The following is a 57,671-nucleotide window of genomic DNA, read 5'->3' on the forward strand; positions in this document are numbered from 1 at the left end:
ACGAGAAGGGCCTCGCCTACCGCAAGGAGAGCTGGGTCAATTGGGACCCGGTGGACCAGACCGTGCTCGCCAACGAGCAGGTGCTGCCGGATGGAACCTCCGATCGCTCGGGCGCCGTCGTCGTGAAGAAGAAGCTCACCCAGTGGTACTTCAAGATCACCGACTATGCCGACCGCCTGCTCGACGACCTCAACCAGCTCGAGGGGTCCTGGCCGCCCCGCGTGCTCGCGATGCAGCGCAACTGGATCGGTCGTTCGATCGGCGCGGATGTCGACTTCGTGATCGAGGGCGTGGCGCGCAGCGACGAGCCCGGTGTGACGACGCCGAGCAGGACCGTCACGGTCTTCACCACCCGCCCCGACACCCTGTACGGGGCGACCTTCATGGTCGTCGCCCCGGACTCCGACCTGGCCGCGGAGCTCGTTGCCGACGCGCCGGAGGAGCTCAGGCAGCCATTCCAGGACTACCTGACCCAGGTGCAGAAGACCTCGGAGATCGAGCGCCAGGATGCGAGTCGCGAGAAGACCGGCGTCTTCCTCGGCCGCTACGCGGTGAACCCTGTCAACGGGGAGCTCCTGCCGATTTGGGCCGCGGACTATGTGCTCGCCGACTATGGCCACGGCGCCGTCATGTCGGTGCCGGCTCACGACCAGCGTGACCTCGACTTCGCCCGCAAGTTCGGACTCCCGGTGCGCGTGGTCGTCGACACGAATGCCCCGGTCACCGGCACCATCCCGGTGATCCCGGTCAATCCGGAGACCGGTGAGGCCGAGCTGCCGGATGACCTGCCGCCGCTCGACCCGTCGATCACGGGCGTCGCGCTCGTCGGGGAAGGCCGCCTGCTCAATTCCGGGCCGCTCAACGGGCTGAGCAAGTCCAACGCCATCAAGCGCATCATCGAGCAGCTCGAGTCCGTCGGTCGCGGCCGCGCGGCCAAGAACTACCGGCTTCGCGACTGGCTCATCTCCCGCCAGCGCTACTGGGGGACGCCCATCCCGATCCTGCACGGCGAGGACGGCGAGCTCATCCCGGTGCCCGAGGACCAGCTGCCCGTGCTGCTGCCGCCCACCGAGGGTCTCGACCTCCAGCCGAAGGGCACGTCGCCACTCGGCGCCGCGCACGATTGGCTGAATGTGACCGCCCCGGACGGCTCCCCGGCGACTCGCGATCCAGACACCATGGACACCTTCGTCGACAGCTCGTGGTATTTCCTGCGGTTCATGAACCCGAATGATGACACGAAGGCCTTCGACCCGCGCGAGGTCGACAAGTGGGCGCCGGTCGACCAGTATGTCGGCGGGGTGGAGCACGCCATCCTGCACCTGCTGTATGCCCGGTTCATCACCAAGGTTCTCTTCGACCTCGGCTACGTGAGCTTCACCGAGCCGTTCAGCGCCCTGCTCAACCAGGGGATGGTGCTCTCCGGCGGCTCGAAGATGTCGAAGAGCAAGGGCGGTGTGAATCTCGGCGACGAGATCGAGGCGCACGGCGTGGACGCGATCCGTCTCACCATGGCGTTCGCCGGCCCGCCCGACGAGGACATCAACTGGGAGGACGTGTCACCGGCCGGCGCCGCCAAGTTCCTGGCCAGGGCCTGGCGTTTGGCGCACGACGTGAAGAGCGCGCCGGAGATCGACTGGAGAACGGGAGACGTGGCGCTGCGCCGCGTGACCCACCGCTTCCTCGCCGAGGCGCCGGGCCTCGTCGAGGCGTTCAAGTTCAACGTCGTCGTCGCGCGGCTCATGGAGCTCGTGAACGCGACCCGCAAGGCGATCGACACCGGACCGGGCGCGACGGATGCCGCGGTGCGGGAGGCGACGGAGACCGTGGCCCTCGGCCTGAGCCTCTTCGCCCCGTACACGGCGGAGGAGATGTGGGAGATGCTCGGCTATCCGGCGACGGTTTCCGCGTACGGCTGGCGCAAGGCCGACCCGACCCTCCTCGTCGAGAGCGAGGTCACCGCGGTGATCCAGGTCGACGGCAAGGTTCGCGATCGTCTCGAGGTCAATCCGAAGATCGACCCCGCAGAGCTCGAGAAGCTCGCGATGGCCTCCGCCGCCGTGACGCGGGCCATCGGCGACCGCTCGATCGTGAACGTGATCGTTCGGGCGCCGCGGATCGTGAACATCGCGACGAAGGCGGTCTGAGCTAGAGCGCCGCCGCGCAACCGCACCGCGCGGCTCTTCTCCCCGGCAGCCACGCTTCACGACGGGCACTCCCCGGGAGCGCCTCGACTGCCGGGTCGCACCCGCACCCCGGGCGTACCGTCGCTGAATGGATGCGTCGGACGAGGTCGTAGCGCCGCGCCGGCCGCGGGTTCGAATCGGGATCGGCGCGGCGGCGGTGCTCGTGGCGGTCGGGCTGGGCATCGCCATTCTCGTGTCCGCCTTCGGCTCCCACGGCAGCACGAGCACTGTCACGAAGCCGACCTTCACCCCACCGGCGTCAACCGGACCTGCCGGCGTCGAGGCCGCCAACCCCGGCGCCGGAATCTACGTGCATGTGCTCGGGGCGGTTGCCTCGCCCGGTCTCTTCCTGCTCAAGGACGGCGACCGGGCCGTCGACGCCGTCTCGGCCGCCGGCGGCTTCACCTCCACGGCCGACCAGGCCCAACTCAACCTCGCGCGGCGCCTGGTCGACGGCGAGCAGATCTACGTGCCGAATGTCGGTGAGGCCCCGCCGACGGCCGCCGGCGGGGGAGCAACAGCGGCACAACCCGCGGGCAAGGTGAACCTGAACACCGCCGACGAGGCGACGCTCGAGACCCTCCCGCGGGTGGGGCCGGCGATGGCGAAACGCATCCTCGACTGGCGCAAGACGAACGGGCGGTTCTCGTCGATCGAAGACCTCATGGGAGTGACCGGGGTGGGCGACAAGACGTTCGAGGGGCTCAAGGACCTCATCACGGTATGACCCTCGATCTCCGGCTCGCCGCGCCGGTCGTCGTGGCCTGGATCGTGGTCGGAGTGCTGATCGGCGCTCCGGACGCGCTCGTCGGAGCCGCGGTTGCGACGTGGGCGGCGACGGTCGCGGCCGGGGGCTGGGCCGCGCTCGGGCGGCGCCACGAGACGAGCGGAGTCGTCGTCGTTGCCATCGTCGCACTCGCCGCCTCGGCGATGCTCCTCACCGTGGCCGCCGTGCAGTATCCGCACCGCCAACCGCACGTCCTGGTCGCCGCCGCCCACTCCGGGAGGTACATCACGGTGACGGCCGTGACGGCGGAGGTGCTTCACCCGGGAATGAAGAACTACGGCGTCACCGTCACAGAGGCATCGGTCGGGTCCACCAGGATCGATTGCGCCCTGCCGGTGACCGTCTTCGGCGAGCCGCCGCCGGGAGAAACTACCGGCATCGGCACGGAGCTGACGCTCGGCGGAACGCTCGTGGCGACGGACCCGGCGGACGACGTGTCGTTCCTCCTCTTCGCATCGAAGCCTCCGACGCTCGTCGCTCCTCCGCCCTGGTACCTCGACTGGGCGAATGGCCTGAGGTCGGGTCTCGGCCGGGCCGCGTCCGGCCTCCCGGGCAGCGGCGGCGGTCTGTTGCCCGGCCTCGCCATCGGGGATACCTCGGCGGTCAGCCCCGCGCTCGGCGCGGCGATGAAGGCGACATCGCTGAGTCACCTCACGGCGGTGTCCGGGGCGAACTGCGCGGTGGTGATCGCCCTGATCATGCTTGCGGGCGCGGCACTCGGCCTCTCCCGGCGGTGGCGGATCGCCGCCTCGCTCGTGGTGCTCCTCGGCTTCGTCGTGCTGGTGACGCCACAGCCGAGCGTGCTGCGGTCCGCGGTGATGGCCACTCTCGTGCTCGTCGCGACGGCGGCCGGTCGTCCTGTGCGCGGGGTGAGCATCCTGTCGCTCGCGTCTGTCATCCTGCTGGCCGTCGACCCCTGGCTGTCCCGCAGCTACGGCTTCATTCTGTCGGTGCTCGCGACCGGCGGGCTGCTGATCCTGGCCGGGCCGATCACGCGACTCCTCGCGAGGCGGCTGCCCACCTGGGTCGCCGCGATCGTGGCGATTCCCCTCGCCGCCCAACTCGCCTGCCAGCCCGTACTGGTGCTGCTCAACCCGGTGATCCCCACCTACGGTGTGCTGGCGAACATGCTGGCCGAGCCCGCGGCGCCCCTCGCGACGGTGCTGGGCCTTGCCGCCTGCCTCGTCCTCGCCCCCCTGCCCGCGATCGGCCACGCCATTGCGTGGGTGGCGTGGCTGCCGGCGGCCTGGATCGCCGCGGTCGCCCAGTTCTTCGCCGGCCTGCCCGGCAGCGCCATCCCGTGGCCCGCCGGTGCGCCCGGTGTCGCCCTCGCGGCCCTTGCGACGGCCGCCGGGTTGCTCGCGGCCTTCCCGCCCCGCAGCAGGGCGCTGGCGGTCCGCCGGGTCGCCTCCGCCGGCCTCGCCCTGCTGCTCGTGGGGTACCTGGGAGTGGCGGGAGGGGAGCGGCTGCGTGTGCAGCTCGGCCGGCCCGGCGACTGGCAGATCGCGGTCTGCGACGTCGGCCAGGGGGACGCCGTGCTGGTGCGGAGTCTCGGCCGGCTCGCCCTCATCGACACCGGGCCGAAGCCGGAGCGCCTCACCCGGTGCCTCGACTCGTTGGGGATCGGCCGCATCGACCTGCTCGTGCTCACGCACTACGACCTCGACCACGTGGGGGGAACCGATGCCGTGGTCGGGCGGGTGGATCGAGCCATGATCGGGCCGCGATCCGACGCCGGGGACGATCGACTCGCCCACCAGCTCGCCGCGTCGGGCGCCGCCGTCGAGCAGGTGAGTCGGGGGCTGACCGGCACGCTGGGGGAGTTGCGCTGGGAGGTGCTCTGGCCGAGATCCCCGCTCGCCGGCGTCCAGCCGGGCAATGACGCGAGCGTCACGATGCGATTTCGGGGAGCGGGCGCCTGTGCATCCGGCTGCCTGAGCTCGATCTTCCTGGGCGACCTGGGCAACGAGCCACAGGCGCGGATGATGGCCGCCAATCGCATCGCCGAGGTGGATGTGGTGAAGGTCGCCCACCACGGGTCCGCCGACCAGAACGAGGACCTGTACGCCAAACTGCACGCCACGATCGGGCTGATCGGGGTCGGGGCGGACAACACCTACGGGCATCCGACCGACAAACTGCTCGGAATCCTTGCGAGGGTTGCAACGACGGCCGCCCGCACCGACCGCGACGGCATGATCCTGGTCTCCACCCGGCCGGGCGGTGGGCTCGCCGTCTGGACGGAGCGCTCGCCGCCGGCACTCCGCTGACGGTGCCGGCGGTGACGGTGCCGCCGAATAGGCTGGGGTGGGTTCAAACGCAGGGTGAGGGAGTTCCGTGGCAGGCAAGGCTGCGCCAAAGGCAGCGGTGGCGATCCCGCAACTCGGCTGGTCGAAGGTGCGACCGGCGACTATCGTGCTCGTCTCCGGCACCGAGGACTTCCTCGCCGACCGCGCCATCCGCATCCTGCGCGACACGCTGCGGGCGGAGGACCCGAGCCTGGAGATCAGCGACTTGGAGGCCGACGCCTACGGGCCCGGGGAGCTCATCACCCTCGCGAGCCCATCCCTGTTCGGGGAGCCCCGGATGATCCGGGTGACCGGCGTGGAGAAGTGCACTGACGCCTTCATCACCGAGACCCTCGCCTACCTCGAGTCGCCGGCGGACGACACCTATCTCGTGTTGCGCCATGCCGGTGGTGTGCGGGGCAAGAAGCTTCTCGACGCCATCCGCGGAGGACTCGGCAACGGGATCGAGATCGTCTGCGCCGAGCTAAAGAAGGACTCGGACAAGCTCGATTTCGCGGCGGCGGAATTCGCCGTCGAGGGGCGCAGGATCACGGGCGGCGCGCTGCGGGCGCTAGCCTCCGCCTTCTCCGACGACCTCGCCGAGCTCGCCGCGGCGTGCCAGCAGCTGCTTGCCGACGCGAGCGAGGAGATCACCGAGGCCACGGTGGAGAAGTACTACTCCGGGCGGGTGGAGACCAACGCGTTCCGGGTGGCCGACATCGCGATAGCCGGCCGCTACGGCGAGGCGCTGGTGCTCCTGCGGCATGCCCTCGCATCCGGCGCCGATCCCGTTCCGATCGTCGCTGCCTTCGCGAGCAAGCTCCGCACGATGGCGAAGATCGCGGGTGCGCGCGGTGGTTCCGGGCAGCTCGCCCAGCAGTTCGGGCTCGCGCCCTGGCAGGTCGATCGGGCCAGGCGCGACCTGCAGGGCTGGGACGACGCCGGGCTCGGCCGCTGCATAGAACTGCTCGCCGAGACCGATGCGGCGGTCAAGGGCGGCGGTCGCGACCCGGTCTTCGCGATCGAACGGATGATCGGCGTGATCAGCGCCCGCGGGGCGTAACGCGACCCGCGTATCCGTCTCTCCGCACCCGCCGGGGTCCCGCGTCGTCACCGAACGGCGGCGGAGGGATGGCTGCGCAAACGGCGGCGGATGGCTGGCCGACCGCGGGCACGCAAAAAGCCCGCCACCGCGAGCGGGGACGGGCTGTCAGCGGAAGGCTCTTAGAGAGCGGAGCCGTTAAAGAGCGGAGACCTGCTTGGCGATGGCCGACTTCTTGTTGGCGGCCTGGTTCTTGTGGATGACACCCTTGCTGGCGGCCTTGTCGAGCTTCTTCGAGGCGAGCAGCAGCGATGCGGTGGCCTTGTCCTTGTCGCCGGCCTTGACGGCCTCGCGGGTCGCGCGAATGGCGGTCTTGACCTCGCTCTTGACGGCCTTGTTGCGATCCTGCGCCTTCTTGTTGGTGCCGATGCGCTTGATCTGGGACTTGATATTTGCCACGTTGTTACTTTCTTGTTAGTCCGAATAGTTTGAGGGCACGAGGAGGAGAATCTGGTCCTTCGAACCTCGGCCACGAATCGCGCGGCGACTCAAACGAGGCCGCGCGCAAGCCAACAGGCAACATTACCAGTAGCCGGGCGGATCCGGCAATCGGGCGATTCGCCGGGGAGAGAAGATCCCGAGCCCCAATCGTAATAGCCTGCAACCATGCCGTCTCTCGCTCCGCACATCTCCTCGGTACCCGGGTCGGGCATCCGCCGGATCTATGAGATCGCCGTCGAACTCGACGACGTGATCTCGCTCGGAGTCGGCGAGCCCGATCGGCCGGTGGCGCCCCACATTCTCGAGGCCGGATCCCGGGCCTGGCTCGAGGACCGCACCAACTACACCGCCAACGGCGGGATCGCGCCGCTCCGGGCGGCGATCGTGGACAAGCTCGCCCGGGAGAACGACCTTCGGGTGGATGTGGAGCAGGTGTGGGTGACGATGGGCGCGACCCAGGGCCTGCACCAGGCCATGCGTCTGCTGCTCGCCGCCGGCGACGAGGTACTCGTACCGGACCCCGGCTACACGACCTTCACCATGAACGCGCGAATGCTCGAGGTGGAGCCGGTGCCGTACACGCTGCGGCCGGAGCACGGCTTCGTCCCGGACATCGAGGAGCTCGATCGTCTCGTCACGGACAAGACCCGGGTGATCATCGTCAACACCCCGTCCAACCCCCTGGGCACGGTGCTCGACCGCTCGCAGCTGCGCGGCCTGCTCGACTTCGCAAAGCGGCACGACCTGTGGGTGCTGAGCGACGAGGTCTACGAGTACTTCACCTACGGGCGAAAGCACGTGAGCATCGCGAGCCTGGACGACGACGACCGGGTCTTCTCCGTCTTCTCGCTCTCGAAGACCTACGCGATGACGGGGATCCGGGTGGGCTATCTCGTGACGCCGCCGGGACTCGCGAGCATCATGCGCACCGTGCAGGAGGCGGCCATCAGCTGCGTCAGCACTCCCGGCCAATACGCCGCGATCGCGGCGATCACCGGGGACCACCAGCACGTGGCCGACTCGAGAGAGCACTACCGGGGCAACCTCGAGGCGGCCTGCGCGCTGCTCGACGCCCGCGGCATCCGCTACCTCCAACCCCACGGGGCGTTCTATCTCTGGGTGGACCTGCGACACGCGTCCGGCGGGGATGTCGCGGGCTGGGCCGAGCACTTCCTACTGCGCGAGCGGGTCGCGATCGCGCCCGGCAGTGCGTTCGGGCGGTCGGGTGAGGGCTGGATCCGCGTCTGCCTGGCGGCCACCGAGGCCGACCTGCTCGAGGGACTCGGGCGGCTGCCCTCGCCGGCCTCCACGGAATAGGGAAGGGGGATGCCCAGCCCGCGTTCCGAGGCTGCCCCGGCGGCGAATCGGGAGGGCGCGGCGCCCGGCGCGCCCTCTCGTCACGCGGCGTCCGGCGGCATGGGAGAATTGGGCGACCCGCCCCGTCGCCCGAGAGCGACTGGGTGAGCTGAAACCCTCCCCACAGCACCAGAGGATAGCGTGAGCCCCAAAGCCCTGAAGGCCCTCGAGCCGGCATCGACCGACCCCGCCTTCATCCGCAACTTCTGCATCATCGCCCACATCGACCACGGCAAGTCCACCCTCGCCGACCGGATGCTGCAGATCACCGGAGTCGTGAGCGACCGGGACATGCGGGCCCAGTACCTCGACCGCATGGACATCGAGCGCGAGCGCGGAATCACCATCAAGAGCCAGGCCGTTCGCATGCCCTGGGCGCTCGACGGCCAGAGCTACGCCCTCAACATGATCGACACCCCCGGCCACGTCGACTTCACCTACGAGGTGTCCCGCAGCCTCGCCGCGTGCGAGGGCGCCATCCTGCTCGTGGATGCCGCCCAGGGGATCGAGGCCCAGACCCTCGCGAACCTGTACCTGGCCCTCGACAACGACCTCACCATCATCCCGGTGCTCAACAAGATCGACCTGCCGGCGGCGGACCCGGAGAAGTACGCGAAGGAGATCGCCGGACTCATCGGCGGGAGGCCGGAGGACGTTCTGCGGGTCTCCGGCAAGACTGGCATGGGCGTGGAGGAACTGCTCGACCTCGTCGTGCGCACCATCCCGGCCCCGGTCGGCGACCCCAAGGCCCCGGCCCGGGCCATGATCTTCGACTCCGTGTACGACTCGTACCGCGGAGTGATCACCTACGTGCGCATGATCGACGGCTCGATGTCACCGCGCGAGAAGGTGATGATGATGAGCACCAAGAGCACGCACGAGCTGCTCGAGATCGGCGTGAGCGCCCCCGAGCCCACCCCGACCAAGGGGCTCGGTGTCGGCGAGGTCGGCTACCTCATCACCGGCGTCAAGGACGTGCGGCTCAGCAAGGTGGGCGACACCGTCACCAACTTCGCGAAGCCGGCCACCGTCGCCCTCAAGGGCTACGCCGAACCGAAGCCCATGGTCTTCTCCGGGCTGTATCCGATCGACGGCTCCGACTATCCGGTGCTGCGCGAGGCGCTCGACAAGCTCAAGCTCAGCGACGCCGCCCTCGTCTATGAACCGGAGACCTCCGTCGCCCTGGGCTTCGGCTTCCGCTGCGGCTTCCTCGGACTGCTTCACCTCGAGATCGTGACGGAGCGGCTGGAGCGCGAGTTCGGCCTCGACCTGATCGCCACCGCACCCTCGGTGATCTACGAGGTCACGACGGATGACAAGAAGACCGTCACCGTCACCAACCCCAGCGAGTTCCCGGGCGGCAAGATCGCCTCGGTGAGCGAACCGGTGGTGAAGGCCTCGATCCTCACCCCGAAGGACTACGTCGGCACGGTGATGGAACTCTGCCAGGGTCGCCGCGGCACCATGCAGGGCATGGAATATGTGGGCGAGGACCGCGTGGAGCTGCACTACACGATGCCCCTCGGCGAGATCGTCTTCGACTTCTTCGACCACCTCAAGAGCCGCACCCAGGGCTACGCCAGCCTCGACTACGAGCCGGTGGGCGAGCAGGAGGCCGATCTCGTGAAGGTCGACATCCTGCTCCAGGGCGAGGCGGTCGACGCGTTCAGCGCCATCGTGCACCGCGACAAGGCGTACGCGTATGGCGTGCTGATGACCGAGCGCCTCAAGAAGCTCATCCCGCGCCAGCAGTTCGAGGTGCCGATCCAGGCCGCCATCGGCGCCCGCATCATCGCGCGCGAGTCGATCAGCGCGATGCGCAAGGACGTGCTGGCCAAGTGCTACGGCGGTGACATCACCCGAAAGCGCAAGCTCCTCGAAAAGCAGAAGGAGGGCAAGAAGCGCATGAAGATGGTGGGCCGGGTGGAGGTGCCCCAGGAGGCGTTCATCGCGGCGCTCTCCGGGGACACGGAGAAGAAGGAAAAGAAGTAGATGTCGAGGCTCCCACTCTGGGAACGCCCCGTCACGTACGCCGCAGTCGGCGCGACCCAGGCGGGGGACCTGCTCGATAACGCCCCGGCCGGCTATCGGCCGTACCGCGAACGGGTCCGCGTCGGGCACGGCGAGGACCGCTGGCGCCACGCCTGGACGACGGTGCTGTCCTGGGGCATCCAGACCAGGAGCGGATTCCGGGTCGACCTGGTCGACGCGCCGGCCGCCGTCACCGACCAGACCTACGTTCCCGTCTCGTTCGACCCGGCGGGGGCTCCGATCGCGAGCCAGGTCGGCGCGGCCGCCGACGAGGTGGTCTTCGGCCCGGACGGGATGCCGTTTGTCGCGCCGGGGTCGACGGCGCTGCTCTCCATCCCCTTCGGTCCGATCCGGGTGCCCGCGCCGGCCAGGGTCGTCTACGTGGTCGACGAGCCGCAACGCCGCGGTTTCGCCTACGGCACCCTTCCCGGGCATCCGGAGGAGGGCGAGGAATCGTTCATCGTGGAGCAGACCGAAGACGGATCGGTGTGGCTCGAGATCAGCGCGTTCTCGCGGCCCGCCAACGGCCTGTGGTGGCTCTTCTATCCGGTGCTTCGGGCGTCGCAGGCGTACTACACCCGTCGGTACTTCGAGTCGCTCTCCGGACCGGTCCAGTCGCCGGGCCAGGCCGGCTGAGCGTCCATGCCCAGCGCCCTGCCTCTCGCCGACCCGGCGCCCCTCGATGGCACTCTGCCCGCGAGTGCGGCGATCGGTGCGGCCGAGCGTAACTTCGGTGTCTACGTGCACGTGCCGTTCTGCCGGGTGCGCTGCGGATACTGCGACTTCAACACCTACACCTCAGACGAGCTGCGGGGCGCGAAACGCACGGACTACGCCGGCCAGGCGATCGCCGAGATGGCCCTGGGCAGGCAGATCCTCGAGCGCGCCGGGCTGCCGCCGAGGCCGGCCTCGACCGTGTTCTTCGGCGGGGGCACGCCGACCATGCTTCCCGTGACGGACCTCGCCGCCATGCTCGCGGCGGTGCGCGACACCTGGGGACTCGCCGAGGGAGCCGAGGTCACGACCGAGGCGAACCCCGACTCGGTGGATGCGGACTACCTCCTCGCCCTCGCCGCCGCCGGATTCACCCGGGTGTCGTTCGGCATGCAGTCCGCCGTGCCGCACGTGCTGGCGACCCTCGAACGCACCCACGACCCCGAGCGGGTGCCACTCGTCGTCGAGTGGGCGCGCGCCGCGGGGCTCTCGGTGAGCCTCGACCTCATCTACGGCACACCGGGCGAGTCGCTCGAGGACTGGCGCGCGTCCCTCGAGCACGCGCTCGCGCAGCATCCCGACCACCTCTCCGCCTACTCACTCATCGTCGAGGACGGCACGAAGCTGGCGAGGCAGATCCGGCGCGGCGAGGTCGCTCAGCCCGACGAGGACCTGCAGGCCGACATGTACGAGCTCGCCGACGAGTTGCTCGAGGCGAGCGGCTACGGCTGGTACGAGGTGAGCAACTGGTCGAGGCCGGCCGGAGTCGCGGATGGCGCTCTTCCGACCGTGGGGGCGAGCGCCGCCGACCAGCGCTCCCGCCACAACCTCGCCTACTGGCAGGGACACGACTGGTGGGGCGTGGGGCCGGGCGCCCACAGCCACGTCGGGGGAGTGCGCTGGTGGAACGTGAAGCATCCGGCCGCCTACGCCGAGCGGATCCTCGCCGGCAACTCGCCGGCGGCCGGCCGCGAGACTCTCGACGAGGAGACCCGGCGGGTGGAGCGGGTGCTCCTGCGCACCCGGATCCGTGACGGCCTCGCCGTGTCTGAGCTTCCGGCACCGGCGCGCACCGCCGTGGCCGGCCTCATCGGCGACGGCCTGGTGGACGGGGCGGCTGCCCTGCGCGGCACGATCCGGCTGACGCTGCGGGGCCGGCTTCTCGCCGACGCGGTCGTGCGACGGCTGCTTGACGAATAGTGGCCGGCGTTAGTCGCCGATGAACGTGATCGCCATCGGGTACACGTACCGCTCGCCACGGTCGGCCGCGACCGCGGCGACGATGCAGAAGACGATGTTGACCACGGCGACCGCGACGAGGATCAGCGCGCCGACCAGGATCCAGATCGTGAAGAGACCGACCACGTAGCCGAGCAGCACCGTGAGCTGGAAGTTGAGCGCGGCCGTCGTGTGCTGGCGCACGAAGGGTCCACGATCCTTGAGCACGATGTAGCCGATGAGCGCGGGCAGGAAGTGGAAGAAGATGCCGCCCACATGGATGAGCGTCGCCCAGAGTTTCTCGTCTGCCGGGCTGAGCGGCTTGGCGTTTTGGTGGGGGCTGCCGGGTGGAGTTGTGGTTTCGGACATGACCCCATTAAAGCAAGGTGCCCGGGAGCGCGGCTCCCGGGCACCCCTCAATGAGCTACTTGATGAGGCGAAGTGCGACCGGGTAGCGGTAGCTTCCCCCGCCGTTGACCTTCACGCCGCCGAGGATCGAGAAGATGATGTTCACCACGTAGAGGGCGAACTGCAGGAACCCGATCAGCAGCGCGATGGGGAAGAACACTGCGGCCATGATGACCCAGAGGATCTGGAGAACGATCCAGGCACCGATCCAGGTGATCTGCCAGTTGAGGGCCTCCTTGGATTCCTGCCGGGTCAGCGTTCCGCGATCCTTGAAGACCAGGAAGATGATGAGCGCCGGGAGGAACCACAGGACTCCGCCAAAGTGCGCGAACGAGGCCCACTGCTTGTCTTCGGCGGCCGTGAGAGGCGCAGCCGGCTGGGGAGCCATCGGCTGCGGTGTCGGTTCGGTCATGTGCGTTGCCTTTCGAGGGGGCGGCCCGGCCCTGTCAACAGGGCCATGGTGTACTCGCGCCAGCGCCATTCTCGGTGAGAAGAGTTCGTGCGCGAGTACATGCATAAGGTACTGCCCGTTTCGCTCCCGGTGCAATGCCTGCGTCGCAGCGTGTCGCGATACAATTGGCAGTCTGCAGTTGCGAGTGCTAAAGACCGGAGGTGGTGCTGGATGGTGTCAGAGCGTGGTCTCGACGTTCTCCGCGTCATCGTGCAGGACTACGTGGCGTCCCGGGAACCGGTCGGCTCGAAGTCGATCGTGGACCGCCACTCCTTCGGCGTGTCGGCGGCGACCATCCGCAACGACATGGCGCTCCTCGAGGAGGAGGAGCTCATCGCCGCGCCGCACACGTCGTCCGGCCGCATCCCCACCGACAAGGGCTACCGCGTCTTCGTCAACCAGCTCGCCGACCTGCGTCCGCTGAGCGCAGCTCAGCGCACCGCCATCGAGAAGTTCCTCGGGGCATCCGCCGACCTCGACGAGGTCCTGGGCCGCACGGTGCGGCTGCTCTCCCAGCTCACCCACCAGGTGGCGCTCGTGCAGTATCCGTCGCTCACCCGGTCCCGCATCCGCCACGTCGAACTCGTGCGCCTCACCGCCACGCGGATGATGACGGTGCTGATCACCGACACCGGTCGCGTCGAACAGCGGCTCATCGACGTGGCGCCGGGCATCGACGAAGAATTTCTCGACAGGTTGCGCACGAGACTCAATTCGTCGCTCGGCGGGCTCGCGCTCGCGGAGGCCGCCGAGAGGCTCGCGACGCTCGCCAACAAGTTCCCGCCGGAGCAGGCGTCGGCCGTGAAGCACATCGCCACCTCGCTCATCGAGCAGGTGCTCGCCAACCGTCAGGACAAGCTCGTCATGGCCGGCGCGGCCAATCTCGTGCGCACGGAGGAAGACTTCACGGGAAGCATCTACCCTGTTCTCGAGGCGATCGAGGAGCAGGTGACGCTGCTGCGGCTCTTCGGCGAGATGGAGCCCGACCAGAACGGGTTCTCGGTGAGCATCGGAAGCGAGAACGCGCCATTCGGGCTCGGCGAGACCTCTGTGCTCACGACCGGGTACACGGCATCGGGAGGCGAACTGTCCCGGCTCGGAGTCATCGGTCCGACTCGAATGGACTACTCCAACAACATCGCCGCGGTGAGAGCCGTGGCCCGCTATCTTTCCCGCCTGCTCGGCGAGGAATGAATGACATCGGCGCGGTGGCCGGCCCCCGGGCTGTCCACGATCGCGCCGAGAATGCAAAGGAATTGGATTGGCTGACCACTACGAAGTACTCGGTGTCGGGCGCGAAGCGACGACTGACGAGATCAAGAAGGCCTACCGTCGGCTCGCGCGGGAGCTGCATCCCGACGTGAACCCCGGGGCGGACGCCTCCGAGCGCTTCAAGCTCGTGACCCACGCCTACGACGTGCTGTCCGACCCGCAGCAGCGCCAGCAGTACGACCTCGGCCCGCAGGCCGGCTTCGGCGGAGGCGGTGGGGCGAACTTCGGCGGCTTCGGCGACATCTTCGAGACCTTCTTCGGCGGCGGCACGAGCCGTGGCCCGCGCTCCAGGCGCGAGCGGGGGCAGGATGCCCTGGTGCGGGTTGAGGTGGACCTGGACGAGATCATCTTCGGCACCACGCGCGACGTCGAGGTCGACACGGCCGTGCTCTGTGAGACCTGCAACGGTTCCTGCTGTGCCCCGGGCACGCAGCCCGTCACCTGCGACATCTGCCGCGGCAGCGGCCAGATCCAGCGTGCCGTGCGCAGCCTGCTCGGCAACGTGATGACCTCGAGCCCGTGCGGCACCTGCCGCGGCTACGGCACGGTCATCCCCAACCCCTGCCCCACCTGCCAGGGCCAGGGGCGCGTGCGTGCCCGCCGCACGATCCCGGTGGACATTCCTGCCGGCGTCGACACCGGCCTCCGCCTTCAGCTGCCCAGCCAGGGCGAGGTGGGCCCGGCGGGGGGCCCGAACGGCGACCTCTACCTCGAGATCAAGGTGCGCCACCACGACGTCTTCAGCCGCAACGGCGACGACCTGCTGGCGACGCTCGAGGTGCAGATGACGGATGCGATCCTCGGCACCCGCACGACTCTCAAGACGCTCGACGGCGAGGTCGCGGTGGAGATCAAGCCGGGAACCCAGAGCGCCGAGGTCATCACGATCAAGGACCGCGGTGTCACCCGGCTGCGCGGCAACGGGCGCGGCGACCTCAAGATCGGGGTGCAGGTGACCACCCCGAGCAAGCTCAGCCACAAGGAGCAGGACCTGATCAAGCAGTTCGCCGGGGCCCGCCGCTCGGCGCCGCCCACGCTGACTCACTTCCAGCAGGGGCTGTTCCAGAAGCTCCGCGACCGCTTCCTCAACATCTGAGTCCCGTGGCCCACTTCTACCTGAACGAGGAGCTCACCGAGGCTTCGGTCGGCGGCCTGGTCTCGGTGACCGGGCAGGAGGCGCGGCATGCGGTCACGGTGAGCCGCATCGCCGTCGGCGAGTCGATCTCGGTCGGCAACGGGGCGGGGCTCGTCGTCTCCGGGGCGGTCGTGTCGGCCGAACCGTCCGAGTTCGTGGTGGAGGTGGCCTCGGTCGAGCGCAGCGAGCAGAACAGCCCCGCCGTCTGGCTCGCCCAGGCCCTCGCCAAGGGGGACCGCGACGAATACGCCGTGCAGCAGGCGACGGAGCTCGGCGTCGACGGGGTGATTCCCTGGGCGGCGCAGCGCTCGATCGTCAAATGGGAGGGCGCCAGGATTCGAAAGGGGCACGATCGCTGGACCGCCATCGTGCGTGAGGCGAGCAAGCAGTCCATGCGCACCTGGATCCCCGAGGTGGGAGACCTCGCCTCGACCGTGGTGCTCGCGGCACTCGCCGCGGACACGAGGATGCTGGTGCTCGAGCCGACCGCACAGACCGCGATCACCGCGATCGAGCCGGACGGTCGGGACGTGGTGCTCGTCGTCGGTCCGGAGGGCGGAATCGCGCCGTCCGAGCTGAGCAGGCTCGAGGGAGCGGGCGCGACGCTGGTGCGTCTGGGCGACACGATCCTCCGCACCTCGAGTGCGGGGCCGGCTGCCATCGCGGTGCTCAATGCCCGACTCGGCCGCTGGTAGCGATGCCCGACTCGGCCGCTGGTAGCGATGCCCGACTCGGCCGCTGGTAGCGATGCCCGACTCGGCCGCTGGTAGCGATGCCGGACTCGGTCGCTGGTAGCGAACGCCGCCGCCGCGTGCTGCCCGGTCTTCTAAGCTAGAGACATGTCAGAAACGCAGGAGAGTTCGATCTTCACGAAGATCATCGCCAGGGAGATCCCGGCCGACGTGGTCTTCGAGAACGAGCGCATCATCGCGATCACCGACATCGCGCCGAAGGCGCCGGTGCACCTGCTGGTGATTCCCAAGACGGAGCGCTACCGCAACGTCGGCGAACTCGCCGCGGGGGACCCGGCGCTGCTCGCCGAGGTCGTCGCGGTCTCCCAGCAACTCGCGACCGAGCGTTCCGGCGGGGAATTCCGACTCGTCTTCAACACCGGGCCGTCCGCCGGCCAGACCGTCTTCCACGTCCACGCCCACGTTCTTGGCGGTTCGCTGCCGGAAGGAACCCTTGGCCAGTAGCACGCGATTCGGTTCTGACGCGTCGACCCCGGGCGACCGCGAGCACGTCGAGTTTCGCGTCGACGGCGTGGCCATGGTGCGCCTTCTCGGGCCGCAGGACCGGCTGCTCAAGACCATCGAGAGGCAGTACCCGCGCGTCGAGGTTCTCGTGCGCGGAAACGAAATCACCCTGGACGGCGACGCCGATCAGGTGCGGGCGGCCGTGAGGCTCGTGGAGGAGTTGGTGACGATGGTGCGTGGCGACCAGGAGCTGGGCCAGCGCGATGTGGAGGAGTCGGCGAAGATCCTTGGCGCCGACCCGCGGGTGAGCCCGGCGGAGTTGCTCAGCCAGGCGATCCTCACCAGCCGGGGCAAGAGCATCCGCCCCAAGACCCTGGGCCAGAAGCAGTACGTCGACGCCATCGACGAGAACACCATCACCTTTGGAATCGGCCCGGCCGGAACCGGCAAGACCTACCTGGCGATGGCGAAGGCCGTTCAGGCGCTGCAGCGCAAAGAGGTGAGTCGCATCATCCTCACCCGCCCCGCGGTGGAGGCCGGCGAACGCCTCGGCTACCTGCCGGGCACGCTCACCGACAAGATCGATCCGTATCTGCGACCGCTCTACGACGCGCTCAACGAGATGATGGATCCGGAGATCGTGCCCAAGCTCCTCGCCGCGGGAACCATCGAGGTCGCGCCGCTCGCCTACATGCGCGGTCGCACCCTGAACGAGGCGTTCATCGTGCTCGACGAGGCGCAGAACACGACGCCGGAGCAGATGAAGATGTTCCTCACCCGACTCGGCCACGGCTCGAAGATGGTCGTCACCGGCGACGTCACCCAGGTTGACCTTCCGGTCGGCGCGAGCGGGCTGCAGCTGGTCACCCGGGTGCTCGACGAACTGGACGAGATTCACTTCGCGCGGCTCACAAGCGACGACGTCGTGCGGCACAGCCTCGTGGGCCGGATCGTGGATGCGTACACGAAGTACGACGCCGAGAGGCAGGCGCAGAAGTTCGAGCGCCAGCAGGCCTCGGACGACGCCAACCGGTCCGAGCGCCGCTCGGGCAGGCCGCCCCAGGATCGCCTGGGCAAGAGATGGGGCCGCTGACTGTGTCGATCGAGATCAACAACGAGACCACGATCCCGGTGGACGAGGCCGCCATCCAGCGGCTCGCGATCTTCGCGCTCGACCAGCTGCACGTGCACCCGGATGCCGAGCTGGCGATCATCTTCGTCGACGAGGGCGCCATGGAGCAGCTGCACCTGCAGTGGATGGACGAGCCGGGGCCCACGGATGTGCTGAGCTTCCCCATGGACGAGTTGCGTCCAGGCACCGAGGACGCCATGACCCCGGCCGGGCTCCTCGGCGACATCGTGATCTGCCCGCAGGTGGCGGTGGCCCAGGCGGAGACCGCCGGCCACAGCCCGCTCGAGGAGATGCTGCTGCTGACCACCCACGGCATCCTGCACCTGCTCGGTTTCGACCATGCCGAACCCGACGAGGAGAAGGAGATGTTCGGCGTGCAGCGCGACATCCTCACTGGTTTCTCCCTCGCCGAGCGACGACGATAGTCCCATGATCCCGATCTTCGTCAGCGTCGCCGTCCTGCTGGTGATCTTCGGTGGCCTGCTCGCCGCGGCGGACGCGGCGCTCGGCGTGCTCTCGCGCAACGACCTGCTCGAAATCGCCGCGCACTCGAGGGCCCGCAACTCCCTCCTCGCGATCGCCGGTGACGTCGGCGCGCACGTCAATGCCGTCAACTTCATGCGCGTCGTCGCGGAGACCACCGCCGCGGTGCTCGTCTCGCTGTCGTTCGCCTATGTCTTCGCGGACTGGTGGTGGGCGTTGCTGGCGTCCGCGCTCATCATGATCACCGTCTCCTTCGTGCTCGTCGGCTCGAGCCCGCGCAGTGTCGGCCGGGTGCACGCCCGGTCCATCGCGCGCTGGTCGGCCTGGGTCGTGCACGCCATCCGGGTGTCCCTCGGTCCGGTGGCCGCCGCGCTCGTCGCCGTCGGCAACCGCGTCACGCCGGGCCGCCGGGCGAGCTTCTCCAGTGAGGAGCAGCTGCTGAGCATGGTCGACGAGGCCACGGAAGACAAGGTGCTCGAGGAGGACGACCGCGAGCTCATCCACTCGATCTTCGAATTCAGCGACACCGTCGTGCGCGAGGTGATGATCCCGCGCACCGACATGGTGACGATCGACGACACCGAGAACCTCGGCGCCGCCATGGGGTTGTTCCTGAGCAAGGGCGTCTCGCGCATGCCGGTGATGGGCGAGGACGTGGACGAGGTGCGCGGCATCCTCTACCTCAGGGACGTGGCGAGGCTCGGCTACGAGCGGCCGCTGGGCATGGACACGATCACGGTGGGCGAACTGGTACGCCCGGCCGTGTTCATCCCCGAGTCGAAGAAAGCCGACGACGCCTTGCGTCAGATGCAACTCGAATCCAACCACCTCGCGATGGTCGTGGACGAGTACGGCGGGATCGCCGGTCTCGTGACGCTCGAGGACCTGATCGAGGAGCTCGTCGGCGACATCTCCGACGAATACGACCACGAGGTCGTGGAGATCGAGCGGCTCGACGACGGCGTGTTCCGGGTGAGCGCGCGGCTTCCGGTGGACGAGCTCGGCGAGCTGTTCGCGATCGACCTGGAGGACGACGACGTCGACTCGGTCGGCGGGCTGCTCACCAAGGCGCTCGGGCGACTGCCGCTGGCCGGCTCCGTGGCCACGTATTCTGGACTCATCCTTACCGCCGAGCGCACGGAGGGCCGCCGCAAGCGGCTCAGCACCGTGCTCGTCGAGCGCGACCAGGCCCTCATCGACGCTCAGGCGGCGTTCGGCAAACCAAGCAATGGAGACGACCGTGGCGAATGAGCCCCAGGCACCAGTGGAGTTCAGGGCCGGCTTCGTGTCGTTCGTCGGGCGTCCGAACGTCGGCAAGTCGACGCTCACCAACGCGCTCGTCGGCGAGAAGGTCGCCATCACCTCGTCCAAGCCGCAGACCACCCGACGCGCCATCCGGGGCATCGCGCACCAGAAGAACGGCCAGCTGATCCTCGTCGACACGCCGGGCATGCACCGCCCGCGCACCCTCCTCGGCGAGCGGCTCAACAGCATCGTGCAGTCGACGCTGGGGGACGTGGATGTCGTCGGCTTCTGCATGCCGGCCAACGAGAAGATCGGGCCGGGCGACCGGTACATCAACGAGCAGCTCGACTCGTTCCCGCGGGCGAAGAAGGTGGCGATCGTGACGAAGATCGACGCGGCCTCCCGTCCGGCCGTCGCCGCTCAGCTGCTCGCGGTCTCCGAACTGCGCGACTGGGAGGCGATCATCCCGGTATCGGCGACCAGCCGCATCCAGCTCGACACTCTCGCCACCGAGCTGATCCGCCTGCTGCCCGTGTCGGAGGCCCTCTACCCGGCCGACGCCGTGACCGAGGAGAGCCTCGACGACCGGATCAGCGAGCTCATCCGCGAGGCCGTTCTCGAGGGCGTGGAGGACGAACTCCCGCACTCGATCGCGGTGACGATCGACGACATCGTGGAGCGCGACGACAAGGATCTCGTGGAGATCTACGCGAACCTGTTCGTGGAGCGGGACAGCCAGAAGGGAATCATCATCGGGCACCAGGGCTCGCGGCTCGCGGAGGTGGGCGCGCGCGCCCGCCGGCAGATCGAGCCCCTCGTGGGCAAGCAGGTGTTCCTCTCGCTGCGGGTGAAGGTCGCCAAGGACTGGCAGCGCGACCCGAAGCAGCTCGGCCGGCTCGGGTTCTAACTCTTAGCGGCCGGCTGGCGCCGTAATTCTGGCCTCGCGGCGGGGGATAACACGCCCGGCGGCGGGGACATGTGCTCGCGGCGGGAGGCTTAACCCCTGCCGGGACGGCGCGACTCCCTCCGCGAGCGCAATCGGGTGCCGGGCGGGTGCCGACCTACATCTGCAGGATGATTTTCCGCGCCGCGAGGGAGCAGCGAGGGGGAGATCAGCGGCGGGGGCGGATCTCGCGCGCCGGCGCGGCCTACGGTGGGGTAATGATCCGCACCCTTCGGCGATACCAACTGGTGACCGACATCTCGGTCGCCGCGGCGTTCTTTCTGGTGCAAGTCCTGTTCGTCCTCCACATTGGTGAGGGCTGGGCGGGCATCGTCGCGCTGCTGTTCTTCTCGTCCGCGCTCGGGCTGCGCCGGCTGAGTCCGGGGCTGGCCCTCGGCATCGCCTGGCCGGCCGCAGTGGTGCAGATGGCCGCCGCACTCGACGCGCCCCAGTTCTATGACCTCGCCGTGCTCGCCGTTCTCTTCACCACCGCCTGCTACGGCGGCCGCGTGGTTCGCTGGCTGGGGCTCGCCTCGGCGGTGCTGGGCTCGATCGTCGCCGCGGCGTACCTCGTGCTGAGGAACGGCATCGCCGGCTCGGTCGCCGGCGCGGTGTCGGGCAGCGGAGCGAACCTGTTCGCGGAGATCCCGCGCCTGCTCGCCAGCTCCCTCGTCTTCTTCTTCGGCTGCCTGGCGGTGCTTGGACTGTCCTGGACCCTCGGCCTGCTCGCTCGCACCATGCAACGCGCCAGGGCGAGCCGGGCCGCCCAGGTCACCGCCGAGCAGGACGTCGTGGTCGAGCAGGAACGCAACCGCATCGCCCGGGACATGCACGACGTCGTGGCCCACTCCCTCGCGGTCGTGATCGCGCAGGCGGACGGTGCCCGGTACGCGAGGGAGACCGATCCGGGGGTCGTGGACGAGGCCCTCGCCACGATCTCGAGCACCGCCCGGGAGGCGCTGGGCGATGTGCGGATCCTGCTCTCCCAGATGAGACACAACCAGGGCGACTCCCCGCAACCGGCGCTCGCCGACCTCGACCGCCTGGTCGAGCAGATGCGCAGCTCAGGGCTCATCGTCTCCCGCGAGGCGACAGGGCGGCCGCTCGCGCTCGCGACCGGCCAGCAGCTCGCGGTCTACCGGATCGTGCAGGAGGCCCTCACGAACGCCCTGCGTCACGGCGATACGAGCCGCGAGGTGCGGCTGGAGTTTCGGTGGCGCCCGGACGCTCTCGAGGTGACGGTTTCGAGCGCTCTCCCGGACGACGGACTCGGCGCGGTCAACCCGACCGGGCACGGAATCGCGGGAATGCGTGAACGCGCCGCCCTCTTCGGCGGCACGTTCGTTGCGCACGCCGTCGACGGACGCTGGCTGGTCTCGGCCACCCTTCCCGTTCCGCCCGCCGGGGCGGCGAACTGATGGCCGTCATCCGCGTGGCCCTCGTCGACGACCAGTCCCTGTTCCGGGCCGGCATCAGGATGCTGGTGGCGTCGCAGCCGGACCTCGAGGTGGTCGGCGAGGCCGGCAACGGACAGGAGGCCGTGGCGATGGCCGCCGAGACGCGCCCCGATGTCGTGCTCATGGACATCCGGATGCCCGTCATGGACGGAATCGCCGCGACCACCGCGATCCTGGCCGCGGCGCAGGCGCGTGGCGGCTCCGCGCCCAGAATCATCGTGCTCACCACGTTCGACCTCGACGAGGCGGCGACGCGAGCGATCCGCGGCGGGGCGAGCGGGTTCGTGCTCAAGGACGCCGACCCCGAGTTTCTGCTGGCCGCGATCCGCACGGTGCACGCCGGAAACGCGGTGATCGCGGCCTCCGCCACGCGGGAGCTGTTCGAGCACTTCACGGTGCGCCCGGTTCGCCCGGAGGTGCCGCCATCGTTCGGCCAGCTGACCTCGCGGGAGCGGGACATCTTCGTGCTCGCGGCGCGCGGGCTCAGCAACGCCGAAATCGCCTCGGGGGAGTACCTCAGCGAGGCGACAGTCAAGACCCACGTGAGCCGCATCCTCGCCAAGCTCGGCCTGAGAGACCGCGTTCAGCTCGTGGTCTTCGCGTTCGAGCACGGCCTCAACGGCTGAAGGCCGGGCCGCCCCGAACCGGGGGAAACCTCATCCTCTGGATGTAGCGGGCAGCGACCTCCGCCCGATTTCTGCCCGGCTCCGCATCCGTAGCGTCGAAGCATGCAAACCCACAACGCAGCATTCGACCATGACGAGGCGGGCCTCGTCGCCCGCGTCTCCCGACTCACCAAGTCCTACGGCGCGGGCAGCAATGCCATCAGCGCGCTCGACGGCGTCTCGATCGGCATCCGTCGGGGCGAGTTCACCGCGATCATGGGGCCGAGCGGCTCGGGCAAGTCCACCCTCATGCACATCATGGCCGGCCTCGACACGGCCACGAGCGGGCAGGCGTGGCTCGGCAACACCGAGATCACGAGCCTGCGGGATGAGGACCTCACCATCCTTCGTCGGCGTCGAGTCGGTTTCGTGTTCCAGTCGTTCAACCTCGTGCCGACCCTCGACGTGAGCGGCAACATCCTGCTGCCGTTCGAGCTCGACGGGCGGCGCCCGGCCCGTGACGAGGGCGAGTGGATCGACCGGCTCATCGACTCCCTCGGTCTTCGCGACCGCCTGCGGCACCGCCCGCACGAGCTGTCCGGTGGGCAGCAGCAGCGCGTCGCCATCGCGCGGGCACTCGCCACCCGGCCCGACCTGGTCTTCGCCGACGAGCCGACCGGCAACCTCGACTCCCGCACGAGCCGCGAGGTGCTCTCCCTGCTCGCCGCGTCGAGCACGGACTACGGCCAGAGCATCGCCATGGTCACCCACGATCCGATCGCGGCGAGCTATGCGGACCGCATCCTCTTCCTGGCGGATGGCCGGGTCGTCGAGGAGCGCGGGCGTTCGACGGCCGAGGAGATCTCGAGCTTCATGCTCGGAATGGAGAAGGCGGCATGAGGCGGGAAATGAGGGAGCACGTGCCGAGCGTTCTCGTCGCGACCCTGAGCGCCGCCTTCGGGGTGAGCCTGCTCGAGATCACGGCGGTGCTGGGCCAGATCATCGCCGCCGACGACGTCACGGGCCGCAGTAAGACGGTGGGGATCCTGCTCGGGATCGTCGCGTTCGTCTTCATCGTCATCTCGATCTACGTTGGGGCCATCGTCACCGCGAACACCTTCGCCACGATCATCGCCGGCCGCACCAGAACCATCGCGCTGCTCAGGCTCATCGGCTCGAGCGCGGCGTCCCAGCGTCGTGGAGTGGCCCACGAGGGCCTCACGGTAGGCATTCTCGGGGCCGTCCTCGGGGTCGTGAGCGGCACCGCGGTCACCGTGGTGGTGGTCACGATCGCCACCGCGACCCGGTTCGTGCCGAGCCTGCCGTACACCTTCGTGGAGCCGGTCGTTCTGCTCCCGGCGGTCGCGGTCGTGCTCACCACCTGGCTCGCGTCGTGGGTGGGCTCTCGCCGGGTGCTCCTGGTGTCCCCGATCCAGGCGACCGGGGGCGCAGTCGAGAAGTCGCGCGACGAGGTCTCCGGTCGCCGCGGCCGCAACGTCACGGCCGTCGTGCTCTTCTCGGTCGGCGCGGGTCTCCTCGGGCTCGGCGTGCTCGTCGGCCTCGTGAACCCCGGGGGCGTGCTCATCGGGCTCGTGGGCGGCATCCTCTCCTTCACCGGCCTCGTGCTCGGAGCACACCTCGTGATGCCGCCCGCGCTTCGCCTCACCGGGCGGATGTTCGGGTCGAGCGCGACCGCGCGCCTCGCCGCGGAGAACGCGGTGCGCTACCCGGAGCGGAGCTCCCGCACGACGATCGGGCTGGTGATCGGCGTCACGCTGATCACGATGTTCGCCGTGGCCGTGGCGAGCTACCAGCAGATGATCCTCGCCGCTCAGAGGTCGCAGCCCGAGGCGTACCAGGGCGTCGACCAGACGCTCGCCATCACCGTCGGCGTGTTCTCGGTGCTGATGGGCTTCAGTGCCCTCATCGCCGCCATCGGCATGGTGAACAACCTCTCGTTGAGCGTGCTGCAGCGCACCCGGGAACTCGGTCTCCTGCGGGCGCTCGGATTCACCGCCCGCCAGGTGCGCAGGATGATCCTCGCCGAGAGCGCGCAGCTCACGGTGGCCGCGGTGCTCGTCGGGCTCGTGCTCGGCGTGTTCTACGGCTGGGCGGGCGCGCAGTCGCTGCTGGGCTCGATCCACGGAAGCCCCGGCCTCATCGTGCCGGCGGTTCCCCTGCTGCTCATCGGCATCGTGGTGGCCGGCGCGGCGGTGCTCACCCTCGTGGCGTCGATCGCGCCGTCTCGCCGGGCGACCCGGGTCGCGCCGGTGGCGGCCCTCGCCGTCGACTGACGGCATCCGCCCGCCCGCTCCCCGTTCCCCGATCCCCTCTTCCCCGTTCCCCTTCCCCTTCCCCCTTCCGAAATCCATGCAAACCTTGCCCCGCCTCGGCGTGTCGAGTCGCTCAGCCGGCGTGTCGCGAAGGAATGCATGGATTTCGGAAGCGGCGGGCGGGCGGGGAGCGGCGGGAGCGGGGGAAGGCGGAAGGCGGGAGCGGCGGAAGGCGGAAGGCGGAAGGCGGGAACGGCGGGAGCGGCGGGAGCGGCGGGAGCGGGGGGACGCAGGGCGGCAGCGGACGGCGGTGCCCGCGGTGCCCGTGGGCTCGGCGAATGCCCAGAAACCCCGCCGAAATGCCTGAAAGTCTTCTCAGGATCGCGACAACGAGGCCTTTGCGGCAGGTCGAATCTGCATAGTGGGACGTCCCACATTTTCGAGACCGGCAAGGAGGCATCCCGATCGACGGTCTGTTGTCCGTTTCCCTCGTGCACGGCTATGTTCCCGCCGGGCTCTTCCTGCTCGCCGCGATCGTCGTCGCTGCCCTTTTGGTGCGTCGGCCGTGGCGGAGGTGGCTGCGCGTCTGGGGCGTCGCCGGGGCGATCGGGTGCGGCCTCGGTGTCGCGACCGGGCTCCTGCTCGGGATGCTCGCCCACCTCTACGACGAAGATGCCGCCCTCGGCGTGCTGGCCTGGTTCGGCGGAACGGGGGCGGCCATCGCCGTGGCCGTGGCCGGCCTCGTCGTGCCGGGTGAAGGAGGCCGAGGACGATGGCGCACCGCCCTCGCCGCAGCGGCGGTCCCCCTTCTCGCCGTCACCGGGGCGGTCGGCACCAACATCGCGGTGGGCGAATTCGCCAACCTGAGCGCGGTGGTCGCGCTCGGCGATTTCAAGCCGATCACCCTGCCATCCACCGCTCCCAGACTCGCCTCCGCCGGGAACCTGCCCTCGTCGTGGCGACCGCCCTCCGGGCTCCGGGGCACGGGGCGGATCGGTACCGTTGTCATCCCGCCGGAGGTGTCCGGCTTTCGGTCACGCGATGCCCTGGTCTACCTGCCGCCCGCGGCCCTGGTGGCCCGGCCTCCGAGACTCCCGGTTCTCCTGCTGATGTCCGGCCAGCCGGGAAGCCCCCAGCAGTTCGCGGTGTCGGCACAGCTCAAGCGGCACCTGGACGCATTCGCGCGGCGGCACAGGGGCCTTGCGCCGATCGTGGTCGTGGCCGACCAGCTCGGGCATGCCGAATCGAACCCGATGTGTGTCGATTCCAGACTCGGAGCATCGGCCAGCTACCTCACGGTCGACGTGCCGCACTGGATCAGGCGACATCTCAACGTGCTCTCCGCGCGCCGCGACTGGGCGATCGGCGGATTCTCGCAGGGCGGCACCTGTGCCATCCAGCTGGGGGCCGGCCATCCGGAGCTGTTCGGCAGCCTCCTCGACATCAGCGGCGAGGTCGCCCCCAGCCGGGGGAGCGACGCCGACACCATTGACTCGGGATTCGGGGGCTCCGCCAGCGCCTACGCCGCCGCGACGCCGTCCGCCGAGCTGGCCAGATATGCCCCGTACCCCGATTCGGTCGCTGTCTTCGGCCTGGGGGATGGCGACGGCCGGTTCGGACCGGGGGTGCGGATGATCGCGGCCCGCGCGGGCGCCGCGGGGATGCACACCCATGTCTTCGTGTCGTCCGGGAGCGCCCACGACTGGCGAACCGTCGACTTCGCGCTCGAGAATGCGCTTGACGTGTTCGCGGTGCGCTGGGGTCTGGGCTGAGGGCATCCACCCTCCTGACCCGTCTCCTGCCCCTCCTGCCCCTTCCGAAATCCATGCAAAGCGCCTGCGCTGCCGGCGTGTTGGGCACTCCAGCCGGCGTGTCGCCGAAGAATGCATGGATTTCGGAAGGGAGCGGGAAGGGAGCGGGAAGGGGGCGGAGGGGGAGGAGAGGGAAGGGAAACGCGGGGGAGGAACGTGAGCGAAACCCAAACCGGGGGCGCGCTGTGACTCTGCATGGCGTACTCTGAGCCTTCTCACAGAGAGCCCCAAATACGCGGCAAGGCATCGGATTGCCCTCTCATAATGGTGATCGGCTCGCCAGCGGGGCGAGGAAAGAGGCCCGATTCGTGATGAACGCCCTGTGGAACCTTCGGCTCGAGACCGGGCCGCTCCCGATCGTCGTCTACTGCCTGAGCATTGCCGCGTTCATCGCCCTGGCCACCAAGCGCCCGCTGCGGCGCTGGCTGCCGGTGCAGCTGGCCGGCGGCGCGGTCGGCGTGGGCGTGGGTTACCTGCTCGCCTGGCTCATCAGCGATGTCTGGAACACCTTCGGTCTCTCGCTCACCCCGCTGACCCGTCTCTGGTTCGGACTGGGTATCGGCGGAATCGGATTCGCGCTCGCCGGGATCTGGCGGTCGCGCCCCTGGCGGGTGGCCCTGGCCGCGAGCTCCGTGTTTCTCTTCGCCCTCATGGGCGGCGTCGGCGTGAACGTGGACGTCGCGGAGTTCCCGACCCTCGGCTCCGCGCTCGGCGTCGGCCACGTCTCCCCGCTCGCCATTCCGACGCCGTCGCAGGCGCCGACACCCGCGCTGCAGTCCACGGCGACTCTCGCCCAGACCTGGCGGCCCCCGGCCGACCTGCCGGCCGCGGGCACCGTCGGTACTGTCACCATCCCGGCCACCGCGTCCCACTTCGCCGCCCGTTCGGCGATCGTCTACCTGCCGCCGGCCGCACTCGTGAAGAACGCGCCGCGGCTGCCGGTACTCGAGATGCTGTCCGGGCAGCCGGGCGCCCCCGCCACTCTGCTGACCTCCGGCAATCTCGCGAACATCCTCAACGCGTACGCTCGCGATCACCGCGGCCTCGCCCCGATCGTCGTCATCCCCGACCAGCTTGGTGCACCGCAGCAGAACCCGATGTGCCTCGACTCGCCCCTCGGCAACGTGGAGACGTACCTCACCGTCGATGTGCCGAACTGGGTCAACGCGCACCTTCACGTTCTGCAGGACCGCAAGGACTGGGCGATCGGCGGCTTCTCCGAGGGGGGCACCTGCTCGATCCAGCTCGGCGCCAAGTTCCGAGGTATTTACGGCAGCATCTTCGACGTCTCCGGGCAGCTGGCGCCGGTGCGCGGCACCGTGACCTCGACCATCGCGAGCGCCTTCGGCGGCTCGACGTCCGCCTACCAGTCGGCCACCCCGCTCGCGCTGATGGCCGCCGGCACACCGTACGTCGACACGCTCGGGATCTTCGCTGTCGGCCAGAACGACACGCGATACGGGCTCGCAGCGGCCACCGTCTCCCAGGCGGCGCGCGCCGCGGGGATGACGGTGCACCTCATCCGATCCCCGGGCACCGCCCACGACTGGCACACGGTGCAGTACGCCCTGCACGAGTCCCTGCCCCTCCTCTACTCCCGCTGGGGCCTCTCATGAGCCGCTGGCTTGCCGGCCGGCGGGTGAGCCTCTCCCTCGCCGGCCTCATGCTCGTTCTCGCGTTCGCGACCGGGTCGCTCATCCACGGGCCGCGTCCGCAGCTCCGCGTGGTCGTGGGCACCGGGTTGGAGGCCTTCAACGACACGCACAACTTCTTCTCCCCGATCACCTCGGTGTTGTTCGCCTCCGGCATCCTCGAGTTGCTGGCGTCCATCGCCGCCATCGTCGTGCTGGTCGGCGCCGCCGAACGGCTGATGGGCTGGTGGCGCACGCTGCTCGCGTTCCTCGTCACGCCGTTGATCGGGGCCGGGGTCGGGATGCTACTGCAGGCCGCCGGTCTCATGGCGAGGGAGTTCTGGGCGGTCGGCATCCAGGAATCGATAGTGCTCGACCCGTTCACGGCGATCTCCGGGACGGTGCTCACGGCGAGCGCCTTCGCCGGCCCGCTGTGGCGCCGCCGCGTGCGCGTGCTCGGCTTCACCGCGCTCACGGTCGTCTTCCTCTACTCCGGCCAGCCCTCCGACCTCTTCCGGCTGATCGCCGCGGTCGTCGGGCTGATCCTCGGACTCGTGCTGTCCCGGTCCCGGCCGGGGTTGCGCTGGGTTCGCAGCTCGCACCACGAGGCTCGAAGCCTGCTCTCGGCGGCGCTCATGATCACCGCGATCGGCCCGTTCGTGAGCATCTTCACGCCGGCGCGCTACGGCCCGCTGCACCCGCTCGGACTGCTGTTCCGGAACGCGTTACCCCACCTGCAGACCGTCACCCACCAGTGCCTCGGCCACCTGACGAGCGTCGGGTGCGCCTTCGACGTGGCACTCGCCCGGCTGAACGGCCCTGGGCCGGTGATTCTCGCGCCCCTGCCGCTCATCGTGCTGATCGTGGCCGCGATCGGGATGCTGCGCGGTCGACGCAGCGCCGCCTGGGTCGCGATCGCGGTCAATCTTTGGCTCGCCCTCCTCGCCGCCTTCTACTACGGCTTCCTGCCGGCGATCGGCCAGGACGAGAGGGTCTCGCAAAACGCGAACGGCGTCGAGGCGGTAGTGCGGCTCTCGGTCTCGGTGCTGGTCCCGCTCGTGATCGCCGTACTCGTCGCCGCCAACCTGCGACACTTCACCGTGCGATCGCCCCGCCGGGTGGTGGTTCGCTTCATCGCGACGGTCGTCGGCACCTTCGTCGCGCTGTCTGTGCTCTACGTCGGCGTCGGCTGGCTCGACCGCGCCCAGTTCCGACCGGTGGTCACCTTCTGGCAGTTGCTCTACGACCTGCCCGATCGGTTCGTGCCCATCGGCTTCCTGCGGCTCGAGGACCTGCAGTTCCTCCCCATCGGCGGACTGAGCCGGCTGATCTACGAGTGGGTCGGGCCCGTCTTCTGGATCGTGCTCCTGCTCGCCGCGATCCCGCTGTTCTTCTCCGACCGCAATGCCACGAGCTTCGTGGAGCGCGACCGGGTGCGCGCCTTGCTCAAGCAGCACAGCGAGTCTCTCGGCCACATGGCCACCTGGAACGGCAACAGCTACTGGTTCACCGACGACGGTCGGGTCGCGATCGCGTACCGGGTGAACTCCGGAGTCGCCATCACCACCGCCGACCCCATCGGCGACCCCGAGCTCGTGGACGACGCGATCCACAAGTTCGCCACCTTCTGCGACGACAACGGCTGGACGCCGGTCTTCTACAGCGTTCAACAGAAGCATCAGGAGCTCTTCGATGGCATGGGCTGGTCGACCATGGTGGTGGCCGAGGAGACCGTCGTGTTCCCGGAGACCTGGTCGATGCTGGGCAAGAGCTGGCAGGACGTGCGCAGTTCGATCAACCGGGCGAGCCGCAACGGCGTGCGCGCGGAGTGGACGAGCTTCCAGAACCTCTCACTGGCTCACACCGCGCAGATCGAGAGCATCTCCGAGTCGTGGGTGGCCGAGAAGAACCTCCCGGAGCTCGGCTTCACCCTCGGCGGCCTCGACGAGTTGAGCGACCACGAGGTCGGCCTGTTCCTCGCGATCGGCGAAGACGAGGTGGTGCAGGCCGTGACGAGCTGGATGCCCACCTACCGGGACGGCGAGATCATCGGCTGGACCCTCGACTTCATGCGCCGCCGCCCAGACAGCATGAACGGGGTGATGGAGTTCCTCATCGCCTCCGCCGCGCTGCACATGCAGCAGCTCGGCATCGAGTTCATGAGCCTCTCGGCGGCGCCGCTCGCGCGCACCGCGACGACGGAGGCGGAGACAGACCGCATCCAGCGCCTGCTCGGCTGGCTCGCGCGCACACTCGAACCGGCCTACGGTTTCCAGTCGCTGCTCACCTTCAAGCAGAAGTTCCAGCCCGAGTTCCGGCCGCTGATCATGGCGTATCCGGACCCGCTCGCGCTCCCGGCGATCGCTGCGGCGCTTGCCCGGGCGTACATCCCGTCGCTCTCGGTTCCCCAGATGGTGCGCTTCATGCGCAGCATCCTCTGAGCCGACCCCGAAATTCGCCGCCGCGAAGTGGTATTCTGAGCAAGTGTTGTTCGGTCTGCTCCTCCTTAGCTGCCGCGACGAGTCCTAACCCAGGCCTCACTCGTCGCGGAGACTGGTGCTGCAACGGCGCCGTTGGCTGACCACTTCAGACCAAGAGACAAGAGTTGAGACCATGAAGAACACACAATCCCCCTCGGGTATGCCGATCCACAAGTACCGTCCGTATCACGAGATATTGACGGTGGACCTGCCGGACCGAACCTGGCCGTCCAAGCGGATCACCCGCGCTCCCCGCTGGTGCGCCGTCGACCTGCGTGACGGCAACCAGGCCCTCATCGACCCGATGAGTCCGGAACGCAAGCGCATCATGTTCGACCTTCTGGTGCGGATGGGCTACAAGGAGATCGAGGTCGGCTTCCCCTCGGCGAGCCAGACCGACTTCGATTTCGTGCGCAGCCTCATCGAGCAGGACCTGATCCCCGACGACGTCACCATCCAGGTGCTGACCCAGGCCCGCGAGGCCCTGATCAACCGCACCTACGAGTCGATCAGGGGCGCGAAGCGTGCCATCGTGCACCTCTACAACTCCACCAGCGTGCTGCAGCGCGACGTCGTCTTCCGCACTGACAAGCAGGGCGTCATCGACATCGCGCTCGAGGGCGCCCGCCTCTGCAAGGCCGCCGAGGCGACGGTGCCGGGCACCGAGATCTACTACGAGTACTCCCCGGAGAGCTACACCGGCACGGAACTCGAATTCGCTCTAGACGTGTGCAACCAGGTGATCGAGGTGTTCCAGCCCACTGCGGAGCGCCAGGTGATCATCAACCTGCCGGCCACCGTCGAGATGGCGACGCCGAACGTGTACGCGGACTCGATCGAGTGGATGTCGCGTCGCCTCAACCACCGCGAGAACATCATCCTGAGCCTGCACCCGCACAACGACCGGGGCACGGCGGTCGCCGCGGCGGAGCTCGGCTACCTGGCCGGTGCCGACCGCATCGAGGGCTGCCTGTTCGGCAACGGCGAACGCACCGGCAACGTCGACCTCGTCGCGCTCGGCATCAACCTCTTCACCCAGGGCATCGACCCGCAGATCGACTTCAGCGACCTCGACGAGGTGAAGCGCACCGCCGAGTACTGCAACCAGCTGCCCGTGCACGAGCGCAGCCCGTGGGCCGGCGACCTGGTCTACACGGCCTTCAGCGGCTCGCACCAGGACGCCATCAAGAAGGGCTTCGAGGCCATGGCCGCCGAGGCCGCCGAGAAGGGTGTCTCCGTGGACGACCTCACCTGGGCGGTGCCGTACCTGCCGATCGACCCGAAGGACCTGGGCCGCAGCTACGAGGCCGTCATCCGGGTCAATTCCCAGTCCGGCAAGGGCGGGGTGGCCTACCTGCTCAAGAACGACCACGCCCTCGACCTGCCGCGCAAGCTGCAGATCGAGTTCTCCGGTGTGGTTCAGGCGAAGACGGATGCCGAGGGTGGCGAGGTGACGAGCGCCCAGATCTGGGAGATCTTCACCGACGAGTACCTTCCGGCCGCCGCCGACGACGACAAGTGGGGCCGCTTCGAGCTCGCCCAGACGCGGACGTCGAGCGACATGTCCGGCGTCGTCTCGCTGCAGACGAGGCTGCGAGTCGGCGACGACACGATCGAGGCCGACGCGACCGGCAACGGCCCGGTCGCCGCGTTCCTCAAGGTGCTCGAGTCACAGGGCGTTTTCGTGAAGGTCTATGACTACGTGGAACACGCCCTCAGTTCGGGCGGAGACGCGCAGGCCGCAGCCTACGTCGAGTGCGCGGTGGGGGACAAGCGGCTGTGGGGCGTGGGCATCGACGCCGATATCTCCACGGCATCCCTCAAGGCGGTCGTCTCGGCCGTGAACCGTGCGGTGCGCGAGGAATCGGGCAACCTGGCCCTCGCGACCGCCTAGAGACAGCGCCGCCCGCGGGGCGACCGGCAGACGACGTCATCGAGCCGGCCGCCCCGCTCCGATGCGGGTTGGGCGCGGAGACGTGAGAGGCTCGCTCAAATGAGTATCGAAACATCCGGACCCGTCTCGTCGACCCCGCCCTGGTGGACCGACGCGGTCGTCTACCAGATCTACCCGCGCAGCTTCGCCGACTCGAACGGGGACGGCGTCGGCGACCTCGCCGGAATCCGCTCCAGGCTCGACCACCTGCAGCAGCTCGGGGTCGACGTGCTGTGGCTCTCGCCCATTTACCGCTCGCCCCAGGCCGACAACGGTTACGACATCAGCGACTACCGGGACATCGACCCGCTCTTCGGCACCCTCGCCGAGTTCGACGCCCTCCTCTCGGAGGTGCACGAGCGCGGGATGAAGCTCGTGATGGACCTCGTGGTCAACCACACGAGCGACGAGCACGCCTGGTTCGAGGAGTCGCGCAGCTCGCTCGACAGCCCGAAGCGCGACTGGTACGTGTGGCGGGACGGGCACGACGGGCGCGAGCCCAACCTCTGGCGCAGCGCCTTCGGCGGAGCGGCCTGGGACCTCGACGAGACCACCGGCCAGTACTACCTGCACCTGTTCGCGACGAAGCAGCCGGATCTCAACTGGGAGAACCCCGAGGTGCGGGCCGCCGTCTACGAGATGATGAACTGGTGGCTCGATCGAGGCGTCGACGGATTCCGCATGGACGTGATCAACTACATCGCCAAGGTGCAGTCCGACCTCGTCGGGGACAGCAGCCAGGCATCGATGGGCGGCCAGATCCACGACTTCCTGCAGGAGATGAACCGCGAGGTGTTCGCCGGGCGCGACACCGACCTGATCACGGTCGGCGAGATGCCCGGGGTGACGGTGGAGGACGCTGTGCTGTTCACCGGCCACGATCGGCTCGAAATCGACATGGTCTTCCAGTTCGAGCACGTGGGCCTCGACCACGGACCAGACTCCAAGTTCGACAACGTACCGCTCTCGCTCGTCGACCTGAAGCGGTCCCTCGGGCGCTGGCAGGATGGCCTCGCCGAATCCGGCTGGAACAGCCTGTACCTGGGCAACCACGACCAGCCCCGTTCGGTGTCGCGGTTCGGGGACGACGGACTCTACCGGGTCGAGTCGGCGACCATGCTCGCGACCGTGCTGCACCTGCACCGCGGCACCCCGTACGTCTACCAGGGCGACGAGATCGGCATGACCAACGCCGGCTTCACAGCCATCGAGCAGTACCAGGACATCGAGTCCGTCAACTACTTCGCCGAGGCCACCGCCGCCGGAGCATCGCCGGCCGAGGTGCTCGAGGACCTGCGCTACCGCAGCCGGGACAACGCGCGCACCCCCGTGCAATGGGACGCGACGGAGCAGGCTGGCTTCACGACGGGTTCGCCGTGGCTCGAGGTGAACCCGAATCACGTCACGGTGAACGCCGCAGCAGACCGCGCCGCGGGGCAGCGCTCGGTATTCGAGCACTACCGCCGCCTCATCGCGCTGCGGCACGGGTCGGCGGTCGTGGCGCTCGGCGACTTCGCCATGCTCGAGCCGGAGCATCCGACCCTCTATGCCTTCACGCGCACCCTCGGCGACGAGACGCTGCTCGTGGTGGGCAACTTCTCGGGCGAGGCCCTCGAGGTTTCCCTGTTGGAATCGGCGCGGGCCGCCGCCGGAACCCTCGTGATCGGCAACTACGAGACGGGGGACGGCGGAGCCGACGCCACGCTGCGTCCCTGGGAGGCGCGCGTCATCAGACTGGCGTGAGACGCACCGGATACGATCGCTGAGGGGCCGAGACGGCCCGGGCGGGCGAACGGCCGGCCGGCACATCGATCGAAGCACCTGGAGCTGACGTGAAGACCATCGGAATCATCTTCGGCGGAGCGAACAGCGAGCACGAGGTGTCGTGCGCGTCGGCCATGCACGTGCTCGCCAATCTGGACACCGACCTCTTCGTTGGCGTGCCTCTCGGCATCGACCGTAGCGGCGGCTGGCACCGGCTGGCATCGGTTGACGACCTCGAGGGCGCGGGCGAGGGCACGCGCTTCCCCGACCTCGACGGCATCGACGTCGTGTTCCCCGTGCTGCACGGGCGCTTCGGTGAGGACGGCACCGTGCAGGGGCTGCTCGAGCTCGCCGGTGTGCCGTACGTCGGTTGCGGGGTGCTCGCGAGCGCACTGGCGATGGACAAGAAGCTCGCTCAACGGCTGCTCGAGGCGAGCGGCGTGCCGACCATTCCCACCCACTCGGTGACCGCGGCCACCGCCGACGAGGCGCCGACTCTCGCCGCCGACCTCGGCTATCCGCTCTTCGTCAAGCCCAATCGGTCCGGCTCGAGCGTGGGAGTGAGCCAGGTGGCGTCACCGGCCGAGCTCGACGCCGCGATCGCCCTCGCCCTGGAGCACGACACGACGGCCCTCATCCAGAAGGCGGTCGAGGGCGACGAGGTCGATCTCGGGGTGCTCCAGCTCGTGAACGGCGACCTCACCGTCGGCGCGCCATTGCGCGTCGTGAAGAAGGGGCACTCCGCGTTCTTCGACTACGCCTCCAAGTACACCGAGGGCGCTGTCGAGCTGGAGGTGCCCGCCCGCATCCCCGAGGAGATCACCGAGCGGCTCGTCGCCCTCGCGAGGCTCGCCTTCACCACGCTGTCTTGCGACGGTCTCGCGCGAGTGGACTTCTTCGTCGGGCGGGACGGCACGATCACCCTCAACGAGGTGAACACGCTCCCCGGCCTGACGGCGCTCAGCCACTACCCGCGGATGTGGCCGCCGGTGGGGATCAGCTACACCGAGCTGCTCACGAAGCTCATCGACCGGGCTGGCGTGGCCGCCTGAAGCCCGCGATCCGGGGAATCCGTTCGATCCGCCGCTGCTCGGGCAGGCTCCAGCGGAAGAGCACGGCGAGCACGCGCACTCCGAAGGTCACGATGACGCAGATCGTGGCGGCGATGAACACCGGAACTCCGATCGCGAGCAGCGTGACGAGCGTGCTCGCCCCCGCCACGGCGGCGACCGCGTAGAGGGAGCCGACGTGCATGAGCGCGATCGGCAGGTTGAGCAGCATGTCGCGCAGGATCGAGCCGCCGACGGCCGCGACGACGCCGACGAAGACCGAGGGGATGGCCGGCAGCCCGAGGGACAGCGCCTTGGTGGTGCCGATCGCGCAGTAGAGCCCGATCGTGAGGGCGTCGAGCACGGTGATCACGGTGCCGAGCCGGGAGAACAACCGTTCGAGCAGCATCCCGAGCAACGCGGCACCGCTCGCGACGATCAGGTACCAGTTCTGCTGCAGCGCCACGGGAACCTGGTTGAGCAGGAGGTCTCGGATGAGTCCGCCGCCGAAGCCCGCCGCGATGCCGATGATCGCGATGCCGAGCAGGTCGAGCCGTCGGTCTCGGAACTGCGCCGCGAACATGGCGCCCTGCAGGCCGCCGATGCCGATCGCGAGCAGGTCGGCCCAGAGGGGTATCGCAAAAGTAGCTTCGGTCACTCGCCCATTCTGCCGCCCGGGGCGGCATCCGTCAGAACCACGGCGGCCGGGGGGATACTGGAGGCATGCCCCTCTACCGTGACGAAGCCGTCGTGCTGCGCACCCACAAGCTGGGTGAAGCGGACCGCATCGTCACGATGCTCACCAGGGAGCACGGCAAGGTTCGCGCCGTGGCCAAGGGAGTGCGGCGCACCGCCTCCAAGTTCGGCGCGCGGCTCGAACCGTTCATGGTCGCCGACGTTCAGCTCTACGAGGGGCGCAGCCTCGACATCATCACCCAGGCGGAGTCCGTGGGCTCCTACGGGGCGGACATCACGACCGACTACGGCAGCTACACCGCGGCCAGCGCGATGGTCGAGGCCGCCGACAAGCTCACCGAGGCGGAGGCGAGTCTGCAGCAATACCTGCTGCTCGTGGGGGCGCTGCGTTCTCTCGCCCGCCGGGAGCATGGCGCGAGCCTCACCCTCGACTCCTACCTGCTGCGTGCTCTGTCGATCGCCGGCTGGGCGCCGAGCTTCAACGACTGCTCGGTCACCGGCGCCCCCGGACCGCACTCGGCGTTCGTCGTGCAGCTGGGCGGGGTGGTGGCGGATGCCGTGGCTCCTCCCGGAGCGCCGCGGCTCGACTCGAATACCCTCCTGCTGCTGTCCTCGCTCCTCACCGGCGACTGGGCGGCGGCGGATGACGCGGACGAGCGCACCCGCTCCCAGGCGAGCGGTGTCGTGGCCGCCTACACGCAGTTCCACCTCGACCGCGGCCTGCGCTCCCTCGAACACGTCGACCGGCGGACCACGGCGTGAGCGTGCAGAAGACCCACCGGGACGCGGTCGACTTCAGGCCGATCGACTGGACCGGGCTGTATCCGCCCGAGCTGCCGAGGGCGGCCGTGCCCCAGCACGTCGCCATCGTGATGGACGGCAACGGCCGGTGGGCCAACGGCAGGGGACTCACGCGGGTGGAGGGCCACAAGGCGGGCGAGGCGTCGCTCCTCGATGTCGTGGCCGGCGCCATCCAGATCGGGGTCAAGCATCTCAGCGTGTACGCGTTCTCCACCGAGAACTGGAAGCGATCGCCCGACGAGGTGCGGTTTCTCATGGGGTTCAACCGGGACGTGCTGCACCGCCGTCGCGACCAGCTCAACGACTGGGGGGTTCGCGTGCGCTGGGCCGGCCGCCGGCCCAGGCTCTGGGCGTCGGTGATCAACGAGCTGCAGTTCGCCGAACGGCTCACGGCGGGCAACTCGGCGCTCACGCTCACGATGTGCGTCAACTACGGGGGCCGCAACGAGATCACGGATGCCGTGCGCGCCCTCGCCGAGGAGGTCGCCGCCGGCCGCCTCAAGCCGTCCGGCATCACGGAGAAGGCCATCCAGCGCCACCTCTACACGCCGGAGCTTCCCGACGTCGACCTCTTCGTGCGCAGCTCGGGGGAACAGCGCACCAGCAACTTCATGCTCTGGCAGAGCGCCTACGCCGAGATGGTGTTCCTCGACACCCTCTGGCCGGACTTCACCCGAGTGCAGCTCTGGGAGGCCATCCAGCTCTACGCCCAGCGCACCCGGCGATTCGGCGGCGCAATCGACGCCCCGTCGGCGTAGCGGCGACACCGCAACGGCGGCGCCGCGCCAACCCCGTCCCTGCCGAAAACGCAGGGGATCTGCGTCAACGCGGGCAATGTGTCGAGCTTTGCGACGTGTTCGTGACGGATCTCCTGCGTTTTCGGGACGGAGGGGGCTGCGGATGCGGGGTGCGGCCGGGCCGGGTGGGGACCGATAACCCGGGCGGAGCGCGGTGACGGATTTCGCTAGTCTGGCCTCATGGCTGACCGAACCCCCATCCGCACCGGCATCATCGGCTACGGCCTCTCCGGCCGGGTCTTCCACTCGCCGTTCATTTCGACGAATCCGCGCTTCTCGCTCGAGGTCATCTCCACGAGTCATGCCGGGCGGCAGACGGTGGCGAAGTCGCAGCATCCCGAAGCCGAGATCGTGGGGAGCCCGGACGAGCTCTTCGAGCGCAAGCTCGACCTGATCGTGCTCGCCTCGCCGGCCCACGTGCACCTCGAGCAGGGCCTCGCGGCCCTCGCGACGGGTGCGGCGCTCGTGATCGACAAGCCATTCGCGGCCACCACCGCGGAGGCCGAGACGCTCATCGTCGCGGCCGAGGAGGCGGGCGTCCCGCTCTCGGTGTTCCAGAATCGCCGCTGGGATGGGGACTTCCTCACCGTGCGCCGGCTCCTCGCCGAGGGGGCGCTCGGCAGCGTGCACCGGTTCGAGTCGACATTCGAGCGCTGGTCGCCGGGGCTCCGCGACCGCTGGCAGGACACGACGACCAGCGCGCAGGGGGCGGGCATCACCTACGACCTCGGCAGCCATCTCATCGACCAGGCTCTGCAGCTCTTCGGGCCGGCGTCGGTCGCGCACGCCGAACTCGCGGTGCTGCGCACGGGTGGGGTGAGCGACGACGAGGCCTTCATCTCGCTGCTGCACGAGAGCGGGGTGCGATCGCATCTCACGCTCAGCCGGTTCGCGGCGCAAAACGCGCCGCGCTTCCGCGTGCTGGGCTCCGCCTCCGCCTATTCCGTCTACGGTCTCGACGGCCAGGAGCCCGCGCTGGGGGCGGGCGTGCTGCCCACCGAGGACGGCTTCGGGGTGGAACCGCCGGAGAAGTGGGGCCAGGTCGGCATCGCCGGCTCGAGTGACACCCCTCTCGTGCCGGTGCCGACCGAACGCGGGGACTACGCGGCCTTCTACGCGGGAATGGCCGCGGCGATCCGCGACGGCGAGCCCGTCCCGGTGCTGCCGCGCGAGGCCCTCGAGACGCTCCGGATCATCGAACGCGTGCACGAACTCGCCCGCGCCTGACGGTAAGCGAAAGAGCGCTGCGCTCTCAGGCGGCGGTGAGCCCCCAGTCGTGCCCTTCCAGCGTGTTCAGCAGCGCGATGGTGGCGGCGAGGCTCGGCACCCGGCGCGCCCCGTCGCTCGCGATCAGGTGAATGCTGCGGTCGCTCGGCGGCGTGTGCGGCCGGATGACCGCCCCGGCCGGCAGCGTCGCCGTCGCGAGGGCGAGCCGGGGGAGCATCGCCACCCCGATGTCGCTCGCCACGAGGTTGAGCACGGCGCTGGCGTTGTCGGTCTCGAACGCGATCAGGGGGTCGAAGCCGGCGAGTTCGCAGACCGCGAGGAGGTGGCCGCGACAGCGCGGGCATCCGGCGATCCAGCGCTCGGTGGCGAGGCCGGCCACATCCACGATCGGGTCGCCGGCGAGGGGATGTCCGGCAGGCAGAACGACCACCATCTCCTCGGTGAAGAGAGTCTCGATGCTCAGGCCGCTCGCGCTGTCCCGGTGCGGGTCTGTGCGGTCGCCCGGGTAGCTGAAGGTCACGGCGAGGTCGATGGCGCCCTCGCGCATGAGGGCTACGGCCTCCGGCGGCTGCGCCTCGATGTAGCTGAGCTGGATGCCGGGGTGCAGGCTCGCCATCGCCCCGAGCAGCCGGGGCACGATCGTGGATGACGCGGTGGGGAACGCCGCCAGGCGCACCGTCCCCGAGCGCAGGCCGGCGAGGTCGGCGAGGTCGCCCGCGGCCGCATCGAGGGCCGAGGTGATGGTGATGGCGTGCCTGGCGAGAACCTGTCCGGCCTCGGTCAGCCGAACCGATCGCCCGACGCGGGTCACGAGCGGCAGACCGAGCCGGGCCTCGGTGCGCTGCAGGTGCTGGCTCACGGCGGGTTGGCTGTAGCCGAGCGACCGCGCGGCGCCGGTGATCGTGCCGGACTCCGCGATCGCGCGCACGATTCGGATCGATTGCAGGTCCAGTTGTGGGTCGAGCTCCAGAGTCATAGTTGAATGTTATTGGTTCTATCCGAAGTATGCCCTTGTCGCATGATTGAGGGGCGAGCATCATGGGGACATGACGAGTGCAACGACGGCCACAAGCCGCACAACTTCCCGCCCCCTCTCACCGGCCCTACAGCGGGCCATCGAGAGCTTCGAAGCCCCGCGCGGATTCCTCGCGGTGGCCTCGATCGGTCTCCCCACCAGTGAGACCGTCGCAGCCCAGAAGGCCGACCTCGATCTCTGGTCGGCGGCCAAGCGCGATCCGATGGACTACGACGCCGTGATCGAACGCACGCGCGGCTACTATGCGTCGCTCGTCGGCGTCTCACCCGACCGCGTCGCGACGGGCTCGCAGACCTCCGTCATGACGAGTCTCGTCGCCGCGGCGGTTCCGGATGGCGCGGAGGTGCTCTGCGTCGACGGCGACTTCTCCTCGATCGTGTTCCCCTTCCTCGAGCGCAAGCCGATCCGGGTGCGCAACGTGCCGCTCGCCGCGCTCGCCGCGTCCATCACGGACGAGACCTGGCTCGTCGTGTTCTCGCACGTGCAATCGGCGACCGGCCAGGTCGCAGATGTCGCCGCGATCCTCGAGGCGGCCGCGGCCCACGACACCTTCACCTTCTGCGACACCACCCAGTCGGCCGGGGTGCACCCGGTCGATGCCTCCCTCTTCGATGCGACCGTGTGCCACAGCTACAAGTGGCTGTGCTCGCCCCGCGGGGTCGCCTTCCTCACGCTGAGCGAGCGGTTCGACGCCCTCCTCACGCCGCTCCAGGCCGGCTGGTACGCCGGCGACGACGTTTGGAAATCCTGCTACGGGCCGCAGATGCACCTCGCCTCGAACGCGCGGCGTTTCGACGTGTCCCCGGCCTGGCCGGCGTGGGTGGGGGCCGAGCCGGCCATCCGCCTGTTCTCGCAGCTCGACATCGAGGAGGTGTGGGCGTTCACGTCCGGTCTCGGCGACGCGTTGTGCGACGGCCTCGGCATCCCGCAGCAGCACCAGGCGATCGTCACCTGGGCCGACCCGGAGGGTGCCGACCTGCGGAAGCTGATCGGCGCGGGGATCAAGGCCTCCGGACGAGCGGGTCGACTGCGAGCCTCGTTCCACCTGTGGAACGACGAGAGCGACGTGGCCGCCGTCCTGGCGGCGCTCCGCTAGTCGATTTCCCCCTGTGACCGGCCCATTTGGCCGGTCCGTTTGTGCGCGCTAGAATGCCTTATGGTCACTTTGACCTTTACTCCCGCGGAGGCATTCATGACGGCGACGGCTCGCACGGTCCCTGCCGATTCCGCCAGCGCCGATTCCTCCCGTGCCGACGCCGCTAGCGCGGACTCGGCGAGAATCTCGCTCGCCGTCTCCACGGTGATCTTCGCCCTGCGCGCGGATGCGGATGCGACGGCCGCCTCGCTGCGACTCCCGCTCGTGCGCCGCATCAGGGAGCCGTTCAAGGGGCGTTGGGCGTTGCCGGGCGGCCCGATCGAGGCGGCCGAGAGTCTGTCCGCCGCCGCCGGGCGAAACCTCGTGGAGACGACGGGGCTGCGGCCCACCTACCTCGAACAGCTCTACGCGTTCGGGGATGTCGACCGTTCACCCGGCGATCGCGTCGTGTCGATCGTCTACTGGGCCCTCGTACGCAGCGAGGAGGCCGACCTGGCCGCCGAGGGCGACAACGTGCGCTGGTTCCCCGCCGACGACCTGCCAGACCTCGCCTTCGACCACAACACGATCGTCGACTACGCCCTCTGGCGCCTGCGCACCAAGATGGAGTACAGCCGCATCGCGCACGCCTTCCTCGGCGAGACGTTCACCCTCTCCGAACTGCGCGAGGTGCACGAGGCGGTTCTGCGCAGGCCCATCGACCCGGCCAACTTCCGTCGGCAGATGGAGGGCTCGAAGGCGATCATCGCCACCGACCAGCTCCTCACCGGCGGGCGTCATCGTCCGCCCCGCCTCTATCGATACAACGCCTCGGTCGAGTTGACCGACAACGGGCCACTCACCAGTTCCTGAACCGTCGACCCCACCACCCTCCGAGGAGCCATCTTGTCGTCCGTCGACACCACCATCCAACTGATCAGCGCGAACGAGATCGACGGCGAGGTCTGCAGCACCGACCTCGCGGAGGGCCCGTGGGTCTTCGACCTGCTCGCTGAGCCGGGGTACGGTCCCGGCTCGTCGATGCACGACGAGATCCCGGCCGAGACTCCCCGTCAGGGCGAGATCCCCGCCGAGTACCGTGAGGCATCGGACGAGGAGCTGGAGGCGCGCATCTTCGCCGCGAAGGAGACCCTCGGCGACCGCGTCGTCGTGCTCGGCCACTTCTACCAGCGCGACGAGGTCGTGCGGTATGCGGACTTCGTCGGAGACTCGTTCCAGCTCGCGAACGCCGCCCGGTCGAAGCCGCAGGCCGAGGCCATCGTGTTCTGCGGTGTGCACTTCATGGCCGAGACCGCCGACATCCTCGCCCGTCCGGATCAGGCGGTGATCCTGCCCAACCTCGCCGCCGGCTGCTCGATGGCCGACATGGCCGACATCGACTCGGTCGCCGAGTGCTGGGAACAGCTCGAAGCCCTGTATGGCACCGAGCCGGATGCCGACGGCCGCGTGCCCGTGATCCCGGTCACCTACATGAATTCCTCGGCGGCCCTCAAGGGCTTCTGCGCCGAGCACGGTGGCATCGTGTGCACCTCGTCGAACGCGGCGACGGTGCTCGAGTGGGCCTTCGAGCGCGGCCAGCGGGTGCTGTTCTTTCCCGACCAGCACCTCGGGCGCAACACCGCCAAGGCCATGGGCGTGCCCGTGGAGCTCATGCCGATGTGGAATCCACGCAAGCCGCTCGGCGGAAACGAGGCTCAGGAGCTCGAGGACGCCCGGGTGATCCTGTGGCACGGCTTCTGCTCGGTGCACAAGCGGTTCACCGTCGGCCAGATCGAGAAGGCGCGCGCGGAGTTCCCCGGCGTGCAGGTGCTCGTTCACCCCGAATGCCCGATGCCCGTCGTCGACGCCGCGGACGCCGCGGGCTCCACCGACTTCATCGGCAAGGCGATCGCGGCCGCCACCGAGCCGACGACGTTCGCGATCGGCACCGAGATCAACATGGTCAACCGGCTCGCCGCCCAGTACCCGCAGCACCGGATCTTCTGCCTCGACCCGGTGATCTGCCCGTGCTCCACGATGTACCGCATCCACCCCGCCTACCTCGCCTGGGTGCTCGAGGGCCTGGTGCGCGGCGAGACCATCAACCGCATCCGGGTGGCGGATGACGTGGCGGTGCCCGCCCGGGTGGCGCTCGAACGCATGCTCGCGGCGCGCCCCGGCGGCCCGAGCGAACGCGTGATCGGGGACTGACATGGGCAGCGTCATCGTGGTGGGAACCGGCATCGCCGGCCTCGTCGCCGCGCTCGAGGCCGGCCGGAGCCACGACGTGACGCTCGTGACCAAGGCGGAACTCGGCGAGAGCAACACGCGCTACGCCCAGGGCGGCATCGCCGCCGCGCTCTTTCCGGACGACAGCGTCGAGGCGCACATCCGGGACACCCTCGAGGCGGGGGCCGGGCTCAACGAGCGCGAGGCCGTGGCCGTGCTCTGCACGGAGGGCCCCGGCCGCATCCGCGACCTGATCCGCCTGGGCGTGGAGTTCGACCGGGAGAACGGCGAGCTCGCCCGCGGCCGGGAGGCGGCGCACTCGAGCGCGCGCATCCTGCACGCCGGGGGAGACGCCACCGGCGCGGTGATCGAACGCGCCCTGGTCGCCGCGGTGCGGGAGTCGGCGGCGAGCATCCGCGAATTCTGTTTCGTGCGCGACCTCGTCGTGCGCGACGGCCGGGTCGTCGGCATCGACGTGCTCGAGCGGGACGCCGCCGGGCGCGACGTGCCAGGACGGATCGAGGCGGATGCCGTGATCCTCGCGAGCGGCGGAGCCGGCCAGCTCTACCGGCACACCACCAACCCCTCGGTCGCGACCGGGGACGGAGCCGCCGCGGCCCTGCGTGCCGGCGCCGCCCTGAGCGACGTGGAGTTCTACCAGTTCCACCCGACCTCGCTCGCCGTGCCCGGCAACTTCCTCATCTCCGAGGCGGTGCGCGGTGAGGGCGCTGTCCTCGTCGATGCTCGGGGCCGACGCTTCATGGCGGACCGGCATCCGGATGCCGAACTCGCCCCGCGGGACGTCGTGGCGCGGGGGATCGCCCACCAGATGGCCGAGCAGGGCGGCGAGCCGGTCCTGCTCGACGCGACCGCGCTCGGAGCCGACTTCCTCGCCAGTCGGTTCCCCGGGATCACCCGGGTCTGCCGCGAGCACGGACTGGACTGGGGTCGCGAGCCCATCCCGGTCACTCCGGCCGCGCACTACTGGATGGGCGGCATCCGCACCGACGAGTGGGGACGCACCTCCCTGCCCGGCCTGTTCGCGGTCGGCGAGGTCGCCTGCACCGGGGTGCACGGCGCCAACCGGCTCGCCTCCAACTCCCTTCTCGAGTCGCTCGTGTTCGCCTGGCGGGCCGTGGGCGCCCTCAACCTCGCGGTTCACCCGCAGTTCGAGCGGCCGGAGGACGGCGCCGGCGCACTGAATTCGCCGGCTTCCGGCTCGACGGCGAGCGACTCGTTCACCCGCCCGGAACTGCAGCGGCTGCTCTGGGACGCCGCCGGACTCTTCCGCGACCGCTCGACCCTCGAGGGCGCGGCCGACCGCCTCGCCGGCTGGGCGCCCGCCGACGACACCGTCGCCTCCCTCGAGACCGCCAACCTGCTCGACCTCGGCCGCCTCGTCGTCGACGCCGCCCTCGAGCGCGAGGAGTCGCGCGGCGCCCACTACCGCTCAGACTTCCCGCTGCAGCGGCCAGAGTTCGCCCGGCACACCGCCTGGGCCAGAAGGGTCACCGTCCCATGCTGACATCCCACCAGATCGACCCCGTCGTCTCGGCGGCCCTCGCCGAGGACGCCCCGTGGGGCGACGTCACCTCGCAGTACCTCATCCCGGCCGAGGCACAGGCGACGGCGCGGCTCGTCGCCCGCGAGCCGGGGGTGTTCAGCGGCGGCGAGGTGTTCCGCGCGGCGATGCTGCTCACCGACCCGACGATCCGGGCGACCATCGCCGTTCCCGATGGCGAGGCCTTCGCGAGCGGTGCGGTCCTCGCCGAGGTGACCGGGCCCGCCCGATCGGTGCTGCAGGCGGAGCGGGTGGCCCTCAATTTCGTGCAGCGGATGAGCGGGATCGCCACCCTCACCGCGCGTTTCGTCGCCGAGGTGGCCGGCACCCGGGCCCGCATCGTCGACACCCGCAAGACCACTCCCGGCCTGCGCGCGTTCGAACGGCACGCGGTGCGGTCGGGAGGTGGTCACAACCATCGGTTCTCGCTCTCCGACGCCGTGATGGCCAAGGACAACCATCTCGCGGTGCTCACCGCGGGCGGGCGCGACGTCACCGAGGCGCTGCTCGAGGTGCGTTCCCGGCTGCCGCACACCACGCACATCGAGGTGGAGGTCGACCGGATCGACCAGGTCGAGGCCGTGCTGGCCGCTGGGATCGACACGATCATGCTCGACAACTTCACGCTCGCCACGCTGCGCGAGGGGGTCGCCCTCGTCGCCGGCCGGGCCCTCGTCGAAGCCAGCGGATCGGTCGGCCTCGACACCGTCGCCTCGATCGCCGCCACCGGGGTGGACATCATCTCGGTGGGCGCGCTCACGCACAGCGTGCGATCCCTCGACCTGGGCCTCGACATCGAACTGCGCGACATCGACCTCTCGGACGCGTGATGTATCTCGACAATGCCGCGACCTCGCCCGTGCTCCGCGAGGTGCTCGAGGCGATGTGGCCGTACCTCACGGCGGACTTCGGCAACCCGTCGAGCCACCACGAGGTGGGGGAGGCGGCGGCACGAGGACTCGCCGCGGCACGGGAGAGGATCGCCGCGGCTCTCGATTGCCGAGCCGCCGAGATCGTGTTCACCTCAGGGGGAACCGAGGCCAACAACCTCGCCGTGAAGGGGATCGCCCTCGCGGCGCCGCGCGGGCGGCAGATCGTCACGACCGCAATCGAGCACGAGGCCGTTCTCGCGAGCTGTGACTACCTGCGCCGGTACCACGGCTTCGAGATCACCCTCCTGCCGCTCGGGGACGGCGGCCTCGTCGACCCGGACGTGGTCGCGGCGGCGCTGCGGCCGGACACCACCCTCGTCTCGATCATGCACGCCAACAACGAGATCGGCACCGTGCAGCCGATCCGCGCCATCGCGGACGTCGCGCGGGCCGCCGGGGTGCCGATGCACACGGATGCCGTGCAGTCCGCCCCCTGGCTCGAGGTGGGGCTGCGCTCCCTCGGCGTCGACGCCCTGAGCATCTCCGGCCACAAGCTCGGAGCGCCGAAGGGGAGCGGGCTGCTCGCGGTGCGCGGGGCGGTGCCGATCGAAGCGCTGCTGCACGGCGGCGGTCAGGAACGAGGGCGGCGATCCGGCACCGAGAACGTGGCGGGCGCGGTCGGCCTGGCCGAGGCCATCCGGTTGCGCGGTACGGTCGTCGGGGGAGGAGGCGAAGCCGTGCGGCGTTCGCGGGACGCGATCATCGACGGCGTGCTCCGTGTCGTGCCCGGGGCGTTCCTCACCGGGCATCGCGATGCCCGGCTCCCCGCCCACGCCTCGTTCTGTTTTCCGGGGACGAGTGGCGAGGCGGTGCTGCTCGAGCTCGAGCGGCGCGGGATCGTCTCGTCGAGCGGTTCGGCCTGCGCCGCAGGAAGCGACGACGCCTCCCACGTGCTCGTGGCCCTCGGCATCGACGACGACACCGCCAGGACGGCGGTGCGGTTCAGCCTCGATTCCACGGTGGACGAGGCGGATGCCGCACGAGTCGTGTCCGCGGTCGCCGACGCGGTCGCCGCCGTCGGGTCCCTGCGCTAGGCAGGGCGGCGCTCGCCGTCAGGAAGCTGACGGCGCTGACTCTGACGGCCGGCGCTCCGCGCGCTGGGTAAGCTGGGAGCCTTACCCCCCTTCGACCGCGCATCCAGCGCGGTATGACTCTTGGAGTTCTCCGTGGCCAACGCCTCCCCGCTCGATCCCGTCATCAACCTGGCCAAGCGCCGCGGATTTGTCTTCCAGGCCGGTGAGATCTACGGCGGCTCGCGCTCGGCGTGGGACTACGGGCCGCTCGGCACCGCGCTCAAGGAGAACATCAAGCGCCAGTGGTGGCAGTTCATGGTGCAGGGCCGGGACGACATCGTGGGCATCGACTCGTCGATCATCCTGCCGAAGCGCGTGTGGGAGGTCTCCGGCCACGTCGAGGTCTTCAGCGACCCCCTGGTCGAATCCCTGCACACCCACAAGCGGTACCGCGCCGACCACCTGCTCGAGGCCTACGAGGAGAAGCACGGCCATCCTCCGGTCAACGGTCTCGCCGACATCCGCGACCCGGACACCGGCCAGCCCGGCAACTGGACAGAGCCGCAGAACTTCTCCGGCCTGCTGAAGACCTTCCTCGGCCCGGTCGACAACGAGGAGGGCATGGCGTACCTCCGCCCGGAGACCGCGCAGGGCATCTTCACCAACTTCGCCAACGTGATGGGAGCCGCGCGCATGAAGCCGCCGTTCGGCATCGCGCAGGTGGGCAAGAGCTTCCGCAACGAGATCACGCCGGGCAACTTCATCTTCCGCACCCGCGAGTTCGAGCAGATGGAGATGGAGTTCTTCGTCGAGCCCGGCACCGACGAGGAGTGGTTCCAGTACTGGATCGACGCCTGCGAGGAGTGGTTCACCGACCTCGGGATCACGCCGGGCAACATCCGCCGGTTCGAACACCCGCAAGAGAAGCTGTCGCACTACTCCAAGCGCACCATTGACCTCGAGTACCGCTTCCGGTTCGCCGGCAGCGAGTGGGGCGAGCTCATGGGCGTCGCCAACCGCACAGACTTCGACCTGAAGACCCATTCCGAGGGCTCCGGCGTCGACCTCTCCTACTTCGACCAGACCAAGAACGAACGCTGGATCCCGTACGTGATCGAGCCGGCGTTCGGACTCACCCGGGCGCTGATGGCCTTCCTGGTCGACGCCTACCACGAGGACGAGGCGCCCAACACGAAGGGCGGCGTCGACAAGCGCACCGTGCTGCGGCTCGACCGCAGACTCGCGCCGGTGAAGGTCGCCGTCTTGCCGCTCTCCCGCAACGAGCTGCTCTCGCCGGTGGCGAAGGCCCTCGCGGCCGACCTGCGCAAGTACTGGAACATCGACTTCGACGACGCCGGGGCGATCGGGCGCCGCTATCGCCGCCAGGATGAGATCGGTACGCCGTTCTGCATCACCGTTGACTTCGACACGCTCGAGGACAACGCGGTGACCGTGCGCGAACGCGACTCGATGGCGCAGGAGCGCATCTCGCTCGATCGAGTGCGCGGGTACCTCGCCGAGCAACTGATCGGCGCCTAGCGGGAATACCGGCCGGGGTGAGGCGTTTGCTTGAGGGTGAGTGAACCCATCAAGGTAGACATTTGGTCAGACGTGCAGTGCCCGTGGTGCTACATCGGCAAGCGCAAGTTCGAGGCGGGGGCCGCCCAGTTCGGCGGAGACGTCGAGGTGGAGTATCACTCGTTCGAGCTCTCCCCGGACACCCCGGTCGACTTCGACGGCACGCCGGTCGACTACCTCAGCCAGCGTAAGGGTCTGCCCATCGACCAGGTGGAGAAGATGCTCGAGCGGGTGACCGGCATCGCCGCGAGCGTCGGCCTCGACTACGACTTTGACCACGTGCACCAGACCAACACGGTCAAGGCTCACGAACTCATCCACTATGCGAAGGCGCAGGGTCGTCAGCTCGACATGAAGGAGCGCCTGCTCAAGGCCTACTTCGTCGACGGGCGGCACGTGGGCCGCATCGAGGATCTCGCCGATCTCGCCGCCGAGATCGGCCTCGACCGTGCGGACGTGGTGCGCGCCCTCGAGTCGAATCGGTACCTGGCCGACGTGAAGGCCGACGTGGCCCTCGCCACCGAATACGGCATCCAGGGGGTGCCGTTCTTCGTGATCGACGGCAAGTACGGGGTGTCAGGCGCCCAGGACGCCGAAACGTTCGCTAACGTGCTCACACAGGTTCGCACCGAGAGAGAAGCCACATCATGACGGATTCCCAGACTCTTCCGCTTCACATCGTGGGGGATCCGAATGCCGCCTCCTGCGACGGGGACTTCTGCGCGATCCCCGACCACCACGAGCAGGCCGTGGTCAACCGTCGCCTCGACGAAGACCTCGTCTAGGGCAACACCGTCGAGAACCGCGTCAGGCGCTGATGTCGGCGACGGTCGCGTCGAAGGCCGCGATCAGTGCGTCGGCATCGAGGAACGCGCTGAAGCCGGGTTCCCCGGCGCCGAGCGCGACTCGAGCGCCCGCGATCACGGCATCGACGTAGACGGGCCACGCAGAGCTGCTGCCGAGCGGCGTGATCGTGCCTCGTTCGTAGCCGGTGGCCTCGAGGGCCAATTCGGCGGTGGGCAGGGAGAGCTTGTTGACCCCGACGATCGCGCGAAGCTTCGACCAGGAGATCTGCCGGTCGCCGGGGATGAGCGCGAAGAGGTACTCGTTCGGGGCGTCCGACGGGGTGTGCCGACGCACGACGAGGGTCTTGACGATGCCCCTCGGGTCGATGCCGAGAAGCGCCGCCGCCTCCTCGAGGGAACCGGCCGCCGGCCGCTCGACGAACTCGACATCGAGTCCGCGGGCCTCGGCGTCCGCCAGCACTCTGGCGCGTCCGACTGGGTCTGTCATTGCTTCTCGCGGCTTTCTGGGAGAATTGAGCGGTGACCATCCTCGCCACCGCACCTCCCAGCCTACAGATCGGGCGCATCCCGCTCGCTGTGCCTGTCGTGCTCGCGCCCATGGCGGGAATCACCAACACCGCGTTCCGCCGGCTGTGCCGCGAGTTCGGCGCCGGCCTCTACGTCTCCGAGATGATCACCAGCCGCGCGCTCGTCGAGCGCACGGAGGGATCGATGCGCCTCATCAAGCACCACGAGTCGGAGACGACCCGCAGCATCCAGTTGTACGGGGTCGACCCCAAGACGGTCGCGGAGGCCGTGACCATGCTCGTGGCCGAGGATCGTGCCGACCACATCGACCTGAACTTCGGATGCCCGGTGCCGAAGGTCACCCGTAAGGGCGGGGGAGCCGCGCTGCCCTGGAAGCTCGACCTGTTCCGCGACATCGTCGCGCGCGCCGTGAAGGCGGCCGGAGATCTGCCACTCACCGTGAAGATGCGCAAGGGCATCGACTCCGACCACCTCACCTACCTCGAGGCCGGACGCATCGCCGAGGACGCCGGCGTCGCGAGCATCGCCTTGCACGCGCGCACCGCCTCGGAGTTCTACAGCGGCCACGCCGACTGGGCGGCAATCGCAACGCTCAAGCAGGTCGTCACGAGCGTTCCGGTGCTCGGCAACGGGGACATCTGGTCGGGAGAGGACGCGATCCGCATGGTCGAGGAGACCGGATGCGACGGAGTCGTCGTCGGCCGCGGTTGTCTCGGTCGCCCGTGGCTCTTCGGCGACCTCGCTGCCGCCTTCGAGGGCAAGACCGACATCGCCCAGCCGAGCCTCGGCACCGTCGCGGCCACGCTGCGGCGGCACACCGAGCTGCTCGTCGAGTTCTTCGACGGCGACGAGGATCGTGCCTGCCGCGACATCCGCAAGCACGTCGCCTGGTACTTCAAGGGCTACCCGGTGGGTGGCGACCTGCGCGCGAGCCTCGCCACTGTGCAGAGCCTGCAGCAGATGGACGACCTTCTCGGCACCCTCGACGGGGAGCAGCCGTACCCCGGCGAGGCAGCCGAGGGTCCGCGCGGCCGGGCGGGAACGCCCAAGCGGCCCTCGCTGCCGGACGGCTGGCTGCTGAGCCGTGAGCTCGCCGACGCACACCGGGCGGAACTCGCCGAAGCCGAACTGAGCAACAGCGGTGGTTGAGCACGGGTACGGCGAGCACGACACCGCCCGCTGGTTTCCCGAGGAGCATTCGAGCCGTCGCAGCGACTTCGCCCGGGACCGCGCGCGGCTGCTGCACTCGAGCGCGCTGCGCAGGCTAGCCGCGAAGACCCAGGTGTTGAGCCCAGCGGCCGGCCTCGACTTCGCCCGCAACCGGCTCACCCATTCCCTCGAGGTCGCCCAGGTCGGCCGCGAACTCGCCACGAGCCTGGGGCTGGACCCGGATGTCGTGGACACGGCGTGCCTCGCCCACGACCTCGGGCATCCGCCGTTCGGTCACAATGGCGAACGCGCCCTCAACGCCTGGGCGACCGACATCGGCGGATTCGAGGGCAACGCGCAGACGCTGAGACTGCTGACCAGGATCGAGCCGAAGGTGTTCGGGCCGGACGGGCGTTCGTACGGCCTCAACCTCACCCGCGCGAGCCTCGATGCGAGCTGCAAGTACCCGTGGCCGGACACCGCCTCGGTGGGGGACCCGAGCGGCCGAGCCAAGTTCGGCTTCTATGCGGACGACGCCGAGGCCTTCGGCTGGCTGCGCGAGGGCGCTCCGGAGAGGCGGCTCTGCATCGAGGCCCAGGTGATGGACCTCTCCGACGACATCGCGTACTCCGTGCACGACTTCGAGGACGCGGTGGTGAGCGGCTACATCGACGTGAAGGCGCTCGGCGCGCGCGTCGACCACGACGAGCTGGTGGAGTCGATGTTCGTCTGGATCGGCGGCGAACTCGGTCACGACGAACTCATCGCGGCGTTCGACCGCCTCGATTCGCTCGACGTCTGGATCGACCGCTGGGACGGCAGCCGCATCGACCAGGGCCGGCTGAAGAACCTCACCTCCCAGCTCATCGGACGCTTCGCCGGTGCGGCCGTCGCCGCCACCCGGGCGCTCGGTGGGGACGGCAGCCTCATCCGGTTCACCGCCAACATGGTCGTCCCGCGGGAGATCCAGGCGGAGATCGCGGTACTCAAGGGCATCGTCGCCGCGTTCGTCATGTCGCGGAACACGAGGCAGCCCATCTACAGCCAGCAGCGCGAGGTGCTCACCGATCTCGCGGACGCCCTGTACGCCCGCGGCGAGGCGGACCTCGACCCCGGATTCGCCGCCGACTGGCGCGCGGCGGAGACGGGTGCCGCCCGCAAGCGCGCCGTCGTGGACCAGGTCGCGTCGCTCACCGACCAGTCGGCCATGGCCTGGCACGAGCGGATCGTCGGCTAAGACCGCCGCGGTCTCTTCGGACGCGACCTGCTCGGGTTGCGCCTCCAGTTCTCCCTGCCGTCCTCCATTTGCGCCTCCGCTTGTGCAGGACGCCCGCCGCTCCCGTTGTGCAGGACGCCGTATGGGTCTGCCGGTGGTCGGGTCAGACACTCCAGTTGTGCAGGACGCATGGGTAGATGGTGCCCGGGTTGCAGACTCCAGTTATGCAGGACAGCCCTTCGTCCGCGGGGTGTCCTGCAGAACTGGAGTCTCTGAGGCGGGGGCGCGGGGAGCGGGGGTGCGCGGGCCGTCCTGCACAACCGGAGTCGAACGGCCAGGCGCCGGGAATCCACAGCGAGAGCGCCAGCGCGGTTAGCGTCGCCGAGCGAACCTAGAATGAGCAGGTGCCCGGCCTCATAAGACGAAACGATATCGATGAGGTCCGAGCGCGTATCAACATCGCCGACATCGTGGGCGACTACGTCACGCTGAAGGGCGCCGGCGTCGGATCGCTCAAGGGCCTCTGCCCCTTTCACGACGAGCGCAGCCCGAGCTTCCACGTGCGCCCGCAGGTGGGCCGCTATCACTGCTTCGGGTGCGGGGAAGACGGCGATGTCTTCAGCTTCCTGCAGAAGATGGACCACACCACCTTCACCGAGGCGGTGGAGCGGATGGCCGCGAGGGTCGGCTACGAACTTCACTACGAGGACGGCGGGCAGGCCAACAGCGACCACGGCAACCGTGCCCGCATCCTCGCCGCCAACCAGGCGGCCGCCGAGTATTTCGTCGCCCAGCTGACCACGCCCGATGCCGAGCCGGCCAGGGCGTTCCTCGGCCAGCGCGGCTTCGATCCGGGCGCCGCCCAGCGTTTCGGCGTCGGGTTCGCACCGAAGTCCGGTCTCACGAAGCACCTCAAGTCGCTGGGCTACAGCGATGCCGAGCTCGTCGCTGCCGGGCTCGTCGGCGAGGGCGAGCGAGGGAGCACCTACGACAGGTTCCGCGGCCGGCTCGTCTGGCCGATCCGCGACGTGACCGGCCAGACCCTCGGCTTCGGTGCGCGCAAGCTCCTGGATGACGACAAGGGCCCCAAATACCTCAACACCCCCGAGACGGCGGTCTACCACAAATCGCAGGTGCTCTACGGTCTCGACCTGGCCAAGCGGGACATCTCGCGCGGGCGCCAGGTCGTGGTGGTGGAGGGCTACACCGACGTGATGGCCTGCCACCTCGCAGGCATCACCACGGCCGTGGCCACGTGTGGCACGGCGTTCGGAGTCGACCACATCAAGGTGATCCGCCGGGTGCTCGGCGATGTCGACAACGCGGACTCCCGCGGCCTCGGCGAGGTCATCTTCACCTTCGACCCCGACGAGGCCGGGCAGAAGGCCGCGAGCCGCGCGTTCAGCGAGGAGCAGCGCTTCGCCGCGCAGACCTTCGTGGCCGTGGCGCCCGACGGGCTCGACCCCTGCGACCTTCGGCTCGAACGCGGGGACGACGCGGTGCGCCGCCTGATCGCGGCGAAGAAGCCCATGTTCGAGTTCATGATCCGGCGCGTGCTCGCCGGCCACAACCTCGACACCGTGGAGGGCCGGGTCGCCGCCCTGCGGGCGACAGCGCCGGTCGTCGCCGGCATCCGCGACCAGGCTCTCAGCATCGGCTACGTGCGCACTCTCGCCGGCTGGCTCGGCATGGACCTCGGCGAGGTCGGACGAGCGGTCGCCTCGGCGCACGGCAAGACTCCGGAGGCTCAGAAGCCCCGCTACGGCACGGAGGCGGCCCCCGCGGCGGCCCCGGTGGAGAACGGCCCGTCGCTCGTGCACCTGCCGACCGACCCGTCGACGCGGCTGGAGCGGGACTCGCTCATGGCGATCCTGCAGCATCCGGAGATCATCGGGATCGACCTGGCCCAGCGCGCCAGCCGCGCGGCCTACGCGAATCCCTCGCTCGCGGTGGTGCGGGACGGAATCGCGGCCAGCATGGACGCCTTCGACTCGCCGGAATGGCTCGACCGGGTGATCGCCGAGGTACCAGCCCCGTTCGCGATGCTGGTCAAGGAGCTCGGAGTCGCCCCCCTGCCAGAGAAGGAGGGCCGGGACCTCACCGCCTACTGCAGGGGCGTCACCGCGAACCTGATCGAGCGTGACCTGCTGCGGCGCAAGGCCGAACTGCTCGGGCGCCTCCAGCGCACCGATGCGGCCGCCGACCCTGGCGGGTACCGCGAGGTGCAGGTCGAACTGGTGCGCATCGAGGCCGAGCGCCGCGAACTCCGTTCGGAGTAATTCGCCGCAATTGCGGTGAGCGTTGTTGCAGTCGAATAAACATTGGTCAGTATCGGCCCCCTCGATTGGTCGCGCTCGTCCGAACTGTGTTACCAAGGAGTCATACAGCAGTGCCCTGGCGTGCCATTCGAGGCACACCTTTGTGTTCAATACGAGAGAGGCAGACGGATATGACATCCGCATCCACGTTCCGCAAGCGAACGCTCGCCGTGCTGGGGGGCACCGCAATTGCGGCGCTCGCCCTGTCCGGCTGCGCCGCCGGCGGTGGCTCTACCACCGGCAAGACGGCAGCAACGTCCCTCACCGTCGGCACGACCGACAAGGTGACGTCGCTGGACCCGGCCGGTTCGTACGACAACGGCTCGTTCGCCGTGATGAACCAGGTCTATCCGTTCCTCATGAACTCGAAGCCGGGAACCTCCGATGTCGAGGCCGACATCGCGGAGTCCGCCAAGTTCACGGCTCCCACCGAGTTCACCGTGGTGCTGAAGAAGGGACTCACCTTCGCCAACGGCGACAAGCTCACCTCCTCCGACGTGAAATTCTCCTTCGACCGTCAGATCAAGATCGCGGATGAGAACGGCCCGTCGACCCTGCTCTACAACCTCGAGAGCACCGAGGCGAAGGACGACACCACCGTCGTCTTCCACCTGAAGGCCGCGAACGACCAGATCTGGCCCCAGATCCTGTCCAGCCCAGCCGCCCCGATCGTCGACGAGCAGGTATTCTCGGCCGACAAGGTCACCAGTGACGACGACATCGTGAAGGGCAAGGCCTTCGCGGGCCAGTACACGATCGGCAGCTACAAGTTCAACCAGCTCGTTCAGTTCAAGGCGTTCTCGGGCTACAAGGGTCTTCTCGGCGCTCCGAAGACGGCCACGATCAACCTCAAGTACTACACGGACCAGTCGAACATGAAGCTGGATGTGCAGAAGGGCGGCATCGACGTCGCCTCGCGGAGCCTCTCCGCGACAGACGTCGCCGACCTGAAGAAGGACTCGGCGGTGAAGGTCACGACGGGCCCGGGTGGAGAGATCCGCTACATCGTCTTCAACTTCGACACCCAGCCCTTCGGTGCCAAGGCCACGGGCGCTGACCCGGCCAAGGCTCTCGCCGTACGCCAGGCCGTGGCCGACCTCGTCGACCGCCAGGCGATCGCCGACCAGGTCTACAAGGGCACCTACCTGCCGCTCTACTCCTACGTTCCGGCCGGACTCACCGGCGCCAACACGGCGCTCAAGGGCCTCTACGGAGACGGCAAGGGTGGACCCGACGGTGCAAAGGCGAAGTCGACCCTGACCGCGGCCGGCATCACCGCTCCCGTCGTGCTGAACCTCCAGTACAACCCGGACCACTACGGTGCATCCTCGGGCGACGAGTACGCGCTCGTGAAGAGCCAGCTCGAAAAGGGCGGACTGTTCACCGTCAACCTGCAGTCGACCGAGTGGGTCACCTACTCGAAGGACCGCACGAAGGACGCGTACCCGGAGTACCAGCTCGGCTGGTTCCCCGACTACTCGGACGCAGACAACTACCTGTCACCGTTCTTCGCGAAGGACAACTTCCTCGCGAACCACTACGACAACGCCGAAGTCGACTCGCTGATCAAGGCCCAGGCCGTGGAGGCCGACAAGGCAAAGCGCACCAAGGACATCGAGACCATCCAGGACAAGGTTGCCGCTGACCTGTCCACGGTCCCACTGCTTCAGGGCGCGCAGGTCGCCGTTGCCGGGAAGGGCGTCTCGGGAGTCACCCTCGATGCGTCGTTCAAGTTCCGGTTCGGAACGCTGACGAAGTAGAACCAACCGCCGTCGAATCCCGGCGGCACAATAGCGCTGTAACGGCGCGTCAGATGACCGGCTAAAATCTCTTTAGCCGTAGACGGGGACGGTCCGCACCAGTTGCGGGTCGTCCCCGTTCTTTTCGCCGGACCCTCTCCAACGCCGCGGAGTGTCCTGACAGCCCAGATTGGTGACCATGACGACAACTGTGATTACGGCGGAGGCACCGGCGTCACCTCCCGCCCCGCGAAAGCGGAAGGCGGCCGGCGGCAGTCAACTCTGGCGATACCTCATCGTGCGGCTTCTGCTCATCCTTCCGACGGTCTTCATCCTCGTCACGATGGTCTTCATCCTCATGCGCACGATCGGCGACCCGATCACCGCCGCCCTCGGTGGCAGGCTGAGCGCGGTCCAACTGCAGGAGCGCATCCATGCCGCGGGATACGATCGCCCGATCCTGGTGCAGTACTTCGAGTATCTCGGCCAGATCTTCACCGGCAACTTCGGCACGACGATCAGCGACAACCAGCCCGTCACCAAGGTGCTGCTCACCTATGGCGGAGCCACCCTCGAGTTGGCGTTCTACGCCCTCATCGTCGCCTTCATCGTCGGAATCCCGCTCGGCATGCTCGCGGCCTATTTCCGTGACAAGTGGCCGGACGCCCTCTTCCGGGTCTTCGCCATCCTCTGCTACGCCACTCCGGTCTTCTTCGCGGGGCTCCTGCTCAAGCTGGTGTTCTCGGTCTGGCTGGGGATCCTCCCCGTCTCCGGTCGAGCGTCGACGAGCACGGAGCTCGACATCGAGTTGCTGCCCCACCCCACCGGCATCTACCTGATCGACGCGATCCAGACCGGAAATCCGGCCAACCTCGCGGATGTGCTCACCCACGCCATCCTTCCCGGGATCGCCCTCGGCCTCCTGACCGCGGGGATCTTCCTCCGGCTGGTGCGCACCAACGTCATCGGCACGCTGTCCGCCGACTACGTGGATGCCGCCCGCTCACGCGGGGTGAGCGAGTACCGGCTCGTGCGTCGGCACGCCTACAAGCCGGCGCTGATCCCCATCATCACCGTGATCGGGTTGCAGATCGCCCTGCTGCTGGGCGGCGCGGTGCTCACGGAGACGACCTTCGAGTGGAAGGGCCTCGGCTTCATGCTCGCCCAGTACCTCGGCGCCCGTGACTTCGTCGCCGTGCAGGGAATCGTCGCCCTCCTCGCGGTCGTCGTGGCCGTCACGAACTTCATCGTGGACGTCATCGCCGCTCTCATCGACCCCAGAGTGAGGTACTGATCGTGGCCATCGATACTGCTGACCAGGGCGTGGCCCTCACGCCGAGACGCCCGCTCTGGACGCGCATCCCCGTGGTGCACCAGGTGCGGCAGAGCGTGGGGCTCCAACGCGGGATGCTCGTCGCCGGACTGATCATCGTCGCGATCTTCGTTCTCACCTCCATCTTCGCCCCGCTGCTTGCCCCTTTCGGCTACTCCCAGCTCTCCGACGCGCACGGCAACTTCGGGGCGCAGAAGCCGCCGTCGGGTGCCCACCTCCTCGGGACGACGGTCGGCGGCTACGACG

50 protein-coding genes (2 of these 50 only partly in view) are annotated in these 57,671 nt (G+C 69.0%); 44 read left to right on the forward strand and 6 right to left on the reverse strand.

Translation table 11 applies throughout. From position 1 onward, the window contains the following. From leuS to holA, 4 genes are all read left to right on the forward strand, one after another. A protein-coding gene (leuS, locus tag FVP33_RS00270; RefSeq protein WP_147781641.1) for a leucine--tRNA ligase crosses the window boundary here: on the forward strand, positions 1–2,147 show its 3' portion. The gene continues 460 nt to the left of window position 1, outside the view; only the last 2,147 of its 2,607 coding nucleotides appear in the window; its start codon lies beyond the left edge, outside the window; its stop codon occupies positions 2,145–2,147. Positions 2,148–2,274: 127 nt separating this feature from the next. Beyond that, on the forward strand, positions 2,275–2,913 hold the full coding sequence (locus FVP33_RS00275; protein WP_147781642.1) for a helix-hairpin-helix domain-containing protein: 639 nt from the start codon (positions 2,275–2,277) through the stop codon (positions 2,911–2,913). Continuing rightward, positions 2,910–5,243 (forward strand): ComEC/Rec2 family competence protein, encoded by a 2,334-nt coding sequence (locus tag FVP33_RS00280; RefSeq protein WP_147781643.1) that lies wholly within the window; start codon positions 2,910–2,912, stop codon positions 5,241–5,243. Before FVP33_RS00275 ends, FVP33_RS00280 begins: the two co-directional genes overlap by 4 nt. 67 nt (positions 5,244–5,310) lie before the next feature. After that, positions 5,311–6,324, forward strand: coding sequence for a DNA polymerase III subunit delta (gene holA, locus FVP33_RS00285; RefSeq protein WP_147781644.1), 1,014 nt, complete (start codon positions 5,311–5,313; stop codon positions 6,322–6,324). Between the two features lie 177 nt (positions 6,325–6,501). Here the strand turns inward: holA and rpsT are convergent, their stop codons facing one another. Beyond that, complete coding sequence (gene rpsT / locus FVP33_RS00290; RefSeq protein WP_147781645.1) at positions 6,502–6,762, reverse strand: 30S ribosomal protein S20; 261 nt, start codon at positions 6,760–6,762, stop codon at positions 6,502–6,504. 207 nt (positions 6,763–6,969) lie between these two features. On the opposite strand from rpsT, the gene FVP33_RS00295 reads away from it, so the two are divergent. The 4 genes from FVP33_RS00295 (at position 6,970) to hemW (ending at position 12,105) form a co-directional block, all read left to right on the forward strand. Then, positions 6,970–8,121 carry a pyridoxal phosphate-dependent aminotransferase gene (locus FVP33_RS00295; RefSeq protein ID WP_147781646.1) on the forward strand — a complete coding sequence of 384 codons (1,152 nt, stop codon included), beginning with the start codon at positions 6,970–6,972 and terminating at the stop codon, positions 8,119–8,121. Positions 8,122–8,301: 180 nt separating this feature from the next. Continuing rightward, the gene (lepA, locus tag FVP33_RS00300) at positions 8,302–10,152 is read left to right on the forward strand and encodes a translation elongation factor 4 (RefSeq protein ID WP_147781647.1); all 1,851 of its coding nucleotides are present in this window, start codon (positions 8,302–8,304) and stop codon (positions 10,150–10,152) included. Next, on the forward strand, positions 10,153–10,827 hold the full coding sequence (locus FVP33_RS00305) for a DUF1990 domain-containing protein (protein ID WP_147781648.1): 675 nt from the start codon (positions 10,153–10,155) through the stop codon (positions 10,825–10,827). Between the two features lie 6 nt (positions 10,828–10,833). After that, the gene (gene hemW / locus FVP33_RS00310; RefSeq protein ID WP_147781649.1) at positions 10,834–12,105 is read left to right on the forward strand and encodes a radical SAM family heme chaperone HemW; all 1,272 of its coding nucleotides are present in this window, start codon (positions 10,834–10,836) and stop codon (positions 12,103–12,105) included. 9 nt (positions 12,106–12,114) lie between these two features. Here hemW and FVP33_RS00315 read toward each other — a convergent pair whose 3' ends face one another. Both FVP33_RS00315 and FVP33_RS00320 read right to left on the reverse strand, forming a co-directional pair. After that, entirely contained in the window at positions 12,115–12,492 is a 378-nt protein-coding gene (locus tag FVP33_RS00315) for a DUF4870 domain-containing protein (RefSeq protein ID WP_147781650.1), read from the reverse strand. 55 nt (positions 12,493–12,547) lie between these two features. Next, positions 12,548–12,943, reverse strand: coding sequence for a DUF4870 domain-containing protein (locus tag FVP33_RS00320; RefSeq protein ID WP_147781651.1), 396 nt, complete (start codon positions 12,941–12,943; stop codon positions 12,548–12,550). 210 nt (positions 12,944–13,153) lie between these two features. Here FVP33_RS00320 and hrcA point away from each other — a divergent pair, with 210 nt between their 5' ends. From hrcA to FVP33_RS00410, 18 genes are all read left to right on the forward strand, one after another. Beyond that, on the forward strand, positions 13,154–14,176 hold the full coding sequence (hrcA, locus tag FVP33_RS00325; RefSeq protein WP_147781652.1) for a heat-inducible transcriptional repressor HrcA: 1,023 nt from the start codon (positions 13,154–13,156) through the stop codon (positions 14,174–14,176). A 67-nt stretch (positions 14,177–14,243) separates the two neighbouring features. After that, positions 14,244–15,350, forward strand: a complete 1,107-nt coding sequence (dnaJ, locus tag FVP33_RS00330; protein ID WP_147781653.1) for a molecular chaperone DnaJ — start codon at positions 14,244–14,246, stop codon at positions 15,348–15,350. A 5-nt stretch (positions 15,351–15,355) separates the two neighbouring features. Next, positions 15,356–16,084 (forward strand): 16S rRNA (uracil(1498)-N(3))-methyltransferase, encoded by a 729-nt coding sequence (locus FVP33_RS00335; protein ID WP_147781654.1) that lies wholly within the window; start codon positions 15,356–15,358, stop codon positions 16,082–16,084. 144 nt (positions 16,085–16,228) lie between these two features. Further along, positions 16,229–16,585, forward strand: coding sequence for a histidine triad nucleotide-binding protein (locus FVP33_RS00340; protein ID WP_147781655.1), 357 nt, complete (start codon positions 16,229–16,231; stop codon positions 16,583–16,585). A 73-nt stretch (positions 16,586–16,658) separates the two neighbouring features. Beyond that, on the forward strand, positions 16,659–17,678 hold the full coding sequence (locus FVP33_RS00345; protein WP_147781698.1) for a PhoH family protein: 1,020 nt from the start codon (positions 16,659–16,661) through the stop codon (positions 17,676–17,678). 2 nt (positions 17,679–17,680) lie between these two features. Next, positions 17,681–18,142: an rRNA maturation RNase YbeY gene (ybeY, locus tag FVP33_RS00350; RefSeq protein WP_147781699.1), complete on the forward strand. Its 462-nt coding sequence runs from the start codon at positions 17,681–17,683 to the stop codon at positions 18,140–18,142. Positions 18,143–18,146: 4 nt separating this feature from the next. Further along, positions 18,147–19,451 (forward strand): hemolysin family protein, encoded by a 1,305-nt coding sequence (locus FVP33_RS00355; RefSeq protein WP_147781656.1) that lies wholly within the window; start codon positions 18,147–18,149, stop codon positions 19,449–19,451. Continuing rightward, positions 19,441–20,352, forward strand: coding sequence for a GTPase Era (era, locus tag FVP33_RS00360; protein ID WP_425460917.1), 912 nt, complete (start codon positions 19,441–19,443; stop codon positions 20,350–20,352). The genes FVP33_RS00355 and era overlap by 11 nt, the downstream gene beginning before the upstream one ends. Before the next feature lie 254 nt (positions 20,353–20,606). Further along, positions 20,607–21,806 (forward strand): sensor histidine kinase, encoded by a 1,200-nt coding sequence (locus tag FVP33_RS00365; RefSeq protein WP_147781658.1) that lies wholly within the window; start codon positions 20,607–20,609, stop codon positions 21,804–21,806. Next, positions 21,806–22,471, forward strand: coding sequence for a response regulator (locus FVP33_RS00370; protein WP_147781659.1), 666 nt, complete (start codon positions 21,806–21,808; stop codon positions 22,469–22,471). The genes FVP33_RS00365 and FVP33_RS00370 overlap by 1 nt, the downstream gene beginning before the upstream one ends. 102 nt (positions 22,472–22,573) lie before the next feature. Continuing rightward, positions 22,574–23,350 (forward strand): ABC transporter ATP-binding protein, encoded by a 777-nt coding sequence (locus tag FVP33_RS00375; protein ID WP_147781660.1) that lies wholly within the window; start codon positions 22,574–22,576, stop codon positions 23,348–23,350. After that, positions 23,347–24,744, forward strand: a complete 1,398-nt coding sequence (locus FVP33_RS00380; protein ID WP_147781661.1) for an ABC transporter permease — start codon at positions 23,347–23,349, stop codon at positions 24,742–24,744. Before FVP33_RS00375 ends, FVP33_RS00380 begins: the two co-directional genes overlap by 4 nt. Before the next feature lie 455 nt (positions 24,745–25,199). Beyond that, positions 25,200–26,495, forward strand: coding sequence for an alpha/beta hydrolase (locus FVP33_RS00385; RefSeq protein ID WP_147781662.1), 1,296 nt, complete (start codon positions 25,200–25,202; stop codon positions 26,493–26,495). Between the two features lie 350 nt (positions 26,496–26,845). After that, positions 26,846–28,150 carry an alpha/beta hydrolase gene (locus tag FVP33_RS00390; RefSeq protein WP_246142096.1) on the forward strand — a complete coding sequence of 435 codons (1,305 nt, stop codon included), beginning with the start codon at positions 26,846–26,848 and terminating at the stop codon, positions 28,148–28,150. Then, positions 28,147–30,606, forward strand: coding sequence for a bifunctional lysylphosphatidylglycerol flippase/synthetase MprF (locus FVP33_RS00395; RefSeq protein WP_246142091.1), 2,460 nt, complete (start codon positions 28,147–28,149; stop codon positions 30,604–30,606). Before FVP33_RS00390 ends, FVP33_RS00395 begins: the two co-directional genes overlap by 4 nt. Before the next feature lie 172 nt (positions 30,607–30,778). After that, positions 30,779–32,539, forward strand: coding sequence for a 2-isopropylmalate synthase (leuA, locus tag FVP33_RS00400; RefSeq protein WP_147781664.1), 1,761 nt, complete (start codon positions 30,779–30,781; stop codon positions 32,537–32,539). Between the two features lie 99 nt (positions 32,540–32,638). Then, a complete protein-coding gene (locus FVP33_RS00405) occupies positions 32,639–34,321 on the forward strand; it encodes a glycoside hydrolase family 13 protein (RefSeq protein ID WP_147781665.1) in 1,683 nt (560 codons plus the stop codon). An 89-nt stretch (positions 34,322–34,410) separates the two neighbouring features. Continuing rightward, positions 34,411–35,394 (forward strand): D-alanine--D-alanine ligase family protein, encoded by a 984-nt coding sequence (locus FVP33_RS00410; protein WP_222706579.1) that lies wholly within the window; start codon positions 34,411–34,413, stop codon positions 35,392–35,394. On the opposite strand, the gene FVP33_RS00415 is transcribed toward FVP33_RS00410, so the two are convergent. Beyond that, positions 35,366–36,049, reverse strand: a complete 684-nt coding sequence (locus tag FVP33_RS00415) for a trimeric intracellular cation channel family protein (protein ID WP_147781666.1) — start codon at positions 36,047–36,049, stop codon at positions 35,366–35,368. The two genes, FVP33_RS00410 and FVP33_RS00415, sit on opposite strands and share 29 nt — an antisense overlap. Before the next feature lie 65 nt (positions 36,050–36,114). Here FVP33_RS00415 and recO point away from each other — a divergent pair, with 65 nt between their 5' ends. The 3 genes from recO to FVP33_RS00430 all read left to right on the forward strand — a co-directional run bounded on the left by recO (position 36,115) and on the right by FVP33_RS00430 (position 38,912). Continuing rightward, on the forward strand, positions 36,115–36,849 hold the full coding sequence (gene recO, locus FVP33_RS00420) for a DNA repair protein RecO (protein WP_147781667.1): 735 nt from the start codon (positions 36,115–36,117) through the stop codon (positions 36,847–36,849). Next, a complete protein-coding gene (locus tag FVP33_RS00425) occupies positions 36,846–37,646 on the forward strand; it encodes an isoprenyl transferase (protein ID WP_147781668.1) in 801 nt (266 codons plus the stop codon). The genes recO and FVP33_RS00425 overlap by 4 nt, the downstream gene beginning before the upstream one ends. A gap of 219 nt (positions 37,647–37,865) precedes the next feature. Continuing rightward, a complete protein-coding gene (locus FVP33_RS00430) occupies positions 37,866–38,912 on the forward strand; it encodes a Gfo/Idh/MocA family protein (protein ID WP_147781669.1) in 1,047 nt (348 codons plus the stop codon). Between the two features lie 25 nt (positions 38,913–38,937). On the opposite strand, the gene FVP33_RS00435 is transcribed toward FVP33_RS00430, so the two are convergent. Continuing rightward, positions 38,938–39,888 carry a LysR family transcriptional regulator gene (locus tag FVP33_RS00435; RefSeq protein ID WP_147781670.1) on the reverse strand — a complete coding sequence of 317 codons (951 nt, stop codon included), beginning with the start codon at positions 39,886–39,888 and terminating at the stop codon, positions 38,938–38,940. A gap of 70 nt (positions 39,889–39,958) precedes the next feature. On the opposite strand from FVP33_RS00435, the gene FVP33_RS00440 reads away from it, so the two are divergent. The 9 genes from FVP33_RS00440 to FVP33_RS19375 all read left to right on the forward strand — a co-directional run bounded on the left by FVP33_RS00440 (position 39,959) and on the right by FVP33_RS19375 (position 49,121). After that, entirely contained in the window at positions 39,959–41,044 is a 1,086-nt protein-coding gene (locus tag FVP33_RS00440) for an aminotransferase class V-fold PLP-dependent enzyme (RefSeq protein WP_147781671.1), read from the forward strand. Between the two features lie 96 nt (positions 41,045–41,140). Next, positions 41,141–41,896, forward strand: a complete 756-nt coding sequence (locus FVP33_RS00445; protein ID WP_147781672.1) for an NUDIX hydrolase — start codon at positions 41,141–41,143, stop codon at positions 41,894–41,896. A 33-nt stretch (positions 41,897–41,929) separates the two neighbouring features. Beyond that, on the forward strand, positions 41,930–43,234 hold the full coding sequence (nadA, locus tag FVP33_RS00450; protein WP_147781673.1) for a quinolinate synthase NadA: 1,305 nt from the start codon (positions 41,930–41,932) through the stop codon (positions 43,232–43,234). Position 43,235: 1 nt separating this feature from the next. Further along, positions 43,236–44,777 (forward strand): L-aspartate oxidase, encoded by a 1,542-nt coding sequence (nadB, locus tag FVP33_RS00455; protein ID WP_147781674.1) that lies wholly within the window; start codon positions 43,236–43,238, stop codon positions 44,775–44,777. After that, entirely contained in the window at positions 44,771–45,643 is an 873-nt protein-coding gene (gene nadC / locus FVP33_RS00460) for a carboxylating nicotinate-nucleotide diphosphorylase (protein ID WP_147781675.1), read from the forward strand. The genes nadB and nadC overlap by 7 nt, the downstream gene beginning before the upstream one ends. Further along, positions 45,640–46,779 (forward strand): cysteine desulfurase family protein, encoded by a 1,140-nt coding sequence (locus tag FVP33_RS00465; RefSeq protein WP_147781676.1) that lies wholly within the window; start codon positions 45,640–45,642, stop codon positions 46,777–46,779. The genes nadC and FVP33_RS00465 overlap by 4 nt, the downstream gene beginning before the upstream one ends. Positions 46,780–46,911: 132 nt before the next feature. Beyond that, positions 46,912–48,297 (forward strand): glycine--tRNA ligase, encoded by a 1,386-nt coding sequence (locus FVP33_RS00470; protein ID WP_147781677.1) that lies wholly within the window; start codon positions 46,912–46,914, stop codon positions 48,295–48,297. Between the two features lie 36 nt (positions 48,298–48,333). Next, complete coding sequence (locus FVP33_RS00475) at positions 48,334–48,987, forward strand: DsbA family oxidoreductase (RefSeq protein ID WP_147781678.1); 654 nt, start codon at positions 48,334–48,336, stop codon at positions 48,985–48,987. Further along, positions 48,984–49,121, forward strand: coding sequence for a hypothetical protein (locus FVP33_RS19375; RefSeq protein WP_187270516.1), 138 nt, complete (start codon positions 48,984–48,986; stop codon positions 49,119–49,121). Before FVP33_RS00475 ends, FVP33_RS19375 begins: the two co-directional genes overlap by 4 nt. 22 nt (positions 49,122–49,143) lie before the next feature. On the opposite strand, the gene FVP33_RS00480 is transcribed toward FVP33_RS19375, so the two are convergent. Further along, positions 49,144–49,629, reverse strand: a complete 486-nt coding sequence (locus FVP33_RS00480) for an aminoacyl-tRNA deacylase (protein WP_147781679.1) — start codon at positions 49,627–49,629, stop codon at positions 49,144–49,146. 32 nt (positions 49,630–49,661) lie between these two features. Between FVP33_RS00480 and dusB the strand changes: the two genes are divergently transcribed. The 6 genes from dusB to FVP33_RS00510 form a co-directional block, all read left to right on the forward strand. After that, positions 49,662–50,819, forward strand: a complete 1,158-nt coding sequence (dusB, locus tag FVP33_RS00485) for a tRNA dihydrouridine synthase DusB (RefSeq protein ID WP_147781680.1) — start codon at positions 49,662–49,664, stop codon at positions 50,817–50,819. Next, positions 50,812–52,056, forward strand: coding sequence for a deoxyguanosinetriphosphate triphosphohydrolase (locus FVP33_RS00490; protein ID WP_147781681.1), 1,245 nt, complete (start codon positions 50,812–50,814; stop codon positions 52,054–52,056). The genes dusB and FVP33_RS00490 overlap by 8 nt, the downstream gene beginning before the upstream one ends. 383 nt (positions 52,057–52,439) lie before the next feature. Continuing rightward, positions 52,440–54,314: a DNA primase gene (gene dnaG, locus FVP33_RS00495; RefSeq protein WP_147781682.1), complete on the forward strand. Its 1,875-nt coding sequence runs from the start codon at positions 52,440–52,442 to the stop codon at positions 54,312–54,314. 170 nt (positions 54,315–54,484) lie between these two features. Then, on the forward strand, positions 54,485–56,113 hold the full coding sequence (locus FVP33_RS00500) for an ABC transporter substrate-binding protein (RefSeq protein WP_147781683.1): 1,629 nt from the start codon (positions 54,485–54,487) through the stop codon (positions 56,111–56,113). A gap of 178 nt (positions 56,114–56,291) precedes the next feature. Next, positions 56,292–57,386, forward strand: coding sequence for an ABC transporter permease (locus tag FVP33_RS00505; RefSeq protein WP_147781684.1), 1,095 nt, complete (start codon positions 56,292–56,294; stop codon positions 57,384–57,386). A gap of 113 nt (positions 57,387–57,499) precedes the next feature. Beyond that, positions 57,500–57,671, forward strand: the 5' portion of a protein-coding gene (locus tag FVP33_RS00510; protein WP_147781702.1) for an ABC transporter permease. 764 nt of this gene lie beyond the right edge of the window; 172 of the gene's 936 nt are visible here — the first part of the coding sequence; the start codon lies at positions 57,500–57,502; the stop codon falls past the right edge of the window.

This window comes from Lacisediminihabitans profunda (assembly GCF_008040105.1).
Classification (GTDB): Bacteria; Actinomycetota; Actinomycetes; order Actinomycetales; family Microbacteriaceae; genus Lacisediminihabitans; species Lacisediminihabitans profunda.

What these genes read in the sequence shown, in the direction of transcription:
- FVP33_RS19375 (WP_187270516.1), top strand. Translation starts at nt 48,984, where the DNA reads ATGACGGATTCCCAGACTCTTCCGCTTCACATCGTGGGGGATCCGAAT.
- FVP33_RS00390 (WP_246142096.1), top strand. Translation starts at nt 26,846, where the DNA reads ATGAACGCCCTGTGGAACCTTCGGCTCGAGACCGGGCCGCTCCCGATC.
- FVP33_RS00365 (WP_147781658.1), top strand. Translation starts at nt 20,607, where the DNA reads ATGATCCGCACCCTTCGGCGATACCAACTGGTGACCGACATCTCGGTC.
- FVP33_RS00480 (WP_147781679.1), bottom strand. Translation starts at nt 49,629, where the DNA reads ATGACAGACCCAGTCGGACGCGCCAGAGTGCTGGCGGACGCCGAGGCC.
- FVP33_RS00305 (WP_147781648.1), top strand. Translation starts at nt 10,153, where the DNA reads ATGTCGAGGCTCCCACTCTGGGAACGCCCCGTCACGTACGCCGCAGTC.
- hrcA (WP_147781652.1), top strand. Translation starts at nt 13,154, where the DNA reads ATGGTGTCAGAGCGTGGTCTCGACGTTCTCCGCGTCATCGTGCAGGAC.
- nadC (WP_147781675.1), top strand. Translation starts at nt 44,771, where the DNA reads ATGCTGACATCCCACCAGATCGACCCCGTCGTCTCGGCGGCCCTCGCC.
- FVP33_RS00320 (WP_147781651.1), bottom strand. Translation starts at nt 12,943, where the DNA reads ATGACCGAACCGACACCGCAGCCGATGGCTCCCCAGCCGGCTGCGCCT.
- FVP33_RS00295 (WP_147781646.1), top strand. Translation starts at nt 6,970, where the DNA reads ATGCCGTCTCTCGCTCCGCACATCTCCTCGGTACCCGGGTCGGGCATC.
- FVP33_RS00315 (WP_147781650.1), bottom strand. Translation starts at nt 12,492, where the DNA reads ATGTCCGAAACCACAACTCCACCCGGCAGCCCCCACCAAAACGCCAAG.
- FVP33_RS00395 (WP_246142091.1), top strand. Translation starts at nt 28,147, where the DNA reads ATGAGCCGCTGGCTTGCCGGCCGGCGGGTGAGCCTCTCCCTCGCCGGC.
- FVP33_RS00445 (WP_147781672.1), top strand. Translation starts at nt 41,141, where the DNA reads ATGACGGCGACGGCTCGCACGGTCCCTGCCGATTCCGCCAGCGCCGAT.
- FVP33_RS00435 (WP_147781670.1), bottom strand. Translation starts at nt 39,888, where the DNA reads ATGACTCTGGAGCTCGACCCACAACTGGACCTGCAATCGATCCGAATC.
- FVP33_RS00345 (WP_147781698.1), top strand. Translation starts at nt 16,659, where the DNA reads ATGGTGCGCCTTCTCGGGCCGCAGGACCGGCTGCTCAAGACCATCGAG.
- FVP33_RS00370 (WP_147781659.1), top strand. Translation starts at nt 21,806, where the DNA reads ATGGCCGTCATCCGCGTGGCCCTCGTCGACGACCAGTCCCTGTTCCGG.
- FVP33_RS00405 (WP_147781665.1), top strand. Translation starts at nt 32,639, where the DNA reads ATGAGTATCGAAACATCCGGACCCGTCTCGTCGACCCCGCCCTGGTGG.
- leuA (WP_147781664.1), top strand. Translation starts at nt 30,779, where the DNA reads ATGAAGAACACACAATCCCCCTCGGGTATGCCGATCCACAAGTACCGT.
- FVP33_RS00505 (WP_147781684.1), top strand. Translation starts at nt 56,292, where the DNA reads ATGACGACAACTGTGATTACGGCGGAGGCACCGGCGTCACCTCCCGCC.
- FVP33_RS00440 (WP_147781671.1), top strand. Translation starts at nt 39,959, where the DNA reads ATGACGAGTGCAACGACGGCCACAAGCCGCACAACTTCCCGCCCCCTC.
- FVP33_RS00355 (WP_147781656.1), top strand. Translation starts at nt 18,147, where the DNA reads ATGATCCCGATCTTCGTCAGCGTCGCCGTCCTGCTGGTGATCTTCGGT.
- recO (WP_147781667.1), top strand. Translation starts at nt 36,115, where the DNA reads ATGCCCCTCTACCGTGACGAAGCCGTCGTGCTGCGCACCCACAAGCTG.
- FVP33_RS00275 (WP_147781642.1), top strand. Translation starts at nt 2,275, where the DNA reads ATGGATGCGTCGGACGAGGTCGTAGCGCCGCGCCGGCCGCGGGTTCGA.
- FVP33_RS00430 (WP_147781669.1), top strand. Translation starts at nt 37,866, where the DNA reads ATGGCTGACCGAACCCCCATCCGCACCGGCATCATCGGCTACGGCCTC.
- FVP33_RS00340 (WP_147781655.1), top strand. Translation starts at nt 16,229, where the DNA reads ATGTCAGAAACGCAGGAGAGTTCGATCTTCACGAAGATCATCGCCAGG.
- nadB (WP_147781674.1), top strand. Translation starts at nt 43,236, where the DNA reads ATGGGCAGCGTCATCGTGGTGGGAACCGGCATCGCCGGCCTCGTCGCC.
- hemW (WP_147781649.1), top strand. Translation starts at nt 10,834, where the DNA reads ATGCCCAGCGCCCTGCCTCTCGCCGACCCGGCGCCCCTCGATGGCACT.
- FVP33_RS00280 (WP_147781643.1), top strand. Translation starts at nt 2,910, where the DNA reads ATGACCCTCGATCTCCGGCTCGCCGCGCCGGTCGTCGTGGCCTGGATC.
- FVP33_RS00380 (WP_147781661.1), top strand. Translation starts at nt 23,347, where the DNA reads ATGAGGCGGGAAATGAGGGAGCACGTGCCGAGCGTTCTCGTCGCGACC.
- FVP33_RS00375 (WP_147781660.1), top strand. Translation starts at nt 22,574, where the DNA reads ATGCAAACCCACAACGCAGCATTCGACCATGACGAGGCGGGCCTCGTC.
- FVP33_RS00500 (WP_147781683.1), top strand. Translation starts at nt 54,485, where the DNA reads ATGACATCCGCATCCACGTTCCGCAAGCGAACGCTCGCCGTGCTGGGG.